The sequence below is a fragment of the Sulfitobacter sp. HNIBRBA3233 genome, assembly GCF_040149665.1.
Classification (GTDB): domain Bacteria; phylum Pseudomonadota; class Alphaproteobacteria; order Rhodobacterales; family Rhodobacteraceae; genus Sulfitobacter; species Sulfitobacter marinivivus.
In genome coordinates this window covers 1-56,571 of record NZ_JBEFLP010000005.1, presented here as the reverse complement: position 1 = coordinate 56,571, position 56,571 = coordinate 1, and the positions used below count along the sequence as shown (strand labels likewise).

The window sequence follows — 56,571 nt, the reverse complement described above, 5'->3', positions numbered from 1 at the left end:
TCGAACCGCTGACCCCCACCCATGTGTTCGAACGGATCGAGGCGCATGTCGCAGCCCACGCGCCCGGCGTCGAAGTGGTCCGCCACAACGGGATGTTGCCGTCGAAAACGCCGCTCGACAGCCCGTTTGCCGCGCCGATCATCCGCGCGATCAAGGCCGCGCGCGGGGTCGATCCGCTGCTCTATCCCACCGTCGGCGGGTCGCTGCCCGACTACGTCTTTACCAAGATCCTCGGCAAGCCCGCCTTCGTGGTGCCCTACGCAAACGCGGACGAGGCGAACCACGCCCCGAACGAGAATCTGGAAATCGACCTCTTCATCGCTGGGATCAAGACCGGAGCGGCTCTTCTGGACGAGCTGGGGCGCCTTGACCTGCCGCAGAAAGCGGCGGAGTGAATACCCCCATAATCAGGGTTATGTAATCTAGCGTCCTGCGTGCCCGCGGATCAGATCCGCGGCACGCTCCGCGATCATGATCGTGGGCGCGTTGGTGTTGCCGCTGACCAGCGTGGGCATCACCGACGCATCGACCACCCGCAGCCCTTCGACACCGCGCACCCGCAGCTGCGGGTCCACGACCGAAGCCGCGTCACTGCCCATCCGGCAGGTGCCGACGGGGTGATAGATCGTGTCCGCGCGTTCGCGGATGATGTCGGCCCATTCCGCATCGGTGCGGATGCCATCGGTGCCGAACAGTTCCTTTCCACGATATTTCGCGAGCGGTTCTGCCATCATGATCTCGCGCATCTTCTTCACGCCCTTGACCATGATCTGCATGTCACGGTCATCCGACAGATACGCCGGATCGATCAGCGGTGCTGCGGCGGGATCGCGGCTGGCGAGGCTGACCGAGCCGCGGCTGTAGGGGCGCAGGTTGCACACGTGGCAGCTGAAACCGTTCGACATATGCAGCTTGCGCGCGTGATCCTCGACAATCGCGATGACGAAATGCAGTTGCAGGTCGGCCCGCGTCACCTCCGGCCCGGATCTGAAGAACGCAGCGCCTTCCGCGTAGGGCGACGCCGTCACCGAATTTCCGTCGCGCCGCCACTTCAACGCTTCCCGGATCGTCTTGAGCGTGGCGCGCGGGCCCAGACCGATGGTGTCGGGGCTGTCGCTCTGGAACGCCAGGATGAAATCGAGGTGATCCTGAAGGTTCTTGCCCACCTCCGGCAGGTCGTGCAGCACATCGATGCCCTGCGCGGACAGCTCGTCCGCGGCTCCGATCCCCGACAGGTTCAGGATCTGCGGACTGCCGAAGGCACCCGCGCTCAGGATCACTTCGCGGCGGGCGCGGACCTCGCGGCCCTTGCCGTTCTCGCGAAAGGCCACGCCGCAGGCGCGCTTGCCGTCGAACAGGATGCGCGCAACATGGGCCTTGGTAATCACCTTGAGGTTCGCACGATCCTCGACCGGATGCAGATAGGCCGCCGCAGCCGAGCACCTTTCGCCGTTGCGCGCGGCATCGTGGAACTGCGTCACCTGAAACAGGCCCGCCCCTTCGTTGTCGCCGGTGTTGAAATCCTTGCGCCCGGGGATTTGCAGCTGTTGGGCTGCATCGACGAACGCATGGGTGACCGGGCTGGGCGCGCGCTGGTCTGCGACCTGCAACGGGCCGTCGCCGCCGTGCAGGTCGTCCGCGCCGTGTTCGTTCCCCTCGGCGCGGCGGAAATAGGGCAGCACATCGTCCCAGCCCCAACCCTCGCAGCCAGCTTCGGCCCAGCCGTCATAATCCTGGCGCTGGCCACGCACGTAGAGCATCGCGTTGATCGCGCTCGATCCCCCCAGCGCCCGGCCGCGCGGCTGATAGCCCCGCCGCCCGTTCAGGCCGGGTTGCGGTGTCGTGTGAAAGGCCCAGTTGTGGATTTTCGGACGCCCCGGCAGCAGCGCGATCACCGCGGCGGGCATCCGGATCAGCAGATCGCGGCCCTTGCCGCCCGCTTCCAGCAGGCAGACGCTGACGTCGGGATCCTCGCTGAGCCGCGCGGCCAGAACACATCCGGCAGAGCCGCCGCCGATGATCACATAGTCGAATTCCATGCCGCCGCTCCTGTCCTTCAAGCTTCCTTGAACAGACCAACACGCAAACGCGACCCGATCAAAGGAATTTCTTGAAAACCTGGGGCGGTTTCAGGGCAGGTTCAGGCGAACTGTTCCAGCTCGCACAGCAGTTGTTTCTCGCGAAACGGCTTGGCGATCCACGGGGTATCGGCCAGATTCTCCGGCAGATCGAAAGTCGATCGCGAATAGCCTGACACGAAAACGAACGGGCAGCCGAGCTCCTTGAGGCGCAGGGCCACCTCGAAGCTCGTGTGGCCATCACCGAGGTTGAGATCCAGCAGCGCGACATCCGGTTTTTCCACCGCCAGATAGGCCAGCGCAGTGTCCGGTTCGTTGGCAATCTCGACCACCTCGTAGCCGTTGCTGACAAGGGTCTGCTTCATGTCCAGAGCGATCAGATGCTCGTCTTCGACGATCAGCACCTTGGGCGAATTCGGCATCTAACTACTCCTACAGACCGGCAACAGGGGAATTCATAAATCCGCCGTAGGCTGCTGTCTATAATACATGACACTACGTTAGATCGAAATTATTGACAATAATATCGCGATTACCGAGTGCTGTCCAAATGTTTGTGAATCTCCTGACACAAACGCACGGCGCTGACCGGTTTTTGCAGGAACGGCCCGTCGGGATGTGGCTGGGCGCTGTCCTTGGGGGCCGCGTAGCCCGACAGATACATGCGCGGCAACCCGGGCCTGATCCGGGCCACGCGATGCGCCACCTCGAATCCGTTCATCCCGCCGCGCAGGGTGATATCGGTCAGCAGCAGGTCGAAGGGCGCGTCGGATTCGGCCTGCACGAGCGCCTGCGGGCCGCAATCGACCATGGTGACATCCGCGCCCAGTTTCACAAGGATGCTTTCGAGCGCCAGGTGAAACATCGGGTCATCCTCCACCGCGAGGATACGCAGACCATCGAGACGGAGCACACCGCCGGGCAATGCCGCCAGAGGCTCCGCGCCATCCTGCACGCGCAGATCGAACCGCAGCTCTATCCGCGCCCCGCCCGAGGCCGCCTCCAGCAAGGCAAGCTGCGCCCCGTTGTTGCGCGCGAAGGCATCGACGATGGCAAGGCCCAGACCGGTTCCGCCCCGCGCCTGACGCGTCGTGAAAAACGGCTCTGTCGCATTGTCGCGGGTGTGCTGGGTCATCCCCGGTCCGTTGTCCTCGACAAACAGCACCGCCCCCTTCCCCGCTGCGCGCAGCCCGAGGGTGATCCGCCCCGCGTCGGTTCCCGCATCCACCAGCGCGTCGCGGGCGTTCAGCACAAGGTTGACCACCGCATTCTCCAGCAATCCGCGTTCGCACAGCACGCTGATCGGGCCGCGCAGGTCCAGATGCAGATCGATGTCGGACTGCACGGTCCGGCGCAGAAAACTGTGCGTTTCGGTCAGCGACTGGCGCAGATCGACCACTTCGGGATGGCTTGGCTGGCTCTTGGCAAAGGCCAGTATCCGCCCGGTCAGATCGGCACCCCGGTCGCAGGCATTCTGGATCGCGGCGAATTCCGCTTCGGTGACACCGCCTTTCAGCGCGCCGACATCGGCGTTCAGACGGATCACGCCCAGAAGGTTCGCGATGTCATGGGCGATCCCGCCCGAAAGCTGACCCAGCGAATCCAGCCGCTCCGCCCGCATGGCGTCGGCGCGGGCGCGCGTTTCCTCGGTCACATCGCGGCAGGTCAGGATGAAAATCCGCTCTCCGCGCACGTCGGAATAGCTGCCGGGGAGGAAGCGCAGATCGCGCAACTGCCCGTCGGGGTGCGCGTAGGTCACCTGCAGATCGGCAAGGCTGTCGCCCCGCAAGAGGCGCGCCAGCGGTGTGTCGGAAGGGGCCAGCGGCGTGGTGCGGTCGGATTCCAGAAAGACCGCGTCGCGCAGCCAGTTCTGCGGCCCGCCGAAGGGCGCGGACAGCGCTTCGGCCTGGGCGTTGGTAAAGCGCAGACTGCCCTGCGCATCGACGGCGAAAACACTGGCGCCGATGCCGTCCAGCAGACTGCGCAGGCGCAGGTCCTGTGCGGCCTCGTAGGCTTCGGTGGCATTCGCCCGTGCCGCGGCGTTCATGATCGCGGCGGTGATCAGAACCGAAAGCCCCAGCGTCAGCAGGGCAAGCCGGATGTTTTCGTCCAGCAGCCCCGCCTGCGTGAAAGCCAGGGCAATATAGCCGATGACCAAGGGGGCCAGGAACGCGAACGGGATCAGCCGCCGCGCCGCGCGGCTGCCGCGCCCCCTCCCCAGAATGTGCCGCGCCCAGCTGCCTTCGGGCCGCAGCAACAGAATCGCGACAAAGAGCAGGACGAAGGTTGTCGCCGTGTGCAGCGCCATTTCGGAGAAGGCCAGCACGCTGTAAAGCGCGCGCGCGTCCATCATGTAGCCGACCACCGCCAGCAGCGCGGCGATCAGACCCAGCGTGGCCAGAAGACCGCCCACGCGGCGCAAACCCGACTGCCCCGACATCAGCAATGGCAGCGACAGCGCCGCCGCCATCATGCAAAACTGCGTGGCGAAAGACATGCCGCCCAGCCGCAACGCATCAAGGGCGGAAGGCAGCGCGGGGGTGCTCAGATGCAGGATAAACTCGACCACCACGATGCACGGCACGGCGAGGATCAACGCCGCACTGCCCGCCGCAACCCTGCCCTGCCGGCGGATCAGGATCACCGAAGCCGCCAGAAACCCGAAGGACAGCGCGGTTGACGGCACCATCTCGGCCAGATCGGCCCGTATCCGCACCAGCGCGCCGACCCCACCAAGGATCCACCCCAGCAGCACCGCACAGGCCACGACCAGAACCGCACCGCCCAGCCAGTAAGGAGCGGGGCGCACCCCGCGCATCCACCCGGCCCCGCCCGGCAGTGTGCCGTGGTCAGCCAAGAAGCTGGCGCAGCGCTATCACGAGATCTGCCTCGACAAAGGGTTTGGACAGCAGCGGGCGATTGCAGTGGCGTTCGGAGAGAACATCGCGCGTGTGTCCCGACAGGAAGAGGAAGGGAATATTACGCTCGGCCAGCCTGTCGGCGATCGGATCGCTGCTTTTGCCGTGCAGGTTCAGGTCCAGCAGGGCCGCATCCACCACGGCTGTCTCGGCCATCTCGATCCCGGATTCCAGCCGCCCTGCGGGGCCGACGATCCGATAGCCGTGGTCGGACAGGACGAACTCCAGCTCAAGCGCGAGGATCGCTTCGTCCTCGACCACGAGGACGGTCTTGGGATCAGAGGTCATCGGTATCCCCCGCACTCAGATTCTTGAGAGGGATCTCGATATCGATCTCCAGTCCGGTTTCGCCGAACGCCGCCGTCATGCGGCCGCCCAGCTGGTTCTTGATCGCGTTCGTCACGACAGTCGTCCCAAATCCGTTGCCTTCCGGCTGCGACAGAGGGCCAGTGCCCTTCTCTGACCAATGTAGGTCGAGCATGCCGTTTGCAAGCTGCCAGCGCACCGACAGCGTCGCGTCCGGCACCGAAAGCGCGCCGTATTTCGCGGCATTGGTCACCAGTTCGTGCATCGCCAGCGCAAAACTCTGCGTGGCGGTCGGCCCCAGGATCAGCTGCGGCCCCTCGATGCTGTAGGCGCGCGTGTCGGTGGGGGCGAAAGCCTCAAGCTCTTCGGCAATCAGCCGCCGCAGGTCCATCCCGTCCCAGTTTTCGGCGGCCAGATGGGTGTGTGTCCGCGCGAGCGAATGCACACGGTTGGAAAAATCCTCGCGGAATTGCGCAAGGCTGGTTGCCTTGCGGCTGGTCATGCGGGCAATCGTGTCGACCAGCGCCAGCACGTTCTTCACCCGGTGGTCCAGCTCTGCCGAGATCACGCGATTGCGCTCTTCCGAGGTCTTGCGTTCGTGGATGTCGAGCGCCGCGAAGAAAAAGCCGCCGGTATCGCCGGGTGTCTCGCGCGGGACGCAATAGATCAGATGAGTGCGCGCGCCCTTGCCCGGAACGTTGATGGAAAACTCCACTCCCTCGCGCGGAACGGCGCGCCGGCCCTGCACGATCTCGGTGCAGATGGCCGCCGCCTCCTCGCCCAGCAGATCGCCGAACCCGCAGTTCTGCGTCTCATCCGAGGTAAAGCCGATATCTTCCCAGGAATCGTTGAAGAGATCGACAGTCATATCCGCGCCGACAACGGCGATCAGGATCGGCAGGCCATCGATCAATTCCTGAAGGGCCGCGCGTTCCTTGTCGCGCAGTTGCTTGGTTTCCGCCTGGCTGACGGCAAGCCACAGCACGCTCGACACCGAACTGGCATAGAGTATCTCATCCGCGTCCGCCGTGTGCGGGGTTTTCCAGAACAGGCTCAGCAATCCCCAGCGCGACCCGACCGGCCCCACGGGCACGCACAGGCCCGATTGCGCCGATACATCCCTGATCAGCTCGGATCGGGTGATGCGCGGCTCGGCGGACATGTCGGCAATCACCGTCGGATCGCTGCGGCCGAGGGCGAAAGCGAATTCATTGTCGTTTGAGGCCGGCACCAAGGTGCGCCCGACCAGCCCGCGCGGCCATCCCGTACCCGCCTCCAGCAAGAAGGCATCCTCGGCCGAGTTGTGGCGCATCACCGCGGCCATTTCCGCGCCCAGATTGCCGGCAAGATCGCTACAGGCGCGGTTGAACAGGCTCTCGATATCCTCCGACTCCAGTGCCAGACGGCCCAGCGTCACCACCGAAGACTGCTGCGCGGCCTGTCGCTTCAGCTTCTCCGCGTAATCGCGCAGGCGCGAGACATCGGCATAGGTGACGATCACCCCCTGCAAGACATTCTTGCGGGTGTAATACGGCGCCACGCGGCGCAGGTAGGTGCTGCCCTCGCCCGAGACTTCGCATTCGATGGTCTGCGGCATGTCGATGACGCGGCGCAGGTCGTCTTCCAGTGTCGGGTCGTCGACCCGCGACACCAGATCCCCCAGCGGCCTGCCGATATCGCCCGGACGTATCCGCAGCAGCGCCGTGGTGCGTGCGGAAAAGCGGCGGATGTTCAGATCGGTGTCCAGAAAGACGGTGGGCGTATCGGTGGAGTTGATCAGGCTCAGCAGATCGTCGTTGGTGGCTTCGAGTTCCGAAATCTTGTCCACCAACTGGTTGTTCGTGCCTGCCAGTTCCTCGTTCAGCGTGTGCAGCTCCGCGCGAGAACTCTCCAGCTCCTCGTTGGAACTTTGCAGTTCCTCGTTGGCGCTCAGGATTTCTTCGTGTGCGGTCTGCAACTCCTCGGTCGAGATATTGCCCTTCTCCAGCTCCACTTCGAGCTGCTTTTGCAGGGCGCGGATCTCGCTCAGGTAGCGGTCTGCAATTTCGGCATCTTCCGCAGGCGTCCGTTCGGGCTTTGCCGCAGTCTCCTGTTCGGTCAGGAAATAGAGCAGGAAGTACCGCTCGCCCTTTGAGGTCAGGGGCTGCGCCATCAGGCGCACGGGACGGCCCGCTTCGTTTACCGTCGGGGTTTCCGTCTGGACCTCGCGATCCTCCCGGCGGGCGGTTTGCAGGACGTACCAAGCCTGCGCGCGGAAACGCTCCGACACCATGTCGAGCACATTCGCCGTCATCCCGCCCCGGTCCAGCCCGAGATAGCCCGAAACCTCGCCGTGCAGGCTGACCAGTTTGAACTCTTCCGTGACCAGGACGCCGGGGGGCACGAACCGCGCCAGCATGCTGCGCACGGCTGCGTTGTCACCGGCCAGCTGCGTGCCGATGCGGGGCTGGTCCGCCGTCTTCTGCGTGGCGCGCGCGGGGGAGATGCGGATATGATCGCGGTCGCGGATCGATTTGCGCCTGTAGATCCGCGCGGTCATGTCCTCCACCTCGAAGAGCGGGCGCACCGCGTCGGCGTTCTCTGCCTGACCCAGCAACAGGCGGCCCCCGGGGGTGAGCGCGAAATGGAACGTGTCGAACAGCCTGACCTGCGTTTCACGGTCGAGATAGATCAGCAGGTTCCGGCATACCATCAGATGCACCGACGAAAACGGCGGGTCGGACAGCACGTTGTGATGGGCAAAGACCACGCAGTCGCGCAGGGCGGGCGTGACCCTGTAGTCGTCGCCGTCCTTGCGGAACCAGCGCTCCAGCCGCCCTTGCGACAGGTTCTTCAGCGTCGGCCCCGAATAGCGGCCCTGACGTGCAATCGCGATGGCTGCCGCGGAGAGATCGCTGGCGAAGACCTGCACGCCGATCTGTTTGCCCGATGCCTCGATCCGTTCGTTCAACAGCATGGCGAGCGAATAGGCTTCCTCGCCGGTGGCGCAGCCCGCCGCCCATGCACGGATGGTGTCGCCCTCCGAAAGATCCGCGATCTGGGCGTCGATGGCCTGTTCGGCAAAGGCGGCCCAGACCGCCGGATCGCGCAGGAACTGCGTGACCCCGATCAGAAGATCGGTCACCAGCGCCGCGCGTTCCTGCGCGGAATCTCTCAAAAGCGCGGCATAGTCTTGGGGCTGGGTGATCCGGTTGATCGACATCCGCCGCCCGATCCGCCGGCCCAGCGTGCCGAGCTTGTAGTCGCGGAAATCATGCCCGGTCTCGTCGCGCAGGATCGACAGGAAATCGTGCAGGTCCGTCGCTGACTCGCTTCCGCCGCGTCCCAGATGGCGCGCGATGGCCTGCAGTTCCCGCACCAGCCCCGAGACGTCGCCGGTCAGGTCCGCTGCCGATTCGCCCTGTGCGGCCCCCCGCGCACGCCGCGACAGGGTGATCCCGCCCGCCTCGCGGATCGCCTCCAGACCCGCGGCGGCATTCTGCGGATTGTCCGACAGCGAAACGCCCACGGCCAGCGTGCCTGCGGCCCGCGCGATTTCCCCGAAGAACGCGACCGCGCGGTCGCCGCCCTGCGTGCGCTCCTGCGTGGACAGGGTGCCGTTATCGAGCGTGACGGAACGGTCCGCGGGCACCAGATAGACGCGGTCGGGTTCAAGACTGTGCGCCCCCTGCGCGGTCACACCGGTCAGCACCGGATGATCGGCCAGAAACTCCTCCGCCCCGCCGTCAGCGCCCGCAGGGCCGCGCGACAGCAGCACCACGATGGCCGCGCCGACCGGTGCCTCGATCCCCGCCAGAAGCGCGCGCAGAATATCCCGATCCGCCCCCAGAACCGCAATACCGATCAAGGGCACAGACGCGTTCTTCACGATCCTTCACCGGTGCCCTTCCGCGACGCCGCAGCGTCGATAAGATCCCCGTCGTAGAGCAGTACGACCCCGCGCGCGTCTGTCCCTTCGACGGGGCTGAAGGCCAGCGCGCGCAGACGCAACGACCCGCCCGCGAACTGCCCTGTCGCCTCCTGCGGCTTGCGCGTCGCCAACGCACGCTCGGCCAGCTCCTCTGGGGCGACGAAATCGGGGCGCGTGCCCACCGACGCGATGCGCCGCCCGATATCATGCTCCTGAAGCTCGAACGCGTCGCGGCACAATCCGGTGAAGCGGCGCACCCGCAGCTTTGCGTCCAGCACGATGGCGCCCACCCTCAGGATATCCAGTATGACCTCGGTGTCGTGGATCAGGTTCGACAGCTGCGTGATCTTGCGCTCGTGCTCGGCGCTGACCGACACAAGCTCCTCGTTGACCGCGTGCAGCTCTTCGTTGGAGCTCTGCATTTCCTCGTTCGACGCCTGAAGCTCTTCGTTCGAGGCCTGCAATTCCTCGTTCGAGGCCTGAAGCTCCTCGCCGCTCGCCTCCAGGCGTTCGGTGACGTATTGCAGGCTTTCCTCGGTCAGGCGCAGATCGCGGTCCAGCTCCCTGATGCGCGCCGCCAGTACCGCCTCGTCACCGCTTTCGTCCGACCGGAGGATCTCGGCCCCGTCCTCGGCGGCAATCGCAGTCCCGTCCAGCCGCGTGATCGCCGCCAGAAGGAACCGGTTGCCACCGGGCCCCTGCCCGATCGGTTCGACCTTCAGCATCACCTCATGCGCGCCCTCGGTGTCCGCGTCGATCTTCACGCGCCGTTCGAAGGTCTTTTCCTCGCCCTGCTTGATCCGCTCGATCGCAACGTTGATCGGGTATTGCAGGTTGGGGTGAACGATGTCCTCGACCGTCCAGTCGGCCAGATTGCTCATGGTGTCGACATAGCCGCTGGCCGCACCGAACCATGTCAGCACCATCCCGTCCGACGACACCAGTATCGACGACGGCGCATAGCGTTTGAGCAGCGCATCGTACCCGCGCAGCAGCGCGTCGCGGTCCCGCCGCGGGCCCTGTCCGCTGTCCACCGAGGTCAGCGGCGGGCGCGACGGCTTGACCAGCGGCAGGTCGTCGATCTCGCGGCGCATGGGGCGATCCGTCAGTGCCGAATTCAGGATCGGCGACTCCAGCCTGCCGCGGTCACGCAGCTTGCGGAAAATGCGCGACTTGCTGTCGACGGTCGCGAAATCCTCATCGCGCGCGCCGATGCTTTCGGATCCGCCCAGATACAGGTGTCCCTGCTTGCGCAGGCCGAACTGGAACATGCCCAGCAGATGCGCCTGCGCCGCATCGTCGAGATAGATCATCAGATTGCGGCAGGAAATCAGGTCCAGCCGCATGAAGGGCGGATCGCGCAGCGCGTCGTGGACCGAGAAAATGATCTGCTGGCGGATCGAGGGATCGACCGCCACGCCATCGCGATGATCGACGAAATACCGCTCGCGCAGGTCTTCTGGCAACTTCTCGATGCTTTCGACGGGATAGATCCCCGCCGCCGCCCGCTGGATGGAGCGGCGGTGCACGTCTGTCGCGATGATCCGGAAATCGATCTGGCGATCAAGCTCCAGCATCACTTCGCTCAGTTCGATGGCGAGGGTATAGGCCTCTTCGCCGCTGGCACAGGCCGCGACCCAGATCCGCAGCCCGCGCGAGGGGTCCGCCCCCTCGACCAGCGGGATCAGCACATTGCGCCGCAGCGAGGCAAGCGCTTCGGGATCGCGGTAGAACTCGGTCACGCCGATCAGCATGTCGTGGTAGAGCTCTTCGAGCGCCTCGGTGTCCGACGACAGAAGATCCCGGTACTCCGCGATCGAAGAGATGCCGCGCAGTTCCTTGCGCCGCTCGATCCGGCGCATCACCGTGGGCGACTTGTAGACCGAAAAATCGATCCTGTGTTCGCTTTCCAGCAGATGCAGAATGGCGGTTTCCGGATCCATCGGCTCGGCGTTCGAACCGCCGTTCCCGTCCGAGCCGTTCGACCGTTCCAGAAGCGATGCGATGGCGGCGGGCATTTCGCTCGCGTCCAGCACACGGTCCACCGCGCCCTCGGCCAGTGCGGCGCGCGGCATGGAACTGAATTTCGCCTCCTTCGGGGATTGAACGATCACCAGCCCGCCCGACCGTTGCACCGCGGCAGTCCCGCGCGCCCCGTCCGATCCCGACCCGGACACGACCACCGCGACCGGCGGCGGCCCGACCCGCGCGCGCATCGAAAAGAAGAAGGCGTCAATCGGCAGATGCGGCAGCTTGTCGGTGGGCTGGTAAGGGGTCAGGCGGAAATGATCGCCGTCCAGCCGCACCAGCGAGTTCGGCGGATTGAGAAAGATCGTATTGGCGGCAAGCGCCATACCGTCCTCGATATGGGTGATCGTCAGCGACGAGCGCCGGGCAAGCAGCTCGTCCATCACGGAACGATAGTCCGGCGACAGATGCTGGATCACGACAAAACACCACCCCGCATCCGTCGGGGCGGCGGTGAAAAATGCCTCAAGCGGGTCAAGCCCTCCTGCGGAGGCACCTATGGCGATCAGCGGGCCGTCAAACGGCGCCGTTTGATCTATGGAATCGACAGCGGTCATGGATAGTTTACATATTCTGTTGGCTGTTCTCCTTTTTTCATGGACAGCGGTAAAAAACAATCATGGACGGATGCGGCAGATGGCGCGAATTCTCATTGCTGACGACGATCCGGATTATATCTCGGCCTTCAGCGCAGGCATGCATGCACTCGGTCACAGCGTGGTGGGGCTCGGTCACTCCCGCGAGGTGCTTCCGTCGCTGGCGGACGATCGGTTCGACGTGGTTTTTCTGGATGTGCTGATGCCCGGCGGCGGGGCCATCACGCTGCTGCACCGCGTGCGCGAAGCCTTTCCCGAACTGTCCATCGTGGTCCTTACCGGCAGTGCGTCGGTCTTCGATTCCCCCATCATGAAAACCGGGATGCGCCAGGCCGATGCGCGTATTTCGAAAACCGCGCGGCTGGGTGAAATCGCCGATCTGATCGAAACGCTGGCCTGACGCCCGCGCGGAAACCAAATCCGCCAACAGCGCGTTGTCCCCCCAATTCGGTCCGTTTCACAAGGGCAAGGGAGACGCGGTATCTTCAATTCACTTTCCACACCCGCGTTGCTCGCGGCGCTGCTTGTCGCCGGTCTGGTGGTTTTCCTGACCTCGATGCGCCTGACCCGTCTGGCCGACATCATCGCCGACCGCACACGGCTGGGCGAGGCGCTGGTCGGCGCAACCGTACTGGGGGCCGCCACATCGCTGTCGGGCATGGCGGTCAGCTTTACCGCCGCCAGTTCCGGCGATGCCGCACTGGCGTTCTCCAACTCCGTGGGCGGGATCGCGGCGCAGACGCTGTTTCTGGCGCTGGCCGATCTCATCTACCGGCGTGCGAACCTCGAACATGCCGCCGCCGATACCGGCAACCTGTTCCAGTGCACGCTGCTGCTGACGCTGCTGTCGCTGCCGCTGATTGCCTATACCGGCCCGCCGATCACGGTTTTCGGCATCCACCCGGTGTCGTTCATCCTGATCGGGGGGTATGTCGCCGGTATCCGGCTGGCCGCGCAGGTGCGCGAGGCGCCGATGTGGCGCGCCGTCGAAACCGACGAAACCCGCGAAGATGTGCCCGAGGAACCCGAGGAAAGCGACAAGAGCCCGGTTCGCGCCCTGATCGCCTTTGTCATGCTGATGCTGATCCTCGGCGCCGCGGGCTGGGTCATCGCCAATATCGCCAGCGTCATGATCACGCGGTTCTCGCTGTCGTCCTCCGTGGTGGGCGCGCTGATGACCGCCGTGATCACCTCCATGCCCGAGCTTGTGACCACGCTGGCCGCCGTGCGCCGTGGCGCGCTGCAACTGGCCATCGGCGGCATCATCGGGGGCAATACCTTCGATATCCTGTTTCTCAGCCTCGGGGACATCGGCTACCGCGAGGGGTCGCTCTATCACGCGATCGGCGCGGGCGATCTGTTGTGGCTGTCGGTGGGAATGCTGATGTCGGGCATCCTGCTGATCGGCCTGATCATGCGCCAGCGCGCGGGCCCCGCCACGATTGGCGTCGAAAGCCTTCTGATGATGGTGACTTACGGCCTCGCGGTGGCCTTCGCGGTGACTGCCTGAGGGCGCCGGACCTGTGAAAAATTGTCGCAGTTAACGCCGAAACCGACCCGATGGTTCCAAGGTATATTTTCAATAATCGGTGAAACCCGCGGTCCAACGCGGAGTTGTATTTGCAAGGCTCTCGCAGCCCTCACAAACTCTCATACCGGAGGAAATACCCGATGAAACGCATTCTTATGACAACGGCCCTCGTGGCCCTGACAAGCACCGCCGCTTTCGCCGAAAGCCACGCCGCCAGCGGCAGCGACATGAACGCGACCATGCAGTACGAAACACAGGAAGGCATGCAGATCAACGCATCCGACCTGATGGGCAAGACCGTCTATATGGCCCGCGAAGGCAGTGCCGACAACGTCGACCTGACCGACCTGACAGAAGTGCCTGATACATGGCAGGACGTGGCTGACGTCACCGACATTCTGATCAACGCCGACGGCCAGCTTGAATCCATCGTGCTTGACGCCGGCGGCTTCCTCGGCATGGGCGAAACCCGCAAGACTGTCGCGCTGGACACGCTGAAGTTCGTGGCCGACCAGGATGACGAAAACGAATACTTCGTTGTCTACACCGGCGACAAGCAGATGCTGGAAGACACCAACGACTACGACTCCGCCGCGATGGAAGCCGATGGTTACACATCCGCCTCGACGCAGATGGAGCAGGCAGCATCCGACGACACCATGACGTCTGAGGAAACAGCCGAAAACGAAGCGACCCAGACAGAGACCGAACAGTCCGACATGGCGTCGAATGAAGAAGCCGATGTCGCCGAAACAGATATGGCAGCAAACGACGAAGCGACCACAACCGAAGAAACAGCTTCGAACGATGCAATGCCGCTGGACCGCGACGCGATGACCAAAGCAAGCCTCGCGAACATGACGGCGGACGACCTTGAAGGCACCGCCATCTACGGTTCCGAAAACGACCGCGTCGGTGAAATCGGCGACCTGATCCTGGCCGAAGGTGGTCAGATCGAGAAGGTCATCGTCGACGTTGGCGGCTTCCTTGGTCTGGGCGAACGCCACGTGGCGATGAACCTGACCGACATCGAACTGATGCAGACCGAAAACGGCGCACTGACCGGCTATATCTCGATGACCGAAGAAGAAATCGAGAACATGCAGGAATGGGAAGAAGCCAAGTAAGCGATCACGCTCTGCTTAACTTCCGGGGGGAGGCCACACCGGCCTCCCCTTTTTCGTGGGCGGGTGTCACACGAAATAGGTGATCGCGCCCCCTGCCCCCAGCAGGAAACCGAACGACAGGAACGCCACCAGCCCGTCCAATGTCAGTACGGACAGCGCAATCAGCGTTACAAATGAGGCCATGATCGACGCTGAGAACGGGATCAACTCAAGCAACGGCATCATCAGCCCCGCCAAGGTGCACAGCGCGAAAAGCAGCTTCGCGCCCAGCCCCTTCACGAAAAGCTCAAGCCGTTCGTGGGTGTGGCGGTCCAGAAAGCCGGTGACACTGCTGATCTTGTCCAGCGCATCGATCAGCCTGTCGCCCGATACGTCGCGGCGCATGATGAAATCCGGCAACCAAAGGCTGCGCCGTCCGATCACCGCCTGCGAGGATACGAGCGCGATCATCAATCCGCAAAATCCCGACAGACCCGGTATGCCGCTCAGCGGCGTGGCCGCCACCAGCGCTGGCACGAGAACCAGCGCCGAAACAGAGGCGCGCCCCAGCGTATCGACAAGGTTCTCGACGCTCACCCTTTCCTGGTCGGTGGCAAGCTTGCGCACATCGCCCAGCACTTCACCCAAGGTTCGGTGGGCACTGTCCTCCGCAACGGGAGCTTCGCTACGATCATTCACTTGGGGTATCTTTCTGCATGCTATCAAACGGGGAAACGTGCTGCATCGGGCGAAGTTCCGCCCCGCCGCGCTAACACACCGGCGGGCCCGACAGGAACGGGAAAACTTTTCGTAAATTCCTTGGAACTGTCATCCGGCTGAAACGTTTGTCGGGTGTGGTTTAACCACCATACGAAGTTTTGACATCTGCCGGCCAACGCATCCCCAACACTGCGTCCCGTCCAGCCACAACTTCTGTACGAAAGGCACCCGTTGTCCCCCGACGAGAGGTGTTTCTTTCAGGCGCGGTCGATCATCCCTCCAAAAATGTCGGCCGCGCCGACCTAATTTAATTTAAAATCATTTACTTAAGTCATACCTCACGGAACATTCCGTCTTGCCTTACGCGGATAGATCCGCCACCCGGCGGGGCGATCGGTCAAAATCCGCCGGTGGTGTGACCGCCCTGCCCTACCGCGAACTTCCAACGCCGCCCTGTCGCCCTATGATCTATCTGAACCGCGAACAATTGAAGGAGACGCAACCGTGACCGAAGAGAGCAAGGGAACATTGATCTCGTCAAAGAACGTCAGCGGCACCGAAGTCTACTGCGAAGGCGAGAGCATCGGCACCATCGACCACCTGCTGATCGACAAGACCTCGGGCAAGATTGCCTACGCGATCATGGGCTTCGGCGGTTTTCTCGGCATGGGCGAAGACCACCTTCCGATCCCGTGGGACAAGCTGACGTTCGACACCGAGCGCGAATGCTACGTCACCGACCTGACGGAAGAGGAAGTCACCAGCGCCCCCGAACGCCACGACAACTGGTACGGCGACCGCGACTGGGAGCGCCGCACCCACGAGCATTACGGCGTCCCGCAGTACTGGGCGTGACCGCATCCTTGCGCGGGAAACAGGCGCGGCGGGTTGAGAGACCGGAACCGAAGGCGTAAAGGCGGCTCAACCGCGCAAAGGACTGACCATGGCGACCGCACTCGTAACCGGATCTTCGGGTTTCATCGGATACCATCTCTGCCGTCGCCTGCTGGACGACGGGCACACCGTCGTCGGCGTCGACAACATGAGCGATTATTACGATGTATCGCTAAAGGCCGCGCGCCGCGACCGGCTTGCGGCCTACCCTGCATTTCATAACGTCGAAGGCAGCATCGAGACGCACAACCTGCTGACCGACCTGTTCGACCGTCACCGCCCGACGCATGTTTTCCACCTCGCCGCGCAGGCGGGCGTCCGGTACTCGCTCGAGAATCCGGACACCTACGTTCAGACCAACCTTTTCGGCACCCTTCAACTGCTCGAAGCGGCACGGGCCTTCCCGCCCGAACACATGCTGATGGCCTCCAGCTCCTCGGTCTACGGCGCCAATTCCGAGATGCCCTACCGCGAGGATGTCGCGACAGACCACCAGATGTCCCTCTATGGCGCGACCAAGAAAGCCAGCGAGAATATCGCCCACTCCTACGCCCACCTCTTCGGCCTGCCGATCACGATGTTCCGGTTCTTCACCGTATACGGGCCTTGGGGCCGTCCGGACATGGCGCCGCATCTGTTCACCTCCGCGATCCTCGAAGGCCGCCCCATCAATGTCTACAACAACGGCAACATGCGCCGCGACTTCACCTTCGTGACCGACCTCGTGGAGGCTATCATCCGCCTGCGCGATGCCATTCCCGATCACCTCTCGCAACAGGGCCGGCACGAGGGCGACAGCCTGTCGACGGTCGCACCCTTCCGAGTGGTCAACATCGGCAACTCGGATCCGGTGATCCTGACCGATTTCATTGCCGCCATCGAAGAGGCAACGGGCGTCACCGCGCAACGCAACCTGATGCCGATGCAGCCCGGTGATGTGCCTTCGACCTGGGCCGATACCGCTTTGCTGCGCGCGCTGACCGGCTACGCGCCCCGAACCGACATGCGCGATGGCGTGGCGCAGTTTGTCGAATGGTACAGGAGCTTCTACGCGGTTCCGGCGGCAGCGGTCCGGGCCTGAAGTTCACAGCTGTGAACTTTTCACGCGGCATCCTTCAACCTCGGCCGCACACCGACGCCCGGATCCGCGCCTGCGCGGAATGATCTGAGGGTTCAGCGCTGACCGTATTGTCAGAGGGACAAACACCCCTGTCCTGCCGGACGTGGCGCTTCGCAAGGTTGCCGGGAAAAGGAAAACCGGCCTTGGCCTGTCGCCGGACCTCAGGGGCTGTCGATCTCCAGCCCTTCGGCCGCCCATGCGGCAAGCTTTCGGTCCACCGTCTTGCGCGACACGCCGAGGCGGCGCGCCGCCTCTGCGCGGTTGCCCTTGCTCAGGTCAAGAATGTGCAGCATGTGGCGCTGCGTGACCAGTTCCAGATCCTCGATCGCCCGCGCCCCGTCGACCCCGCCCTGCCCCGCAAAGGCGTCGGGCAAACTGCCGAGGATCACCGACCGTTCGATCAGGTTGCGCAACTCGCGCACGTTACCGGGCCAGTCGTAGCGCATGAGCTTCAAGAGCGTTTCGGCGTCCAGCCGCAGCGCTGGCATGCCAAGCGCGGTCGAGAATTGCTCCATGAACATCGCCGCCAGTTCCACGATGTCCTCAGACCGGTCCCGCAGCGGCGGCATGGGGATCTCGACAACGTTCATCCGGTGGTAGAGATCGGCACGGAACCGACCTTCGGCCACGGCCTTCGGCAGATCGGCATTGGTGGCAAACAGAAGCCGCAAATTGAGCGGGATCTCACGCTCGGCGCCTTCGGGACGGATGCGATGATCCTCCAGCACCCGCAAGAGCGCTGCCTGAAGGGTCTCGGGCATCTGCGCGACCTCGTCGAGGAAGAGCGTTCCGCCATCGGCGAGCAGGAGCAGGCCGGGTTGCAGGGTCTCGTTGCCTTCGACCGTGCCGAAGAGTTCGGGCACCACACTGTCCGGGCTGATCGCGGCGCAGTTCACCGCGACGAAAGGCTTGTCCGCCCGGTCCGACATCTGGTGCAATTGCCGTGCCGCCAATTCCTTGCCGGTGCCGCTTTCGCCCGTGAACAGGACCGGCGTCGGCAGCGGTGCAAGACGGTTCAACATGCTGCGTACCTTCGCCAGCGGTGCTGACTGGCCCAGCATCTGCACCGCCGTTCCGGCAAGCAACTCTCGCCGGAGCAACGTATTGTCGCGGCGCAGGTTCTTGCGGTCGAGCGTTCGCGACAGCGCGCCGAGGATCTGGTTGGTGCGGAACGGTTTCAGGACGAAATCGCTCACGCCCGCCCGCAGGGCGGCGATTGCCGTTTCCAGATCCGCATAGGCAGTGATCAGCACGGTATCGGCGTAAAACCCCTTGCGCCGCTGTTCGGCGATCCATTCGAGACCCGTCTTGCCCGGCATCACGTTATCGAGCACGACGACATCGAAATGCGCCTCGTCCAGCGCACGAGTGGCTTCCGCCGGGGAGGCGGCCTGCGCCACCCGCTTGACCCGCGGCTCGAGGATCTTGGTCAGAAAATGCCGCATCCCCGGTTCGTCGTCGATCACAAGGACCGACGCGCCCTCGAGCGTGCCGCCGTATTCATCCCCTGCCGCCATGTTTCGCCTTTTCGGTGTCAGTCCAATCGGACGTTTTCACCTGAATAGACCTCTGCGGAGGAAAAGCCCATCTCGTGGAGACCGAAATAGGCGACGACGCCAATCACGGCGACGCCCAGAAACCCTGCCAGCATGGCTTTCATCGCGTGTATCCTTCTCGCTGAGCGTTCATTCCGCTGGCGTCCGCTTGTCTTGTCTGACCTCGTCGAGCCACAGCGAGTGGTGTTGCTCGGCCCAGCGTTCATCGACCTCGCCGCTGCCCATGGCGTCGTAAGCGCCTTCCATGCCGAGCGTACCGATGTAGATATGGCCGAGGATCAGCGCCATCATCAGGAAGCCGATGATCGCATGCCAAAGCTGGGCATATTGCATTTCAGCGTGCGGGGTGAGGTCCTCTTGCAGCGGACCCATGCCCGCAAATTCGGTGATGCCGACGTCGTTGATCAGGCCAAAGGTATGGCCGAAGAGATGCAGCTCGAACGGGAACAGCAAGGAGAGCCCCGACAGCGAGACCGAGAAGCCCAGCACGATGACGCCCCAAAAGATGATCTTCTGACCGAAGTTGAACTTCTTCGCGGGCGGGTGTTTGTCCCCGATGAAACCGCCACCCTGCTTGATCCAGACCCAATCGGTCCGGTTGGGAATGTTGTGCCAAACCCACATGACGAAAACCATGACCAGCGCGATCATGAAGGCCCAGGATACGTTGTTGTGGATGAACTTCGAACCGGCCAGCAGAACCGAGTTGAAATCGTGCCCCAGCGTTGGAATGACTACTTTACGGCCGAACAGCGTGGCCAGTCCGGTGAGTGCCAGCAGGATGAAGGAACCGGCCAGCATCCAGTGCGCGAAGCGTTCGATGGCCTTGAACCGCGTGACGGTCCGGCCCGACTTGCCGCCCTCGATCCGGATGCGCCCACGCAGCAGGTAGAACAACGCCAGCAGGATCAGCATGCCCCCAAGGAGCCACGCACCATAGGTGGCCAGCGGCCCCTCGCGGAAGTTCAGCCACCAGATGCCGTCGTCCTGCACCAGCACAAGACCGGTCTGGTTCAACGTGCTGACCGTGACCGGCAATTCGTTATAGCGGATACCGCGCCACAGGTCCGGGTCCGAGCGGCCGCCGAGCGGCCCCAGCCCGGGCGCCGTCGCGGCGTCGCCGCCAAGATTGTCGCGGCGGAAGCTGTCATCAATCTCGACCCCGGCTTCGCGGGCTTCGATGTCAGCAAGGTTTTGCGCCCCGCCGGTGCTGGCCCGGTCGATCGCGCCGGGGGTCGAATTCTCCGGCAGACGGATGTCTTGCGCAGCGACGCCCAGAGGCAGTGCAATCAGCGCAAGAATGAAAAGGGCCATCAGGTGGCGCAGCATGGGCAATCCCCCGGCTAGACAGAAGTGATGAAAGGGGCGGCCCGCGACGGGCCGCCCTGGCAGGTCTTACTGACCCTTCTGATTGTAGGCCGTACCCCAGCCCCAGGCACCGGAGCCGAAGCCGCGCGCCACGACGCGCTCGCGGTAGATGTCCGACACCGTGTCGCCATCCCCCGCCAGCAGCGCCTTGGTCGAGCACATCTCGGCGCAGATCGGCAGCTTGCCTTCCGCGATCCGGTTGCGACCGTACTTCTGGAATTCGGCCTGGGAGTGGTTCTCCTCGGGGCCACCGGCGCAGAAGGTACATTTGTCCATCTTTCCGCGGCTGCCGAAGTTACCGGCCTGCGGGTACTGCGGCGCGCCGAAGGGGCAGGCGTAGAAGCAGTAGCCACAGCCGATGCAGAGGTCCTTGGAGTGCAGCACGATCCCGTCGTCGGTCTGGTAGAAGCAATCCACCGGGCAGACCGCCATGCAGGGCGCGTCCGAGCAGTGCATGCAGGCGACCGAGATCGAGCGTTCGCCCGGCTGGCCGTCCTGAATGGTCACCACGCGGCGGCGGTTGATGCCCCACGGAACTTCGTGTTCGTTCTTACAAGCCGTGACGCAGGCGTTGCATTCGATGCAGCGCTCGGCATCGCAGAGAAACTTTGCTCTTGCCATTCTCTTATCTCCTTACGCTGGCATGATCTTGCAGAGAGTCGCTTTGGTCTCCTGCATTTGCGTGACTGAATCGTAGCCGTAGGTCTGAACCGTGTTGGTGCTTTCGCCCAGCACGATCGGGTCTGCCCCGTCGGGGTATTTGTCCCGCAGGCTCACACCGCCCATGTGTCCGCCGAAGTGGAAGGGCATGAAGGCCACGCCCTCGCCCACCCGTTCGGTGACCATGGCCATCACTTTGATCTTGCCGCCTTCCGGTCCTTCGACCCAGACATCGGCCCCGTCACGGACGCCCAGATTGTTCGCGTCACGGGTGTTGATCTCGATGAACATGTTCTGCTGAAGTTCGGCCAGCCACGGGTTCGACCGGGTTTCGTCCCCGCCGCCCTCGTATTCGACCAGACGGCCGGACGTGAGGATGATCGGGAATTCTTCCGAGAAGTCGTTCTTCTGGATCGAGGCGTAAAGCGTCGGCACCCGCCAGAAGGTCTTGTCCTCGTAGGTCGGGTAATCCGCCACCAGATCGCGCCGGTTGGAATAAAGCGGCTCGCGGTGTGTCGGCACCGGATCGGGGAAGGTCCAGACCACGGCACGGGCCTTGGCGTTGCCGAAGGGGGCACAGCCATGCGCGATCGCGACCCGCTGGATGCCGCCCGAGAGGTCGGTCTTCCAGTTGATGCCGCCCACGCGGGCCATGTAATCCGATTCCAGCTCGCCTTGCTGCGAGGTCTCGCCGACCTCTTCCTGACCATTGTCGGCCTTTGCCGGGGCTTCATAGCCCGCGACCGCCTCGATCACGCTGCGCTCCTCTGCGGTCAGGTCCGTGTCCCAACCCAGATCGATGAGCATTTGCATGGTGAATTCAGGATACCCATCCTGAATTTCCGAGCCCTTGGAATAGACGCCCTCGGCCAGCAGGTTCTCGCCGTCCCGCTCCACGCCGAAACGGGCGCGGAAGGTCAGGCCGCCATCGGCCACGGGCAGCGACATGTCATAGAGGTTCGCGGTGCCGGGGTGGTTCATTTCGGGTGTGCCCCAGCAGGGCCATGGCAAGCCGTAGTAATCACCGTCAGCCGGACCGCCCACAGCGCGCAGGGTGGTCTTGTCGAAGGTGTGCTGGTTCTCCATGTGCATCTTCATGCGCTCGGGCGACTGGCCGGTATAGCCGATGGTCCACATGCCGCGGTTGAACTCGCGGGTCAGATCTTCGACCAGCGGCTCCTCGCCGTTCATTTCGATGTTGCGGAACATGCGGTCCTCGAAGCCGAACTTCTTGGCGAACTTGTAGAGGATCGTGTGGTCCGGCAGGCTTTCGAAGAGCGGCTCCACGACCTTCTCGCGCCACTGGAGCGAGCGGTTGGACGCGGTCACCGAGCCCGAGGTCTCGAACTGGGTGCAGGCCGGCAGCAGGTAGGTGTCTTCGGTCCGGTCGTGCAGAACCGCCGAAACGGTCGGATAGGGGTCGACCACGACCAGCAGGTCGAGCTTCTCCATCGCCGTTTTCATTTCCAGCTGGCGGGTTTGCGAGTTGGGGGCGTGACCCCAGAGCACCATCGCCTTGGTGTTGTCGGGCTGCTCGAGGTTCTCGCGCGCTTCCAGCACACCGTCGATCCAGCGCGACACCGGAATGCCGGTGAGGTTCATCATCGCCTGCTCTTCGCCGGCCCCGTCCTTCCAGGAGGCGAAACGGCCCTTGAGCCAGTCGAGATCCTCCTCCCAGACACGGGCCCAATGCGCCCAGGACCCGTCCGACAGACCGTAGTAGCCGGGCAGCGTGTCAGCCAGAACGCCGAGGTCCGTGGCCCCCTGCACGTTGTCGTGGCCGCGGAAGATGTTTGTGCCGCCGCCGGCGACGCCCATGTTGCCAAGGGCGAGCTGCAGGATGCAGTAGGCGCGGGTGTTGTTGTTGCCGTTGGTGTGCTGGGTGCCGCCCATGCACCAGATCACGGTGCCGGGACGGTTGTTGGCCAGCGTGCGGGCCACGCGCTCGAGCTGTTCGCCCGGCACGCCGGTGACGCGCTCGACCTCATCCGGGGTCCAGTTGGCGACTTCCTTGCGGATCTCGTCCATGCCCCAGACACGGGTGCGGATGAACTCCTTGTCCTCCCAGCCGTTCTCGAAGATGTGGTACAGGATGCCCCAGACCAGCGCCACGTCCGAACCCGGACGGAAACGCACGAATTCGTCCGCATGGGCCGCGGTGCGGGTGAAACGCGGGTCGCAGACGATCAGCGGCGCGTTGTTTTCCTCTTTCGCCTTCAGCACGTGCTGCAGCGAGACCGGGTGCGCCTCGGCGGGGTTGCCGCCGATGATGAAGATCGCCTTCGACTTGTGGATGTCGTTGTAGCTGTTGGTCATGGCGCCGTAGCCCCATGTGTTCGCCACGCCGGCCACGGTCGTGGAGTGACAGATCCGCGCCTGGTGGTCGACGTTGTTGGTGCCCCAGTAGGCCGCGAACTTGCGGAACAGGTAGGCCTGTTCGTTGGAATGCTTGGCCGAGCCCAGCCAGTAGACCGAATCCGGGCCGCTGCTTTCACGGATCGAAAGCATCTTGTCGCCGATCTCGTTGATCGCCTGCTCCCAGGAGATCCGCTGCCATTCGCCGCCGACCTTCTTCATCGGGTACTTCAGGCGGCGCTCGCCATGGGCGTGCTCGCGCACCGAGGCGCCCTTGGCGCAATGCGCCCCAAGGTTGAAGGGGCTGTCCCAGCCGGGCTCCTGCCCGACCCAGACGCCGTCCGAAACCTCGGCGATCACGGTGCAGCCGACCGAGCAATGGGTGCAGACCGATTTCTTCACTTCGATCTTGCCGCCCACCGAAGCGGTGGCGGCGCTTGCCTGCTGAACGCTGCCGGCGGTGGCGGCGATGGCGGACAGCCCGCCGATGACAAGGCCCGAACCGCGCAGGAAGGCGCGGCGGTCGATGCCGCTGCGCGCCACGTCCCCTACGATCCCCGTCCGGCCTGCGCTGCGCGCGACTCCGTTGGTCTTTTTCCTCAGCATATCTTCACTCCCTGTGCGCGGGCTGGTCCCCGCCTGAGCTGGCTATTGAACGGCCGGTCATCTCGCCCGGCCAGAACGGAGGGACGCCCCCCGGTAAATCTTTAGAACCGCGCCGAGGCGTAATAGGCGCGGGTATGTTCGGTGTCCTGCAGGCGGTCCGAACTCAGGTCAGGCGCCTTGGCGGCCTCGGCCTCACCACCGGCGGTGGCCACGGCCACGGCGGCCAAGGGCGCGGCGGTGCCCGCGAATTTCAGGAAATCGCGCCGATCCTTGCGGGCGGGCGTTTCTGTGGAACCCTCTGGCTTTCGTGTCATAGTGTCTCTCCCCTTGCGTCTGTGGTTCATGGGCGCTTCGGCCCGTTCATTTGTTGTTGCGGTCACTGGTCTTTGCTCAGCCGGAAGGCTTCGGTCTCGATCTGCATGAAGGCACGGCCGATCTTGCCCACCGGCGCATAGAAGACCGAGTTTTTCGCGCCTTCCAGATCGGCAAAGAAATGTCCGGCCCACGGCGCGATGTGCCGGTTGAAGAAGGTCTTCTGCTGGCTCAGCGTCGCGGGGGCCGAGAAGCGGCCCGCGATCATCGCGCCCATCATTTCCATCAAGGAGGCGATGTTGTCCTCGGGCTCGAAGACATTGGCCGCACGCTCCAGCCCACGGGCCATCATGTCCTGCCGCAGCGCCGCAAGCGGCTTCTCGTTCAGAAAGCCGGTGAGATAGTAGCTGGCATAGGGCAAAAGCTCGCCCCGGCCGAGACCGATGAAGAGCTTGTTGAATTCCGATTCCGCCCCGGCGGGACGGGTCTTGGCAGCCAGCGTGGACAGCGCGCGGAACCCCTGCCCCAGCTCGCTCTCGTCCCCCGACAGCCCGGCGCATTGATCCAACAGCATCTGGTCGGGCGGACCGGCAAGGATCAGCCCCATGAAGTTGTAGAGATCCGCGCGCAGGCGGTCTTCCTCGGGGACTTGGGTCTGGGCCATCTGGGTCATGCGCTCGCGCCTTCCATGTCCTGTGCCGTAGCTTCGGCAAAGTGAAACCGCATCCGCCGGTGCGTCGGCGCGGGCGTCGCGGTTTCTTCCGCCTCGGGCTCGGCCTGTGGTTGTTCGCTCACAGCTTCACTCTCGTCGGGCGCGGGCGCTTGTGTCAACACCACGTCCGGCAGCGCCACCGTCTCGGGGGCTGCCTCTGTCTCTGCCTCGGCGGGGGCGGTTGTCTCAAGCGCCGCTTCGACCTTGGCCACCATACCGCGACCGACCTGATAGATCGTGTTCACCGGCTTTCCGGCGGTGGCGGCGGCGGTATAGTCGTCGTCGTAATCGTTCAGCCCATCAAGACAGGCCAGCACCGGATTGGTCTTCCAGAAACTGCGCAGCGCGCGGGTCTTGAGCCGCTGCGGCAGCTGCGCCTTCAGGAAGGCGCGCAGCTGCTCGCCGCTGACCAGATCCTCGGGCTCGGGCAGATCGTACTCGGCGAGAAGCTCATCGTCGCTGCGTTCGGCCAGCGCCGCCTCTTGCGCCTGATGCACGCGCAGCTCCTCGGCCCCGGCTTCGGCGCGGGCTTCCTCGGCCACGGCGGCGCGGCGTTTTTGCCAGAAACCACTCATGCGAGACGCTTCTTCTTGAGGGTGGGCGAAGCATAGACATCCGCAGGCTTGGCGATGCGCGGATCGCCGATCCCGTCCTGCTTGGCGTCCGTGCGCAGCCGGTCGCGGCGGCGCTTGACGAATTCTTCCTCGTGGTGGAACTCCTCGACGAAGTCCTCGACCCATGCCCGCAGGCCCGGGGTCATGGCGACCTTTTCGACCACCTCTTCGGCACTGTCGCAGTAATCCTGCGCCTCGTAGGGCGACGCGGTGACCAGCTCGACCTTGAAGGGCCGCGTCGCGTCCCCCGCGATCGGGCGCATCACGATGTAGACACAAGGAACATCCGCACCCAACCCGTGCACATAGGCTTCGGTCTCGGCACCATGCAACTCGAGCGGCAGCGTGGCGGCGTGGTATTCGACCACATCGCCCTCGCGGCGCAGCTCGCGCCAGTCGGCCTTCTCCGCGCCGGGCAGAACGGCCGTAGCCTTCCAGGCCCATTTGGCCCAGCGGGTCACGCCCGGCGTACGGCGCAGCACAACACCCAGAGGCATTGTCCGGTACATGTTTGGGTTATGAATCAATTCGCTCCTCCGTGGAGATGATCTTTCACCGCCTGCAGATCAACTGAAAGGCCCAATCCGCAGGATCGCCCAAAAAACAGCCATCGGCAGACAAGTTGACCCGTCGCAAAGGGCCATCAGGACCGATCTGGACCTTTTGTCTAAGTTGACCTTTTTGATCGGAAAAGCAGCGATTCGGTTTTGACGAATCACTCCGCAACCTCGGGCCGCTCTGGCGGCCCCGCCAGCGCTTCGGCCTGGCGCTGTCTGCTGCGAATTGCGGTTGTGGGCGGAGGCAAATCCCGTCTAGCTTGAGGCCTCGAAGACCACCCCCACGGGGGGCGCACCGGTGTGCGTAACAAGGGAAATTCCATGTCCAAGACCTTGATAACATGCGATTGCGCAGGATCGCAGAAAATCGATTCCCAAGCGCTGTCCGAGCGCACCGGTCTGAGAGTCGCACCCCCCTGTTCGGCGCTCTGCACCACCCAGATCGACCGCGCGGCGAAGGCGCTGGAGGGGGGAGATGCAATTTTATGCTGCACCCAACAGGAGCGGGTTTTCACCGAATTGGCCGAAGACATGGGCCTGCCCCCTGCCCCCCTTCTCGACCTGCGTGACCGGGCCGGGTGGTCCGATGACCCCCGTGACAAACTGCCCAAAATGTCCGCGCTCGCGGCAGAGGCGCTGTTGCAGATCCCGGACGAGAAAACGATCGACGTGGCCTCCGAAGGGCTCTGCCTGATCCTCGGGCAGGGCCCCGCCGCTCTCGAGGCCGCATCGCAACTCAAGGATCACCTCAGCGTGACCCTGCTGCTCGAAACGGCGCCCGAGGATCTTCTGGAGATGCCCGGCTACGACGTCATCACCGGCAAACTGCGCCGCGCCTCAGGCGCACTCGGACAGTTCGAGGTGGTCATCGATGCGCTGCGCCAGATCGACCCCCGCGGCCGTGGGGCGCTGAACTGGACCGAACCGCGCGACGGCGGGCGCAGCCAATGCGATCTTATTCTCGATCTGCGGGGCGAGACGCCTCTTTTCCCCGCGCATGAGAAGCGCGAAGGCTATCTGCGCGCGGATCCCGCGCATCCTCCCGCCGTGGCCGCCGCCCTGCTGGCCGCCTCGCATCTTACGGGCACCTTCGAACAGCCGCTCTACGTCCGTACCGACCCGCTGCTTTGCGCCCATTCCCGCGCCGGGCAGACCGGCTGCACCGCCTGTCTCGATCTCTGCCCCACCGGTGCGATCACGCCCGACGGCGATCATGTCACCGTCGACCCGATGATCTGCGCGGGCTGCGGCGCCTGTTCTTCGGCCTGCCCGTCCGGCGCGATCAGCTATGACGCCCCGCCGGTCGATTTCACCATGCGCCGGGTGCAGACACTAGGGCGCGCCTATCTGGAAGCGGGCGGCGACGCCCCGCGCCTTCTGGTGCATGACGCCCATGGCGCCGAGATGATCCGCCTTGCCGCCCGCCACGGGCGCGGGTTGCCTGCCGACGTGGTGCCGATGGAACTCGACGCGCTCGCGGCCTTCGGCCATGCCGAGGCGCTCGCCGCCCTTGCCGCCGGTTTCGCCCATGTCTCGCTTCTGCTTGGCCCCAAGGCCGACCGCGACGCGATCGAGACGCAGACCGCCCTTGCCCGCGCCATCGCTGGCGAGGCGCGAATGGCATTGATCGACACGCCCGACCCCGAGGCCCTGACCGACATCCTCTACGGTGGCGAGGCCCCTGCCCCGGTGACCCAGCCGGTGCGCCCCATGGGCAGCCGCCGCCAGATCGCCCGCCAGGCCGCCCGCGCACTGAACCCCGAGGCCGAAGTACTGGACCTGCCTGCGGGCGCACCCTACGGCGCCGTACTGGTCGACAAGGACGCCTGCACGCTCTGCCTGTCCTGCGTCTCGCTCTGCCCCTCGGGCGCCTTGGGGGACAATCCCGATCTGCCGCAACTCCGGTTCCAGGAAGACGCCTGCCTGCAATGCGGCCTCTGCGCCAATATCTGCCCCGAGGACGCCATAGCACTCGAACCGCGCCTCGATCTCACCGACGCGGCATTGAGCCAGCGGGTGCTGAACGAGGAAGAGCCCTTCGCCTGTATCGAATGCGGCAGCCTCTTCGGCGTGAAATCCACCGTGGAGAAGATCACCGAAAAGCTGCGCAGTCATTCCATGTTCGCCGACGAAGCCAAGCTGCGGATGATCCAGATGTGCGATGACTGCCGCATCAATGCGCAGTATCACAGCACCAACAACCCGATGGCGGGCAAAGAACGCCCCCGGCCCCGCACCACCGACGATTATTTCTCCAAACGGCGCGACCACTAGGCCGCCCCCACACCAAAGGAGCCACCCATGAGCGAAGACTTCAACATGTCGATGCGCAAGTTTCTCAAGCAGGTCGGCGTGACCTCGCAACAGGCCATCGAAAAGGCCATGCGCGACCATGACACCGCCGGAAAGACCTTCGCGGTCAAGGCCGTGATCTCGATCCCGGAACTCGGTCTCGAACACAGCATCGACGGCACCATCGCCGGCGCGGACAAGGGCGAGGCATAAGCGACGTGACTGCCAGCAGGGAAGCGGTCCTGACCGCCTTGAAAACCGTGACCGATCCGGCCACGGATACCGACATCGTGGCCAGCGGCGTGATGCGCGCGCTCAACGTGGACGACGCGGGCGCGGTGCGTTTCGTGATGGAAATCCCGCCCGCACAGGCCAAGGCCTACGAGGAAACCAAGGCACAGGCCGAAGCGGCTCTGGCGCAGGTCGAAGGAGTGTCGAAAGTCTCCATCGTGCTGACCGGCCACAGCGACAAGGCCCCGCCGCCGGACCTCAAGCCGCAGCGGAAGGCCGAGCCGACCGGTCCGCAGAAGATCCCCGGCGTGGACCGCATCATCGCCATTGCCTCGGGCAAGGGTGGCGTCGGCAAATCCACCGTCTCGGCCAACCTCGCCTGCGCGCTCGCGGCCCAGGGCCGTCGCGTGGGCCTGCTCGATGCCGATGTCTACGGCCCCAGCCAGCCGCGGATGCTCGGGGTCTCGGGCCGCCCGGCCTCGCCCGATGGCAAGACCATCCTGCCGATGCGCAACCATGGCGTGACCATGATGTCGATCGGCCTGATGACGAACGAGGATCAGGCCGTGGTCTGGCGCGGGCCGATGCTGATGGGCGCGCTGCAGCAGATGATGACACAGGTGCAATGGGGCGCGCTCGACGTGCTGATCGTGGACCTGCCGCCCGGCACCGGTGACGTGCAGATGACACTGGCGCAGAAGGCCCATGTGGACGGGGCGGTGATCGTCTCTACACCACAGGATGTGGCTCTGATCGACGCCCGCAAGGGGATCGACATGTTCAACCAGCTCAAGGTGCCGATCCTTGGCATGATCGAGAACATGTCGACGCATATCTGCACCAACTGCGGCCACGAAGAACACGTCTTCGGCCATGGCGGTGTCGCCTCCGAGGCCGCGAAATGGGGCGTGCCGCTGCTCGCCGAAGTACCGCTCGATCTCCAGATCCGCCTCGCCTCCGACGGCGGTGCGCCGATCACCGTGAGCCAGCCCGACAGCAAGCAGGCCGCGGCCTTCCACGCCATCGCCAAGCAGCTGATCGAGGCCGGCGCGGCATGAGCGACGCCCTGTCCTTCCCCCCGCTGATGTCGGGCGAGGCGGTGGCAGGCGACGCCATCGCCGCCGCCTGCGCCCGCGCGGCGGAGGGCGTCAACGCGGGGCTCATCACCTACCGGCTGGCGGGGGCCGAGATGGAGGCCGCACTGGTCTTCGCCCCCGAAGTGCCGCTGACCCGCGCCGTGGCGATGCTGCCGCTCTGCGGTGTCGGTTTTCAGAACGCGCTCGGCGCGCTTTCCCCGCCCGAGATCGCCGTGCAGCTCGACTGGGACGGCCGGATCCGCATCAACGGCGCCTCTTGCGGTGCCTTTCGCATGGTGGCCTCGACCACCGACCCCGATGCGGTGCCCGATTGGCTCGTCGTCGGCTTCACCCTGCCGCTCTACCCCGCTGACGATCCCGACATGGCCAATACCGGCGCCACCCCCGACCAGACCGCGCTCTATGCCGAGGGCTGCGCCGAGGTATCGCCCCCGGCCCTCGTCGAATCCTGGGCCCGGCATACCCTGCATTGGATCAACCGCTGGGAAGACCTCGGCCCAAAGTCGCTGCACGCGGAATGGCGCGGGCTGGTCTTCGACCTCGAGTCCGAGGTCACCCTTCAAGGCCAAAGCGGCACATTCATCGGTGTCGACGAGGACTTCGGCATGTTACTGCGCGCGGGAGAGACCACCCGTCTGATCCCGCTCACCACCCTATTGGAGCCCGCCCCATGACCCTCAAACTCGCCCGCGCGATCCATTTCGACGAGAGCGACCGCAACGTCTTCGCCTCCCCCGCCCGCACCGGCGAATGGTGCATCTCGGGTGGGTTCGAGTTTTCCGACTGGACCGAGGGCGATCTCACCGGCAAGGCGCGCCAAGCCTTCGCCAACGGCTGGTTGGGCCTCGAAACCTTCGGCCGGGTGACCTTCGTCGCCGTCACGCAGATCGAGCAAGCCGAGGTCGAGACACTGACGACCCTTCTGGCGCAGCATTTCGTCACCTACTACGGCGCGCCCTCGGTCGATGCCGCGCGCCCGGTGGCGAAAGAGGAACTGTCCCAGATGATCGACCTCTGCGACGACCACGCGCCGAACTGCCTGCTCACCGTGGCCCGCGAACTGACCGACGCCGGCGTGCGCGAAAGCTTCCGCATGATCCAGCCGCAGGACGCGGGGCTAGAGCAGTTCGCCATCCACGGCGATCTGCCCGAGGACCCCTGATTGCGGCTCTAAACCGGCCTATTCAGCCTGTTCGGCGTTGAAGACGAAGAGCTGCTCGCCCGCGATCTTGTAGGCGTTGATCAATTCCTTCGCGCGGTCCGAAGTCAGCCAATCCTCCAGCTTCAGCGCCAGATCGTGCTTCACATGGGGGTGCATTTCAGGGTTCACCGGCAGATAGGCATATTGATTGAACAGCACGGGATCGCCCGCGAACAGCAGCGCCAACCCGTCCTTGTTGCCGAAGTTCAGCCAGCTTGCCCGGTCGGACATCACATAGGCGCCCATCCCGGCAGCGGTGTTGAGCGCGGCGCCCATGCCGGCGCCAACCTCCTTGTACCAATCACCGAAATCCCCCGGCGCGAGACCCGCTTGCTGCCAGAGCGCCAGTTCCTTTTTGTGTGTCCCGCTGTCATCGCCGCGGCTGACGAAAGGGGCTGCGGCCTCCTTGATGGCGGGAAGCGCATCCTTGGCCGCCTCGACACCCGCGATCCCCGCGGGATCATCCTGCGGCCCGATAAAGACAAAATCGTTGTACATCACCTCAATCCGATGCGTGCCGTAGCCGCCCTCGACGAAGGCTTCCTCGGCTTTACGGGAATGCACGAGGATCGCATCGACGTCCCCCGCCTGCCCCAGCTTGATCGCCTGCCCGGTCCCCACCACCAGCAGCTGCACCTCGAGGTCCAGATCCTGCGCGATCTCGGGCAGCAACACCTCGGCCAGCCCCGAGTTGTTGAAAGACGTCGTCACGGCCATGCGCATCACCTCGCCCGCCTGCGCCGCCCCGGCGGCCATGAGGGCCAGCGCCCCCGCTATCAGCATCTTCATTCGACAATGTCTCCTCTTAAAAACGCCCGCGCCGCGGCGGTCGCGGGCTGGTCGAAAAATTGCGCAGCGGGACCGGCTTCGTGGATCATCCCGCCACGCATGAAAAGCACCGCGTCAGCCAGCCGCCGCGCCTGACCCAGATCATGGGTCGACAGGATCAGCCGCGTGCCTTCGGCCTTGGCGCGCTGCAGGATTTCCTCGATCTCGCGCGTCGCGCGCCCGTCGAGCGCGGCACAGGGTTCGTCCAGAAACAGCAGTTTAGGCTCACAGATCAGTGCCCGCGCCAGCGCCAGTTTCTGCTGCTCGCCCCCCGACAGTACGGTCGCCTGCCGCTGCAGCATCGCGCTCAGCCCGACACGCGCCGCCCAGTCCTCGGCCTGCGCCCGCGCATCGGCTTTCGCGACACCGCGCAGTCGCAGCGGATAGGCGATGTTCTCCAGCACCGAGCGGCGCAGCATCACCGGCCGCTGGAAGACGAAGGCCTGGTGGTGGCGCGCTTCCTCGGTCGGGCAGGCCCAGTCAATCCGCCCGCGCGACAGCCGCGCGGTCCCGTGCAGAAGCTGCAGCAGGGTCGTTTTGCCCGCGCCGTTCGGGCCGATGACCACGGTCGCCCCCTGCCCCGGCAAGGTCAGGTCCAGCGGTCCCACCAGCGTCTGGCCGTAGCGGCGGCTTTCGATGCCCTCGGCCACCATCGGGAACAATTCCGTCACCAGCGTCCCTCCCGCTCGGTCCGGCCCAGCCAGTGGATCGCGAGGTTCACCGCCACCGCAAGCCCGATCAACACGAAGCCAAGCGCGAGCGCGAGTGCGAACTCGCCCTTTCCGGTCTCAAGCGCGATGGCCGTGGTCAGCACCCGTGTCGCATGGTCGATATTGCCGCCGACGATCATGATCGCCCCGACCTCGCCGATGGCCCGTCCAAACCCCGCGAGCGCCGCGGTCAGCAGCGCGCGGCGGCTGTCCCACAAAAGCGTGCGGATCTTTTGCCCCTGCGTGACGTTCATCGAGATCAGCAGGTCATGATACTCCTGCCACAGATCCCGGATCGACTGATGCGCGATCGAGGCGATCAGCGGCACGATAATGATGACCTGCGCGATGATCATCGCGGTGGGGGTGAAGAGAAGCCCCAGCACGCCAAAAGGCCCCGAGCGTGACAGCATGACGTAGACGATCAGCCCCACGACCACCGGCGGCAGCCCCATCAGCGCGTTCAGCACAGCGATCACGAAGCGCCGCGCGCGGAACCGCTTGACCGCCACCAGCGCCGCCAGCGGCAGGGCGATGAGGCAGGCAACGAGCAGCGCCGTCACCGTCACCTGAAGCGAGCGGCCCGCGATCTCAACCAATTCGGCATCGAGCGTGACGACCAGCCAGAAAGCCTGCGTCAAACCACTCCAGATATCGACCATTCCGCGGCGGCCCTCTTCAGCGGGGTCCTGCCCCTTTTGCGCAACTTGTCAGCAGATGCGGGCGGAGGCCAGACCCGTGCTGCCAAAAAGCGCGCCTTGGGACAAGAAGGCCAGGATGCGCAGGCAAGGAAGGACAAAAAGGACAAGATGTCCAACTGTGCCTGCGAAGGCCCGGATGATTCCCCCCAGCGCCCCTTATGTGGCTCTAACTTGGCTGTTTCGGGCATCCCCCGGAACAGGCAGTCATGCCGCATGACAGCAAGGCGATCCACGAAAAGATTTTTGTTTTCCGTGCTTTAGGCAGATCCAACATAGCATGGTGCCGCGTCGGGCATATTCGGCCCCCGGGGCCTCCACAGCGGTCGCACAAGAATCTGTTGCGCACTCAGCATGAATAGCATTAAGTAACGGTAACAAAAGCGCTGCCGAATAATAGCGTTACTGAGAGCGAGGGCAGATGTGACAAATACCGTCCACATCAATACACGGATCCGCCGGAACGCGGAAACGCTTTCCGGGGCGTTGGAAAGTCACATGATGAAGATCTTCGCGCCCGATGCGCGCAAGGAACTTCGCCGTTTTTCGGCCGGTGAAGCCGCTGAACTTCTTGGGATTTCGACGAGTTTCCTGCGCAAGCTGCATTTCGATGGCAAGGTCACCGAGGTGCACACCAGCCCCGGCGGCCGGCGTCACTACTCGGCCGAAGACCTGCTTGAGATCCGTCGCACGCTCGAATCCACCGCCAAATCCCGCGGCGCCTACCAGCGCGGCCGGCGCGAGGGCGACAAGTTGCAGGTCCTGTCCTTCCTGAACTTCAAAGGCGGCAGTGGCAAGACCACCAGCGCGATCCATGCGGCACAGCGACTGGCGCTCAAGGGCTACCGGGTGCTGTGCGTCGATATCGACCCGCAAGCGTCTCTAACAACGCTGTTTGGCTATCGTCCCGAGTATGATTTCCTCAATTCCGGCACGATCTACGACGCCATTCGCTACGACGATCCGGTGCCGCTGGCGGATGTCATCCGGAAGACCTTCTTTACCGGCATCGACCTCGCCCCCGGCGGGCTGATGCTGCAGGAATTCGAGCATGAGACGCCGCAGGCCCTGCTCAACAACATGCAGCCGCCGTTCTTCTCGCGGCTCGCCACCTCTTTGCAGGACGTAGAGCAAAATTACGACCTGGTGATCTTCGATTGTCCACCGCAACTGGGCTATCTCACCATGTCGGCCCTCTGCGCTTCGACCTCCGTGTTGATCACCGTAGTGCCCAACATGCTCGACGTGGCCTCCATGTCGCAGTTCCTGCAGATGAGCGCGGATCTTCTGGATGTAGTCTCTAACGCGGGCGCAAGCATGGAGTTCGACTTCCTGCGCTTCCTCATTAATCGCTACGAGCCGAACGACGGGCCGCAGCAACAGGTGCTGTCCTTCCTGCGGCAGCTCTTCGACGAGGAGGTCATGGTCGCCCCGATGCTCAAGTCCACCGCGATCTCGGATGCAGGGCTGACACACCAGACGATATACGAAGTCGACCGCTCGCAATTCCACCGCAACACCTACGACCGTGCGGTGGATTCACTCAATCTTGTGAATGACGAGATCGAATCCATGATCCAGAAAGCATGGGGGCGCTAATGGCACGCAAAGGTATCCTTTCCACCGGCACGACACCGGGTCCGAAACCCGAAAACAGGGACAATCAGCCCACCTCAGAGCCTAAACCGGGCGCGAAACCGAGCCTGATGCCCCGCGGGGCCGTCGGCGCGCTGCAATCCTCGCTGAACCGGATGCAGGAGAACGCGGTTCAGGAACTCGACGCCGCGCTGATCGACATGGCCGGGGTCGAGGACCGTTTAGGGACCGATGTTCAGGCCCAGAAACAGCTCGAAGAGAGCATGAAATCCTATGGCCAACAGGTGCCCGTCCTCGTGCGCCCGCACCCTTCAAAGCCGGGACGGTTCGAGATCGTCTACGGGCGGCGCCGGTTGAACGCGCTGAAATCGCTGGGCATGCCCGTGAAAGCGATGGTGCGCCAGCTCGACGACCACGCGCTGGTGATGGCACAGGGCCAGGAGAACACGGCGCGGCAGGATCTCTCCTTCATCGAGAAGGCCAGTTTCGCCGCACAGCTCGATGCGGGCGGCCATGACCGGCAGACAATCGCGGATGCGCTCTCGATCGACCTGCCGATGGTCAGCCGCATGCTGAAAGTGGGACATGCTTTCGACCTGCCTTTCCTGCGGCAGGTCGGCTCCGCCCCCGGCATCGGACGCGACCGGTGGATGGCGCTGGTGAAGCTTTTCGAGGATCCCGCCGCAAAGTCGCGTGCGCGCAATTACACGAACCTGCCGGAATGGGGCACTCTGACCTCGGACGAGCGTTTCGAGGCGGTTTTCACCCGTGCCAGCGCCACCCCGGCGAAGAAGGCCCCCTCCCCCACCGCTTCGGCCAAGCCGCGCACCCTGCGCAGCCGTGACGGCAAGGCAGTGGCGGACATCCGCAGCGGCAAACGGGGGGTGACACTCACGGTTCCGGCGCGCGCCGCCGAAGGGTTCGACACTTGGCTCGACGCACATGCGGAAGAGCTGATGCAAGAGATTCACGACCGCTGGCAGAAGACCCGCGCGTGAGACATTGAGGACGTAGCAACAGGAGGCACATCAGGACCACAAAAGAAAAGCCCCCCAGGATAAATCCCGGAAGGCCCTTCTCAAACTTTGCACCTTCGAGATAGCCCCAAAGATTTATCTGTGTCAACTCTACCCGTCGGGATAGGGCCGGTATTTTGTTGTCTTTCGTGATTTTGACATGAAAACCACTTTCCGAACTGCATTCGGAGGGCCCGGAGAGGCTGTCCTGACCCCAGCGGAGGGCCCGGATAAATGGGCGCTGCTCGACCGGCTGACAACCGCTGCCGAAGATTTCGAACTCTCGCACCGCACGCTCACCGTGCTGAAAGCACTGTTGAGCTTCCTGCCCTCGCGCGAGGTTCCCTCCGGCCCCGCCGGGATCGTCTTTGCCTCCAACGCGCGGCTGTCGGAGCGGCTGCACGGGATGCCCGAGAGCACCCTGCGGCGGCATCTGGCGCGGCTCGTTCAGCTGGGCCTGCTGATCCGCCATGACAGCCCTAACCGCAAACGCTTTGCCCGCAACCATGGCGGCAAGATCGCCCTCGCCTTCGGGTTCGACCTGTCCCCGCTGGTCATTCAGGCCGACGAGATCGAGACCGCTGCGCGAAATGCCGAGGCACGGCAGGCCCGGCTTCTGGCACAGCGTGACCGTATACTGGTCCTGCGTCACGCGCTGATCCGTCAGGGCGGCGCAGAGGCCCTCGCGCAGGAGGTCGGCCGGATACTGCGGCGCAAGCCCGATGCAGAATGCCTCGATGCCGTAGAAACCGAGTTGCGCGCGGCTCTTTGCCTGGACGATGCCCCTGCCCCCGAGCCCCTCACCTGCGCCGCACCGACAAGCCGGGTGAGCGCCAGGGACAGCCAAAATGAGCGGCACATACAGGATTCAAATAAACCCTATTCTGACTCTGAAAGCACGGGAGCTGAGAAACCCCCGACGGCTGACAACAATCCCGCATCGACGAAAGACAGAGGCGTGACGCTTCAGGATGTTCTGGAGGCTTGCAAGGAAATGCGGGCCTTCTTCCCGGAGAGGCTGCGCGATTGGCATGATCTTGTGCGGGTCAGTGACCGGATCGCCCCAATGCTGGGGATTGACCCGCCGGTGCTCCTTGAGGCAAAACGCGACATGGGTGCCGAAAGCGCAGCGGTGACGGTGGTCTGCCTGCTTGAAAAGGCCGCGACGATCCGCAGCCCAGGCGCTTACCTGCGGCGATTGACGCAAATGGCCCGCGACGGGCGGTTTTCCCTCTCTCCCATGCTCGCGGCGGTGGCCAATAGTCGAAATTGTCAGCTGACAACTTGAAAAACCAATATAAAACATAGGATTAACATTTTTCAGGCCTGACAACTGCCCTGAAACCCCGCTATTTGCGGCGGATCGGGGCAGGAGTGCTTCACCACGGGGGCTGGCGCGGCTAGTCTGGGCGCAACCTGCCGGGAAAACCCATGACCTCTGTCCGCCTCCGCCTGCTGATCCTGGCGCTCACACCGCTGATCGTATTGATGCCGCTGCTGCTGCTCTTGGGCATGTCGCGCTGGACGGCGGATTACGACGAGGTGCTGATCGCCAATGTCGAGAGCGACCTCAAGATCGCCAGCCAGTACCTTGCGCGGCTGCTCGACCAGACCCGGGATGAACTGGATGCCGTCGCCGGCTCGGTCGCCTTCCGAGACCTGATGCGCCGCCCGGCTGAGGAGCAGTCGCGTTTCTTTGCCCGGACCCGTGACCGGCTTGGCCTCGACTTCCTGCGGTTCCTGCCGGAAGCGGCGGCACAGGACGAGGCGCGCGACTGGCCGGTGATCGCGGCGGCCCTGGCGGGGCAGGGGGTGGCGCGGATCGACGTCTTCGACGCCGACCGGCTGACAATGCTGTCGGAACCTCTGGCAATCCGCGCCCGCCTCCCTGTAGTTGCCACGCCCGCCGCCGTGCCGACCGACAAGGTGATCGAGGATCGCGGTATGGTCGTCCATGCCGCAAGTCCGGTGCAGATGAACGGCAGCAATGGCGTGCTGGTGGGTGGGGTGCTTTTGAACCGCAACCTTAACTTCATCGATACGATCAACGATCTGGTCTATCTCAACGCGATCACCGGCGGGGATCGGCAGGGCACGGCGACGCTTTTTCTGGATGACCTGCGCATCTCGACCAACGTGCGGCTTTTCGAGGACGTTCGCGCGCTCGGCACACGCGTGTCGGCCGTGGTGCACGAATCCGTGCTGGTCGAGGGACGCACATGGCTCGACCGCGCCTTCGTGGTGAACGACTGGTACATCTCGGGCTACAAGCCGATCACCGACAGTTTCGGCAAACGGGTCGGGATGCTCTACGTGGGCTTTCTGGAGGCGCCTTTCACGCAAGAGAAACGTGAGGCCTTCTGGTGGATGCTGGCGGCGTTCTTTGCCGTGCTGGCGCTTTCGGCCCCGGTGTTTCTCTGGCTGGCGCGCGGTATCTTCGCGCCCCTGGAACGGATGACAAAGGTGATGGACAGCGTCGGGCGGGGCGAGCTTTCGGCGCGGATCGGGCCGGTGTCCGCCAAGGGAGAGATCGGCGCAGTGGCGCATCACCTCGATTGGCTTCTGGAGCAAGTGCAGGAGCGGGACCGCCAGCTTCGGCGCTGGAACCAGGACCTCAACCAACGCGTCGACCAACGCACCGCCGAGCTGCGCGAGGCAAACGAGAAGCTGGAGCAGACTTTCCGGCAATTGGTCATGAGTGAGAAGCTGGCCTCGATCGGCGAGATCACCGCCGGGGTCGCGCATGAGATCCACAACCCCGTGGCGGTCATTCAGGGCAATGTCGACGTGATCCGCGAAACTCTGGGGCAGGGGGCCGCCCCGGTCGAGACTGAACTGGCGCTGATCGACCGTCAGGTTTCGCGCATCGAGGTGATCGTCGGAAAACTTCTGAAATTTGCCAGCCCCTCGGAATTCTCCGATTGCGAAGACGACGTGGCGCTGCGCCCGCTGGTGCAGGATTGCCTCGTGCTGGTGGATCACTTGGTCGGGCGGGGCGGGATCGAGGTGACATGCGACCTCGACGAAGTGCCAGCCGTCCGGGTGGCTTCCGGCGAGGTGCAACAGGTCGTGGTGAACCTGATCGTCAATGCGGTACAGGCCATCGGCGGGGCAGGGCAGATCGAGATCGCGCTGAGGCCCGCAGAGCGCGAAGGGCAAGACGGCGTGGCGCTGGTGGTGCGCGACAGCGGGCCGGGGGTGCGCGAAGACCTGCTCGGCTCGGTGTTCGACCCGTTCTTCACCACCAAGCCGGGCGAGGGGACCGGGCTGGGCCTGTCGATCTCGCAGACATTGATCCAGCGGGCAGGGGGGATTATCTCGGTGCGCAACCATGCGGAGGGCGGGGCGGAGTTCACCGTCTGGCTGCCGGCGGCAGAGGGCGCTGAGGGAGGGTAGGGGAGACCCCTCCAGACAGGCCACGAGGATGTTCAGCGCGGGAGTTGTCACGTTAACAGGCCAGACAGATGACCGCACCCGATCGCGCGTCCTCAACTGATGAAAAACTCTTGCGTCAAACCGGGTATCGGGAACTGGATGCGGGAGTATGGTACGACAACGGGAGGTACATGCAGGCAGACCCGCTCGGGCTCGTCGATGGACCATCCGTTTATGGCTATCGGAAAGGCAAATGCCTGTTCCCTGCGCGGTTATTCAGCCCATTTATGACCCACGATCAGGGCCGGGCGCGACCTCGCGTTTTGCGGCGCGCGTTTGACAGACAGACACGCATGCGCGATGTGACGGCGCGTGACCCGTGCAGGAGAGGACAGACAATGAACCACCGCCGCCGCAAAGCCCCGTACCGCAAAACAGGGCGGGCTCAATGACCGTCTGGATCGCTGCCGACTGGGGCAATAGCCATCTGCGCGCGTGGCTGATGGACGGGGATGCCCCCCGCGAGAGCATGGTATCCCAGGACGGCGCGCGCGGGCTGACGCGCGAGGGGTTCGAGCCTGCCTTGCTGCGGCTGGTGGAGCCGCATTTGCCCGCCGGCACACCGGTCGACGTCATCGCCTGTGGTGCGGTCGGCGCGCGCGAGGGGTGGTGCGAAGTCCCCTACCGGAAGCTTCCCGCGGTGCCGCCCGGTTTTGACGGCGCCATCACAGCCCCCGTGCGCGATGCACGTCTGGCCGTTCATCTGCTGGCCGGCGTGTCGCAGGACAGCCCCGCCGCCGTGATGCGGGGCGAGGAAACCCAGATCGCCGGATTCCTTGCGGCCAACCCGGGATGGGACGGTGTCATCTGCCTGCCCGGCACCCATTCCGTCTGGGCGCATATCAGCGCGGGCGAGATCGTGAGCTTTCGCAGCTTTCTGACCGGTGAGCTCTTTGCGTTGATCTCGCAGCAGTCGGTGCTGCGCCATACGATGGCCGGACATACCGGGCAGGAGGGCGCAGAAAGCGTGTTTCTGGAGGCGATGAGCGATGCGATGTCGCGGCCCGAACGGGTGGCGGCGGACCTGTTCTCGCTGCGGGCGGGGGCGTTGTTGCACGGGCTCGATCCGGCCGAGGCGCGCGCGCGACTGTCGGGGATGCTGATCGGTCAGGAGCTTGCCGCCGCGCGGCCCTACTGGCTGGGCCAGCGGGTGGCGATCATCGGCACCGACGGGCTGTCGGCGCGGTACGGCGCGGCGCTTGCAACGCAGGGTGTCGTGGCCGAAACGGCTGAGGCCGGGGCGACGACGCTGCGCGGGCTGGTTGCCGCGTGGCACGGGATGCAGCGGGCCATGACACGGTGATCGCGCGCCATCGCGCAGGAGGGGCGCAGGGGGCTTCCCCCCGGATCGCGACGGCCCTAGGGTGCGCCCCATGACACCTGCATATTTTCTGTATCATTCTATCGGACAGTACCCCGGCAAGGCGCCGCAGATGGCACAGGCGCTGTCGCAGTTTGCCGATATCTGGGGGGCACACGACGATGCGCAATGGCCGCGCGTTCTGGACGCGCGGGCAGAGTTCATCGACCTGTGGTGCCGGTTGATCGACGCGCCTGCGGGCACGCTGACCTCTGCCGACAATGTCACTGCCGCGCTCTATTCGGTGATGGGGGCCTTGGGGGACCGGCTGCGGGGCAAGCGCGTGCTGATCGCTGCCGATTGCTTTCCGTCGCTGCACTTCCTGCTGGCGGGGCTTGCGGCGCGGATGGGCTTCACGCTCGAGACCGTGCCGCTGCGCGACGGCGCCGCGTGGGTCCATGACGACGATATGCTCGACGCGTGGGGCGCGGATGTCGGGCTTGCGCTGATAACATTCGTGACCTCGATCGCGTCGCACAGGCCGGATCTGGAGCGGCTGCTCGCCCACGGTCGCGACCGTGGCAGCCTCGTGGGGGTTGATCTGACGCAGGGCGTGGGGATCGTGCCATTCTCGCTGCGCGACACGCCGGTGGATTTCTGCGTGTCGACCACGCTGAAGTGGCTCTGCGGCACGCCGGGGGCGGGCATCCTGCAGATGCGGGCCGACCTCATCGCCGAGATGACGCCGGAGTTGCGCGGCTGGTTCAGCCAGGAAAATCCCTTCGCGTGGGATCTGGACGGGTTCACCTATGCGCCCGACGCCCGCCGGTTCGACCATGGTACGCCGTCGGTGCTGGCCTGCGTGGGGTCGGTTCCGGCGCTGCGCTGGCACGCGGGGGCCACGGGCCTGCGCGATCACAACCGCGCGCTGACCTCCGAGATCCTGCGCAGGGCCGAGGAGGGGGGGATGCAGATTGCATCTCCGACCGAGGAGGCTCGCCGTGGCGGCAGCGTGATGCTGCGTCTGCCCGACAGGGTCGATGCCCCCGCATTGGTCGACACCCTGCGCGGGCAGGGCATCCATCTGGACGCGCGCGGGCAGATCCTGCGGCTGTCGCCCGGGGCAATCACGCGGGCAGAGGACATCCCGCGCCTGTTCGAGGCGCTGAAACCGCTGGTTTAGAGACTGTTGAAGAACCGCTGCATGCGGTCCAAGGCCTCGCCGAGCGTGTCGAGCGACGCGCAGCCAAAACACACCCGCAGATGCCCTTCGCCCGCCGCGCCGTAAAAACTGCCCGCCTCGACCACCACGCCGGTTTCCTCCATCAGCCGTTCCGCGCAGTCCTGCGCGGCCAGCCCGGTGCCGCGAATGTCGGGAAAGGCATAGATCGTCCCCTCGACCGGCGCACAGCTGACCCCGGGCATCTGGTTCAACCGCGACACCACCAGATCGCGCCGGTCCCGGTCGCGCCCGACCATGTCTTCCAGCACCTGCGGCGGCCCTTGCAGGGCCGCGACCGCGCCGGCCTGAATGAAGGTGTTCACATGGGTGACCTCGCTCGCGGTGATCTTCATCAGCGGGCCGATCATCCCCGCATCCGCCGCGATCCAGCCCAGCCGCCAGCCATCCATCGCGTAGGCCTTGGTGAAGGCACCCATGGTGATGGTCCGTTCCTTCATGCCCGGCAGGGACGCGATGGAGACATGGCGCGCCCCGTCATAGGTGATCTCGGCATAGACCTCGTCGGAGAAAATCATCAGATCGTGGGTGATTGCCAGATCGGCCAGCCCCTGCAATTCGTCGCGGGTGAAGACGCGGCCCGTGGGGTTGCACGGGTTGATCAGCGCAATCGCCTTGGTCCGCCCGGTGATGTGGGGCGCGATCAGATCGGGGTTCAGCGCGAACCCGTTCTGCGCGTCCAGCGGGGCGATCACCACGCGCCCGCCCGCCAGTTCCACCTTGCCGATATGCTGCGGATAGTAGGGGGCGAGCAGGATCACCTCGTCGCCTTCGTCGATGAACGCCATGAAGGCGGCAAAGCTGGCCTGCGTCAGCCCGTTGGTGACGATCACCTCGTCGGCGGTGATGTTCATGCCGGTGGTGCGGCGCATCCGGTCCGCGAGCGCCGTGCGCAGGGCGGGCTGGCCCTGCAGATCCGAATAATGCACATCGCCCGCCTGCAATGCCGCGATGGCCGCGTCCTTGATGTGCTGCGGCGTGTCTTCGGCGGGCATCCCGAGTTCCAGATGGATCAGCCCCTCGCGCCCGATGGCGCGGGCGAACATGCCGAAATTCTTTGGGCTGGTGTCGGTGATGCGGCGCGCGGGCAGGGGAGGCATGGGGTTTTCCTTGCGGTGGAGCGGGGCCTGACGGGTTGTCACCGGCACCGATTGCGGGTTGAGTGCGACTGTGACGGCAATGGGCAAGGGGTTCAAGACAATGACGAAAGTGGCAGTGGTAACGGGGGCCGCAGGCGGCATGGGCCGTGCAATCGTGGCGCGGCTGCTGGCCGACGGCATGCAGGTTGTCGGCCTTGATGTGGATGCGGCAGGCCTTGAGGAAATGGGGGCCGAACCCGGCTTTACCGGCATCCGGACCGACCTGATGGATCCCGGCGCCATCGCCGATGCCTTCGCGGATATTGCCAAGCTGCACGGCGGGGTGGACGCGCTGGTCAACAATGCCGGCACATGTTTCATGTCCGAATTTCCCGACATCCCCGTGGACGAGTTCGAGCGCCAGATGTCGCTGAACTTTTCGGGGGCTTTCCACTGCTGTCAGGCAGCGATCAAGCTGATGGCGGGGCGCGACGGGGTGCGCAAGATCGTCAATATCTCGTCGAACGGTGCGTATAATTTCGATGCCTTCGACCCGCCGCATTACCGCGCCAGCAAGGCCGCGCTCGATACGCTGACAAAGGATCTCGCCCGCCGCTACGCCACCGACAAGATCGCGGTGAACTCGATTGCGCCGGCGATGACCGAAACGCCGCTCTTCGGCGTGGTGAGCGAAGAGGTGCTGGCGAACGCCATCGCCCAGATGCCCCATGGCCGCGCCATGCAGCCGAGCGAAATCGCCGCCTGGGTCGGGTTTCTGGTATCGCCCGCCGGCGATATCTCCAGCGGCAACGTGATCATCCTCAACCAGGGCCGTGACGTGCGTTGATATTTATCCACGATGCGCATAATCTCATGCGCATGGAGGATGCCGGATGAATGTTCAGCAACGCACGAAAAAGGCCACGAATGTCTCTCTTGATCCCGCGCTTGTCGAACGGGCGCGCGAGCTGGGCGTGAATGTCTCGGCCGCCTCCGAAGCCGGTCTGCGCGATGCCGTCCGCAAGGCATGGGCCGAACAGAACGCGGCATCCATGCAGGCATGGGGCGACTGGCTGGAAGAGAACGGCGATCCGCTGGCGCAATACCGTCTGTTCTGATGGCCCAGTACGATGTCTTTCGCGTCGGCAGCGGCCTTGTTGTCGATGTGCAGACCGATCTTGTGACTGTTCCGATGCGGCGCGTGGTCGTTCCGCTGGTCCTTGCGGAAGGCGCGCCGCCGCCGACGGATCGGCTTCACCCCGGTGTTGTAATTCTGGGTGAACGCTATCTGATGCTGACGCATCTGCTGGGCGCTGTGCCGGATCTGCACCTGCGCGATCCGGTGGCAAATCTTGCCTCACAAACGGACGAGATCACCCGCGCCCTCGACATGCTTTTCCACGGATTCTAGCGACCGCTGGCGCGGCGCGGCCTGGTGCGTGCAAGGCTGTCGTCGATGGGGATGTGTTCGTCGCTGTCGCCGGGCGGTAGGGTGAAGGGGCCGTTTTCCCAATCGCCCGCGCGCCATGCCTCTTTCGCCTCTTCGATGCGGTCCTTGGAGGACGACACGAAGTTCCACCAGATATAGCGGTCCTCATTCATCGTGGCCCCGCCCAGCAGCAGGATACGCGCGCCGCGCTCCCCGGCCCTGACGCCGATCCTGTCACCGGGGCGAAAAACCATCATGCGGCCGGCGTCAAAGCTCTGGCCCGCAACGACGACGTCGCCCTCGGTGACGTAGATGCCGCGGTCCTCGTGGTTGTCGGGCAGCGGGATCGCCGCACCGGGGGCGAGGGTCACGTCCAGATAGAAGGTCTCGGAATGCATCGAGACAGGGCTGGTTTCGCCGTAGGCTTTGCCGAGGATCAGCCGCGCATCGACGCCGGTATCACCGATATGCGGCAGCGCGGCTTGCTTGTGGTGCTCGAACTCGGGGGGCATTTCCTCGACGTTTTCGGGCAGGGCGATCCATGTCTGGATCCCGAAAAGACTGTGCCGCGTGGCACGGGTTTCGGCGCTGGTGCGTTCGGAGTGGGTCACGCCGCGTCCGGCGGTCATCCAGTTGACCTCGCCGGGATAGATCATCTGGTGGGTGCCGATGCTGTCGCGGTGCTCGAACTCCCCCTGGTAGAGATAGGTCACCGTGCCCAGCCCGATATGCGGATGCGGGCGCACGTCGATGCCACCTTCGGTGATGAATTCCGCCGGCCCGATCTGGTCGAACAGGATGAAGGGGCCGACCATCTGGCGTTTGGGCGCGGGCAGGGCGCGGCGCACCTCGAATCCGCCCAGATCGCGCGCACGCGGGATGATGAGTGTATCGAGCGCGTCCGCACCGGCGTCGGGATTATGGGTCGGATTCCAGCTCATGTTGCGCCTCCGCTGTCTGGGACAAGCCTACCAGATCGGTCACGCCCTGCGAACTGCCATCCGCGCACAGGCCCGGTGCGCGGATCTATTCGAACCGCGCGGGGGCCTTGCGCAGCGTGGGCCACTGTTCGGGGGAGTGGCCAAAGATCACCTTTGCCCCGCGATCCTCCGCCAGCGCCATGATCCGCGCGCCGTGGTGGATGGCCAGATCGTCGTCCCACGATCCGGCGAATTTCTCGTCGATTTCGGCGGCGCGGCTGATCGCGTCGGAGGTGAACAGCAGCGCACCGGTCTGCGGCAGATCGAACAGGAACGCCAGTTGCCCCGGCGCATGACCGGGGCAGAGCAGCACATCGAACCCCGGTGCGATCTGCGTATCCTGCGTGATCTCGATATACTGCGCCTCGGGCCAGTCCATCGGCTGCTTGCCCGACCAGTAGAGCGGGCGGGGCAGGGCGCGTTCCGCTGCCGCGATAACGATCGGCACGCCGGGGAACCCGTCCATTTCGCCGACGTGGTCGATGTGAGTATGGCTCTGGATCATCAGCGTGATGTCCCCGCGCGCCAGCCCCAGAAGCGCAAGCTGCGCATCGACGCTGTTCTCGGGCGTCACGGACAGGACACGCCCGAAGCTGCCCAGATCGTCCTCGGCGGTGGCCGCCTCGGCGTCGCGGGCGTATTTGGGCGGGAAACCTGTATCGATGAGCACGTGTTCACCCGCATCGGTGCTGACCAGCGCGCCGCAAATGCCGATGATGCGCCCGTTGGCGTGGACCTGAAACAGGCCATAGTCGAGCACGGCGAAAGATATGGGTTTGCCCTTCAGCAGGCTTTGCTTTCTCATGCCGCCAAGAGAGAGGGGCAGGAAATGAAAGTCAAGATACACACATTATTCCAGTATCTTCTGGAGACGGTAGACGCCCAGCCGGAGGCGATCGTCGGCTTTTCGCTGGCCGAAAGCCCGCGTCTGGGTGAGTTCCTGGATGATCTGGACCCGGATCTGTCGCTGGACTGGAACAACCGCGATTTCAGCGGCCTGCCCGAACTGAAGGCGCATGTGCTGGCGCAGGCGGGGCTGACCGGTATCTGCACGCCCGCTGACGTGCTGGTTACCGCAGGTGCGGCCGAGGCGAATTACCTCGTGCTGATGCAGCTGCTGCAGGACGGCGACGAGATTGTCGTCGAAACCCCCGGCTGGCCGCAGGCCGAGGTGATCGCAAAGGCCAAGGGCGTGCAGATCACCCGCGTCACGCGGCAGGAGGCGCAGGGCTGGGCGCTGCCGCTGGATCGTTTGCGCGATGCTGTGACCGACCGCACCAAGCTGATCTTTCTGACCAACCCGAACAATCCCACCGGCGATCTGATGGACCGTGCCGCGCTGGAGGAGATCGTCGAGATTGCCGATCGTGTGGGCGCGTGGCTGCTGGTCGACGAAGTCTACGCGGGGCTCGAATGGGATGGCCCGCGCGCGCCCAGCATCGCGGGGATGTACGCGCGCGGGATCACCACCGGATCGGTCAGCAAGGCGCTGGGGTTGCAGGGGCTGCGCACCGGCTGGCTGGTCTGCCCCGACGCGGAGCTGATCCGCGATGCGGTGATCCTGCGCGAAAACGCCTCCGAAATCATGAACATCATGGGAGAGGTGATTGCCGAAATCGCCCTGCGGCCAGAGCGCTACGCGCCCGCCATGGACAAGGCCCGCGCCGAAGGGTCGGCAAACCTTGCCCGCATGAACGACTGGGTCGCCGCGCAAGAGGGCCTTGGCTGGGTCGCGCCGCGCGCCGGTCTGATCGGGCTGGGGCGTCTGCTGGACGATGTGGACAGCGACGCCTTCGCGCGGTTCCTTCTGGCCGATCCTTACCGCACGTTCCTGCTGCCGGGATCGAGCTATGACCAGCCACAGCATATCCGGCTGGGCGTGGGCGGGGGAAAGGCGGCGAACCTCGATGACGGGCTCGCGCGACTGTCGCGCGCCCTTCGGGACTACCCCAAGGCCGGAGGCTGACCGCCCCGGGCGCGCGAAAAATATGGGGCCCTCGCTTGATTGTTCGGATTGTCTCGATCCTACTTAAGGTCGCTTTAGCGGTTGGCAGAGATCGAAAGCTTTGACGGAAGCCGAGCAGCCGTTTCATGGCAGCGCGCCAAAAATAGCGCCGTTTGCACCCGACCCCTATGCGCTGGCGGGTTTCATCGCCGAGGTCCAGGCGCTGGGACTGACGCAGGGTCTCTGGCTTGCGCGGAGCGACGTGACACCTGTTGTCGTCGGCGCGGAATGCGGGCAGGGTCCGGCCGAACAAAGAAGCGAAAGGATCCTGCCATGAAACTCGTCCGCTACGGTGACCGCCACGGCGCCAAAATCCCCTGTATCGTGGATGCCGACGGTGTGGCGCGCGATGTGTCCGCACTGGTCGCCGATTTCGGGCCGGACACGCTGTCGCCGGACCTTCTGGCGCGACTTGCAGAGGTCGATCCCGCCTCCCTGCCGCTCGCGGATATCGCGGGAAAACGGGTGGCGCCCCCGGTGGCGCAGCCGCGCAACATCTGGTGCATCGGTCTGAACTATTCCGATCATGCCGCCGAGGCCGGTATGCCCGAACCCAGCGAGCCGATCCTCTTTACCAAGGCCAGCGGCACCTATTGCGGGGCCAACGATCCGATCCTGATGTCGCCACAGATGACCCAGCTGGACTGGGAGGTCGAACTGGGTGTGGTGATCTCGAAACCTGCGCTGAATATCGCGCCCGAGGCGGCGCTGGACCACGTTGCGGGCTACATGGTGGTCAACGATGTCTCCGAACGCGCCTGGCAGCAGGAACGTCAGGGCCAGTGGGTGAAGGGCAAGAGCTTTCCCAATTTCTGCCCCGCCGGTCCCATGCTCGTCACCCCCGACGAGGCGGGCGATCCGCAGGCGCTGGACCTGTGGCTGGACGTGAACGGCAGGCGGATGCAGACCGGCAATACCTCGAAGATGATCTTCGGCGTGGCGACGATCATTGCCTACATGTCCGAATTCACCCGTCTTGAGGCCGGCGATCTCATCTGCACCGGCACTCCGCCCGGCGTCGGGATGGGGCAGAAACCGCAGGTTTTCCTGCGCGAGGGCGACGAGGTGACATTGGGCCTGACCGGTCTGGGATCGCAGCGGCAGGTGGTGACCGCGCTCTAGCGCGCGGCGGCGGGCAGGGGGGCTCAGGAGGCCCGCCCGCGCCGTGACGCCCCTTGCCCCGACCGGCGCGATTGGCCAAAGTCCGCACAACAGACAATACCCAGCCGAGGACACCCGATGCACCAGAAAACCCTGCGCCAAGAGCTTGATGCACAAGGCACCGACGCGGACCTTACGCGGCTGATCGAGGATATCGCGGTGGCCTGCGCGCGCATCGCCGACCGCGTGCGTCACGGTGCCTTCGCCGGCACCCTTGGCGCGGCGGGCACCGAAAACGTGCAGGGCGAGACGCAGAAAGAGCTCGACGTGATCTCGGACGAGATTTTCGCCGGGATCGTGTCCTCGGGCGTGGCGGCGCTGGTGTCCGAAGAGGTCGACACCGTCAACTGGCTGAAGGACAAGCCGCAGGCGGGTGATTTCATCGTGTACTACGATCCCCTTGACGGGTCGTCCAACCTCGACGTCAATCTTTCGGTCGGCACGATCTTCTCGATCGTGCGGCTAGACGAGGCCATCGCGCGCGACGATGCGGCGGTGCGGATCGCGGGCACACGGCAGATCGCGGCGGGTTACGCGATTTACGGGCCGTCCACCGGTCTGGTGCTGACTGTGGGGCAGGGGGTGCAGGGGTTCACCCACCATCCTGGCAGCGGGGCGTTCCTGCTGACCGCCCCCGATATGCGCATCCCCGAAGAGACGCAGGAATTCGCGATCAACGCCTCGCGCTACGACAAATGGGAACCGCCCGTACGGACCTATATCGACGACTGCCTGCGCGGGGCCAACGGGCCGCGCGACAAGACCTTCAACATGCGCTGGTGCGCGTCGATGGTGGCCGACGTTCACCGCATCCTGACGCGCGGTGGCGTCTTTCTCTATCCGCGCGATGCGGGCAACGCGGCGCAGGGCGGCAAGCTGCGCCTGATGTACGAGGCCAACCCGATGGGCCTGCTGGTCGAGGCGGCGGGCGGTGCGGCCTCGACGGGCCGCGGCCGTATCCTCGAAGTATCGCCCGAAGGGCACCACCAGCGGGTGCCCGTGATCCTCGGCTCCAAGGCCGAAGTGGCGGTGATCGAGGAGTACCACAGCAGCTGATCCACGGCCTTGGCGCTTGGCCCCGCGCCCCTGCGTGCAGGGAGCGAGGACGGCGCACCGAGCGCCGGAGGAGCCCCGGTTCAGTCGTCCTCGGCCAGTGCTTTCGCGATATGCGCGTGGCCCTGAAGGATATCCTGATGCATCGCCTCGCCCACGGCTTCGGCATCCCCGTCGCGCAGGGCGGCAAGCGCGACCTGATGCAGGTCCGGCGTCACCTCTGTTCCCTCGCGGGCACAGACCGCGCGCAATGACGGGCCCACCCGCAACCACAGCGCCCGCGCCGTCGCCATCAGGATCTCTGCCTCCGCATGGGCGTAGAGAGTGAAGTGGAAGGCATGATTCTGCCGCAGGTAGGACTGTATGTCGCCCTCGGCCAGCGCCTCGGTCACGCGGCTGTCGATCTGGGCCAGCGCGTCGATCTCCTCGGGCTCCATCGCGACCGCGGCCAGCCGGGCCAGCTGCGGTTCGATCCCCGTGCGCGCGTAGGTCAGCTCCTGCAGCTCGTTCATCGTCAGATGGGGCACCATCACGCGGCGGTTGTCGCTGGCGCTCAGCGCGCCCTCGGCGGTCAGACGCCGGATCGCCTCGCGGGCGGGGGTGATACCGGCATCGAGCTTGCCCGCGATCCCCTGAATGGTCACCGCCTCGCCGGGGGCGAGTTCGCCGAACAGCACCAGATCGCGCGCCGCGCGATAGGTGATCTCGTGGTAGGGCAGGGACGGGGTGTCGGTCATGGCAGGCCTTGGATCGATCTCAGCACCCGTCATCATCGCAAGCTTTGCGCGGTTTGACCATGGCCCATCGCAGGGCCGCGCGCGCCGATGGCACGCCTAGCGGATCACGATGTCGGACCCGAAGGCGCGGCCTTTACCGGCGGCCGCGAACACCCGTTCACGGATCAGCGGGTTGCCTTCCAGCGTCTTGATATCGCGGCCCCATGGCAGTGCTTCGGCAACCGATTTCAGCGTGGTGAGAAACGCTTCCTCCCCGCTGGGCTGATTGTCGTGTTCCTGCGCCATCGCCAGTTTCAGGCGGCGGTGGTGGAACGAGATCAGGAACGAAACATCCGGATCCGCCATCGTATCCGCAATGCTGGGCAGGATATCGTACTCTCCGCCCTCCACGTCGATCTTGACGAAGACCTTGGCGAATTTCTTGCGGTGTTTCTTGATCACATCCTGCAAACGCCTGGTCTTCACCTTCCAGGAGGCATCCGTCGCGGCGTTCAGCACGCTGGTCATGGAATCCCCGCCCACGTTGTTGCCCGCGGCGATCGTGATCTGGCGGCCCGTCGAGTGGATCGCCTGATTGTAGAGGACCACGTTCTTTGCCCATGGCGCATCCGCGTTGAGGGCAAGGTTGGCGGTCAGCGTCTCGTAGGCGACAGGGTCGGGTTCGAACCCCACGCAAAGCCCCGCCCGCTGCGCGGTATAAAGGATCGTCGGCCCGATCCATCCGCCACAGTCGACAACCAGCGTATCGAGATCCGTCTGCGCGTCGATGACCCGGAAGGTCTCAGGCTCCCACACGCCGCGGTTTACCTTGGACCAGAACCTGTCGTGCTGGGGCACTTTCCCCGCCTCGACGAGGAAATGGCTGTCGTTCATCGTGACGGTCGTCGTGTTCTGTGTCGCAAGTGTTCTTGTCATGGGCTGCTCTGCGCTGGATCATTCTTTGAATGGTGGCGACCTGCTTGTGAGCCGCTTGCAAAGACTATCCGCGAAACCTTCGCGCCTGACAATATAGATGGCAACGGGGGGTGCCGACTGTGGCATTTCCCCCCGCTGCGCGGATCTGGATCAGCCCGCCATGCGCGCGATCAGCTGCCGGGCGCTGCGCATTCCGGCGATCACGTGGTTCTGGCCGCGCACCAGTTCGGTGCGCGCGAACCCGACCGTGTCGTCGGGACGACCGGCGATTTTCGTGGCCTCTTCCAACGCGGGCAGGGGCGGGATCGTCAGGGCCGGATCGTGGCGGAACCTGTCCGACCGGTTGAAGTTCAGCGGCACCAGTATCCGGGCAAGCTCCTGGATCACGGTGTTGGCCGCATCCGCCGGCACACTGCCGCTGTCCACCCGCGCGTAGAACCCGTCGAGGTCGTCGGCCAGCGCTTCGGCCGCGGCCTTGGCGTCGGACAGATCGAACCGGTCGCCCGCCTGCCTCTGGTAGTCGGCGATCGTCTCCTTGAATTCCCGTGCGGTGGCGCGCCAGTCGAACGGCAGGATCGTGGCATTGGCATTACGGTACACCGCCAGCAGATAGACCTTGATATCGCGCAGCAGGATATCCTTGTCCGCGATTTCGAGCGTGTCGTTCTCGGTGTGCCACGCGATGTTCATCCCGCAGCCCCCGACCGCGTAATATCCCAGTTCCTCGCGGTGGGCATCCGTCATCGCCGAGGACAGCATCAGGTAGCTCGACAGGCCGATATCGTTGAACGAATAGTCCCCGGCGCGGTGCGGCCGCTCGGAATGCAGCTCCTTGCCCGCCACATCGCGGATCACCTGCGCGAGAAAATCATGCGCCTCAGACATCACCGAGACATTCAGGAATTCCGTGGCCCAACGGCAGCCGGGGCTGTCGCAGTTGACCTGCGCGACGCAATTCGCGTCCAGATCCAGCGCCATCGTGTCGGAATACCACGTCGATCCCGCGTAGCGGCCGGTGGAGTGGCCCGGCCACCAGCAGATCTTGACCGTCCGCTTGAGCTGGTCGCGGTTCGCCCAGAGGACACGCGCGATTTCCAGCATCGATGCATCGCCGGTGGCATTGTCGCCGACGCCCACATCCCAGCTGTCGAGGTGCCCGTGCAGCAGCACGTATTTGTCGGGCTCCTCGGTGCCGGTGATGGTGATTTCGGGCAGTTTCGATTTGAACCAGCCTTCCTCCATCTCGGTAAAGATGGTCGCGCTGCCACCCGCCTGCGCGATCTCGATCAGTGCCTTGCCGCTTTCCATGTTCACCGCCGCCGCCGGGATACCGGGCTTGCGGTCCAGATCGGAGGTGCCGGGAATGCCCCAGATGGTCGTGCAGATCCCCCAGTGGATATCGACACCGGGGTTGATCGCGATGACCCCGATCGCGCCGCATGTCTCCATCAGCGAGATGATGGCGGGGCTTGCGAAACCTTCGGTCAGGACGATCTTGCCGCGCACCCGCGCGTCCATCTCGGGGCTCGCTTCCAGCTGGCTTTCGAAGGCGTCTTCCTCGTCCATGTTCGTGGTGCCCTTGATATAGACGAGCGGCCCCTCGAACCCGTCGCGCGCATCGGCGCTGAAGGCGGGGGGTTTGGCGCGGAAGGTTGTGCCGTTGGCCTCGACCCGCGCCTGCCCCGGCAGGCTGAGAAAGAGCTCGGGCTCGTGCACCTTCACCTCGATACCCCAATCACGCAGATGGCCCACGACCTCGTCCATGCCGCGGTTCACATCGTCGGGGTGTTCCCGCTTGAACGTGGCGAAGCTTTCGACGAGCGCCCAGGGCGCGTCGATCGTGACCTGATCGAGAAGGGCGGTTTCTGAGGGCGTCATGGAGGGCTCCTGTATGTTTTATTCAATGAAACGTAGATGCGATGAATAAAACATTAGCAGCAAGCCTCGATTCGCCGCAAGCCACAGCTTTGCCGGTCGGCGACTGCCTTTTCTAAACCCGTGCCGCAAATTTGAGCAGAGCCGCTCAGCTCATCGTCAACCTGCGGGAGATTTCATCCGTGGCCGCGATCACCTTCTCGATATAGCTGGCGCGGCGCACCTCATCGAGGCGCACGGTGGCGCCCGCCACGGACAGGCCGGCGATGATCTCGCCCGCGTTGTTGCGGATCGGCGCCGCGATGGAGAACGCGCCATCGTCGAGATCGTTGATCGCCACGTTGTAGCGGTTCGACCGGATCAGCAGCAGCGCCTCGCGCAGCCTTTCGGGATCCGTGATGGTGTGCGGAGAGAAGCGTTCGAGCGGTCCTTCCAGCACGCGGTCGCGGATGCTGGGCTCTGCGTAGGCCAGCAGCACCATGGACGCACCGCCAGCGTGCAGAGGGCCGCGACGCCCTGTTTGCGCAAAAAGACGGATGCTGTGCAGCCCCTCGCGGGTCGCGATGACAACGGTCGCGGTGCCCTCGCGGATCACCAGATTGACATTCTCGCCGGTGTCGTCGCGCAGGCTGTCCATGACCGGCCTCGCAACCTGCAAGAGCGCTCCCTCGCGGCCCACACGCTCACCCAGGAGCGCGATCCGGTACCCCAGCGCATAGATCGCGCGCTCCTCGTCGCGCTGAACATAGCCGTCTTCTTCCAGTGTCTGGAGCAGGCGGAACACGATGGATTTGGTCAGGCCCAGCTTTTCGGCAAGGGCTGTCGCACCGATGCCGGGCGTGTCGCCAAGTGCCTCCAAAACGCGCAGCGCGCGGGCAACGGCGTCGATCCGGTATGACTTACGCTCGGGCAGCTCTTTCTGCATAGGGGGATCGCTTTCTTTTTGGGATGCCGCTTGATTTAAAAATCAAATCTGTTTTACTGAACGAAGTATATCAAAAGTGTTTTAGTGAGTAAAACAAAAAGACGCGGAGTCGGACAAGAAAGACGCAAGAGTCTTTCACTCCGGCGCCGCGAAGGGGGTAACGCCCCTCATCGCGGATCATCAGCCGGTTCGCGCGACAACCAAACGATCCGGACACTGCCGTACCGGATCCATGCAACAGGAGAGTACCCTTGAATATGTTACGCACTCTAACAGCCGGTGTTGCCCTGGGGGCGTCGCTTTGGGCGACGACGGCCAGCGCGCAGGATCCGATACGCACCATCCACCTGCTGTCGCGCCCGCAGGCCGCGCAGCCTTCGGAATTCCAGGCGATCCAGCTGATCGCGCAGGAATGGCGCAAGCTTGGCCTCGATGTCGAGGTGGACGTGATGCCATGGTCGCAGATGGCCGATGTCGTCTGGTACAACCGCAACGACTGGGACGCGACCGCATGGCAGATGACCGGGCGGCCCGAACGCTCCGACCCGGACGAGATCATCTTCAACCTCTTCCACTCCTCGACCGCCGAAAGCGGCTATAACTTCATCGGGTACAACAACCCCGAATACGACAAGATCGTCGAGGAACAGCGCGTCACCGTCGATCCAGAGGCGCGCAAGGCGCTGGTGATCAAGGCGCAGGAAATTCTGGCGGCGGACCAGCCCAACATGATGCTGGTTCACCCGCAGCAGGCTTTTGCCTTCGACAACACCGTCTTTGACCCCGAAACCGTCGTCGACCAGTCCGGCATCGGTATCCGCAGCTACTGGACATGGCTGTCGCTGGCACCCACCGGGGACCAGAAGGACATCATCGTCAACAGCTCGGACAATGTGATCGCGGTGAACCCTCTCTATATTTCGGGCGTCACCGACAACTGGCTGACCGAACTGATCTATGACCGCCTGTTCCGCGTCGGTCCCGACGGTCTGCCCCAGCCATGGGCGGCGGCAAGCCACGAATGGCGCGATGAAACCACCATCGCCGTGACCCTGCGGGACGATATGATGTGGCACGACGGAGAGCCGGTGACCGTCGAGGATGTCGTCTTCTCCTACGAGGCGACAACCGGTGGCGAAGCACCGATGTACGCGCCCTTCGGGTCGAACATCACGGGCATCGAGACGGAAGGCGACGACACCATTGTCTTCACGCTCGGGACGCCATCGGCATCGTTCCTCACCTCGAGCCTTGCCAAGATCAACCTGATCCCGAAACACATCTGGGAGCCGATCCTGGCCGATCTGGGCACAAAGGACGAGAACGCGGAAAGCTATCAGGAAGACATGCCCATTGGGTCGGGCGCGTATAAGTTCGTGCGCTGGCTGCCGAACGAGGAGATCGTGCTGGAAGCCAATGCCGATCACTTCAACGCACCCAAGGCAGAGCGTTTCATCCTGCGTCTTGTGCCGAACGCCGAAGCGGCGCTTGGGATGCTGCGCTCGGGCGAGATCAACTTCCTGACCGACTTCCAGGGTGACCCGCAGGTTCTGCTGGACGCGGCCGAGGAGGACGGTGACCTGTCCGTCGTTTCGACCGTGGATATCGGGTTCCGCTATGTGGCGTTCAACATGCGCCGCCCCCCGTTCGACGATCCCGCCTTCCGCCGCGCGCTGTCGGCAGCGGTGGACCGTCGCCTGATCGTGAACGCCGCGTTCAAGAAATTCGCGGTGGCGTCGAATTCGGTTGTCTCCCCCGCGCTTGAGTTCTGGCACGCGGATGCCGTCGTGGACGGGTTCGAGGCAGGCTCCGACGTGGCGAAATCCATCCTCGAAGAGGCCGGATACGGTGGCGTCGGCGAAAAGCTGACCTACCCCGAGGGCGTCTCCGAAACTCTGGCGGACTAACCCCCCGCAGACCCTGCGCGGCGGACATCGGGTTCGCCGCGCAGTCCTTCACCGCTTTCCTATCCACCTTGCACTGCCGCCGGTTCGCGCGGCCTGACGGGACTTGTCATGAGCACACTGAAGCCCTTTGCCTTCCGCACGCTACAACTGATGCTGGTCCTCTGGGCCGTGGTGACGATCCTGTTCCTGATGTTCAGGCTGATGCCGGGCAATCCGCTGGCCGCCTATATCGACCCCACCTTTACCGCCGAACAGCAAGAGGCGCTGATCCGCCAGTTCGGTCTGGATAAACCGCTCTGGCAGCAATATTTCACCTATCTCGGCAATCTGCTTCAGGGCGAGCTTGGGTATTCTTTCCGCTACCGCACGCCGGTGGCAGACCGGATCTGGATGCTGCTGCCCAATACGCTGATCCTGACATTCTCTTCGCTGATCGTGGCCTACGCCTTCGGCATTCTTGCCGGCGCATGGCTGGCGTGGCGCCGCGGGTCCCGGACCGAAGCAGCCGCGCTGCCCGTTGTGCTGGCCACCCGTGCGATGCCTGAATTCTGGCTCGGCATGGTGCTGCTCGCGATCTTCTCGTTCTCGCTGGGATGGTTTCCGGCCGGGGGCACGCGATCGGCTGGCACCAATTACGAGAGTTTCTGGCAGCTCTATACCTCCGCCGATTTCCTGTCGCATCTGGCGCTGCCGATGCTGACGCTGGCCATCTATTCGCAGGGCCTGCCGCTCTTGCTGATGCGCTCGAACATGCTCGACGTGATGAAGGAGGACTTCGTCACCATGGCCAAGGTCAAGGGCCTGTCGCCCTACGCGGTCGTGATCCGCCACGGGGCGCGGAACGCGCTGCTGCCGGTGATGACCTCCTTTGCCATCGCGGTCGGCTACCAGTTGCAGGGCAACGTGGTTGTGGA

General features: G+C 64.4%; 51 protein-coding genes and 1 pseudogene (1 of these 52 only partly in view). 25 read left to right on the top strand and 27 right to left on the bottom strand.

The window, feature by feature from the left end:
- Positions 1–395: the 3' portion of a M20/M25/M40 family metallo-hydrolase gene (locus ABMC89_RS17680; protein WP_349570312.1), read on the top strand. 979 nt of this gene lie to the left of the window's left edge; 395 of the gene's 1,374 nt are visible here — the last part of the coding sequence; its start codon lies beyond the left edge, outside the window; its stop codon occupies positions 393–395.
- A 27-nt stretch (positions 396–422) separates the two neighbouring features.
- Here the strand turns inward: ABMC89_RS17680 and ABMC89_RS17675 are convergent, their stop codons facing one another.
- From ABMC89_RS17675 to ABMC89_RS17650, 6 genes are all read right to left on the bottom strand, one after another.
- Positions 423–2,039: a GMC family oxidoreductase gene (locus ABMC89_RS17675; RefSeq protein WP_349570310.1), complete on the bottom strand. Its 1,617-nt coding sequence runs from the start codon at positions 2,037–2,039 to the stop codon at positions 423–425.
- A 101-nt stretch (positions 2,040–2,140) separates the two neighbouring features.
- Positions 2,141–2,500 carry a response regulator gene (locus ABMC89_RS17670; protein ID WP_349570308.1) on the bottom strand — a complete coding sequence of 120 codons (360 nt, stop codon included), beginning with the start codon at positions 2,498–2,500 and terminating at the stop codon, positions 2,141–2,143.
- A 110-nt stretch (positions 2,501–2,610) separates the two neighbouring features.
- The gene (locus tag ABMC89_RS17665; RefSeq protein WP_349570306.1) at positions 2,611–4,935 is read right to left on the bottom strand and encodes a hybrid sensor histidine kinase/response regulator; all 2,325 of its coding nucleotides are present in this window, start codon (positions 4,933–4,935) and stop codon (positions 2,611–2,613) included.
- Complete coding sequence (locus tag ABMC89_RS17660; RefSeq protein WP_349570304.1) at positions 4,928–5,284, bottom strand: response regulator; 357 nt, start codon at positions 5,282–5,284, stop codon at positions 4,928–4,930. The genes ABMC89_RS17665 and ABMC89_RS17660 overlap by 8 nt, the downstream gene beginning before the upstream one ends.
- Positions 5,274–9,170, bottom strand: coding sequence for a CheR family methyltransferase (locus ABMC89_RS17655; RefSeq protein WP_349570302.1), 3,897 nt, complete (start codon positions 9,168–9,170; stop codon positions 5,274–5,276). The genes ABMC89_RS17660 and ABMC89_RS17655 overlap by 11 nt, the downstream gene beginning before the upstream one ends.
- On the bottom strand, positions 9,167–11,797 hold the full coding sequence (locus ABMC89_RS17650) for a CheR family methyltransferase (protein ID WP_349570300.1): 2,631 nt from the start codon (positions 11,795–11,797) through the stop codon (positions 9,167–9,169). The genes ABMC89_RS17655 and ABMC89_RS17650 overlap by 4 nt, the downstream gene beginning before the upstream one ends.
- A 79-nt stretch (positions 11,798–11,876) precedes the next feature.
- Between ABMC89_RS17650 and ABMC89_RS17645 the strand changes: the two genes are divergently transcribed.
- The 3 genes from ABMC89_RS17645 (at position 11,877) to ABMC89_RS17635 (ending at position 14,494) form a co-directional block, all read left to right on the top strand.
- On the top strand, positions 11,877–12,236 hold the full coding sequence (locus tag ABMC89_RS17645; protein WP_349570298.1) for a response regulator: 360 nt from the start codon (positions 11,877–11,879) through the stop codon (positions 12,234–12,236).
- A gap of 108 nt (positions 12,237–12,344) precedes the next feature.
- Positions 12,345–13,346 carry a sodium:calcium antiporter gene (locus ABMC89_RS17640; protein ID WP_349570296.1) on the top strand — a complete coding sequence of 334 codons (1,002 nt, stop codon included), beginning with the start codon at positions 12,345–12,347 and terminating at the stop codon, positions 13,344–13,346.
- A gap of 161 nt (positions 13,347–13,507) precedes the next feature.
- On the top strand, positions 13,508–14,494 hold the full coding sequence (locus ABMC89_RS17635) for a PRC-barrel domain-containing protein (protein WP_349570294.1): 987 nt from the start codon (positions 13,508–13,510) through the stop codon (positions 14,492–14,494).
- 66 nt (positions 14,495–14,560) lie between these two features.
- Here ABMC89_RS17635 and ABMC89_RS17630 read toward each other — a convergent pair whose 3' ends face one another.
- Positions 14,561–15,172, bottom strand: a complete 612-nt coding sequence (locus tag ABMC89_RS17630; RefSeq protein WP_349570292.1) for an exopolysaccharide biosynthesis protein — start codon at positions 15,170–15,172, stop codon at positions 14,561–14,563.
- Positions 15,173–15,697: 525 nt separating this feature from the next.
- On the opposite strand from ABMC89_RS17630, the gene ABMC89_RS17625 reads away from it, so the two are divergent.
- Both ABMC89_RS17625 and ABMC89_RS17620 read left to right on the top strand, forming a co-directional pair.
- A complete protein-coding gene (locus ABMC89_RS17625) occupies positions 15,698–16,048 on the top strand; it encodes a PRC-barrel domain-containing protein (protein WP_349570290.1) in 351 nt (116 codons plus the stop codon).
- An 88-nt stretch (positions 16,049–16,136) separates the two neighbouring features.
- Positions 16,137–17,168 carry an SDR family NAD(P)-dependent oxidoreductase gene (locus ABMC89_RS17620; protein ID WP_349570288.1) on the top strand — a complete coding sequence of 344 codons (1,032 nt, stop codon included), beginning with the start codon at positions 16,137–16,139 and terminating at the stop codon, positions 17,166–17,168.
- Between the two features lie 200 nt (positions 17,169–17,368).
- Here the strand turns inward: ABMC89_RS17620 and ABMC89_RS17615 are convergent, their stop codons facing one another.
- From ABMC89_RS17615 to ABMC89_RS17575, 9 genes are all read right to left on the bottom strand, one after another.
- Entirely contained in the window at positions 17,369–18,724 is a 1,356-nt protein-coding gene (locus tag ABMC89_RS17615; protein WP_349570286.1) for a sigma-54-dependent transcriptional regulator, read from the bottom strand.
- Positions 18,725–18,741: 17 nt separating this feature from the next.
- Complete coding sequence (locus ABMC89_RS17610; protein ID WP_269343110.1) at positions 18,742–18,867, bottom strand: hypothetical protein; 126 nt, start codon at positions 18,865–18,867, stop codon at positions 18,742–18,744.
- A gap of 25 nt (positions 18,868–18,892) precedes the next feature.
- On the bottom strand, positions 18,893–20,092 hold the full coding sequence (locus ABMC89_RS17605) for a formate dehydrogenase subunit gamma (RefSeq protein ID WP_349570284.1): 1,200 nt from the start codon (positions 20,090–20,092) through the stop codon (positions 18,893–18,895).
- 66 nt (positions 20,093–20,158) lie between these two features.
- On the bottom strand, positions 20,159–20,752 hold the full coding sequence (gene fdh3B, locus ABMC89_RS17600; RefSeq protein WP_349570282.1) for a formate dehydrogenase FDH3 subunit beta: 594 nt from the start codon (positions 20,750–20,752) through the stop codon (positions 20,159–20,161).
- A gap of 12 nt (positions 20,753–20,764) precedes the next feature.
- Positions 20,765–23,752 carry a formate dehydrogenase subunit alpha gene (locus ABMC89_RS17595; RefSeq protein ID WP_349570280.1) on the bottom strand — a complete coding sequence of 996 codons (2,988 nt, stop codon included), beginning with the start codon at positions 23,750–23,752 and terminating at the stop codon, positions 20,765–20,767.
- Positions 23,753–23,853: 101 nt separating this feature from the next.
- Positions 23,854–24,066, bottom strand: a complete 213-nt coding sequence (locus tag ABMC89_RS17590; RefSeq protein ID WP_349570278.1) for a twin-arginine translocation pathway signal protein — start codon at positions 24,064–24,066, stop codon at positions 23,854–23,856.
- A 62-nt stretch (positions 24,067–24,128) separates the two neighbouring features.
- Positions 24,129–24,737, bottom strand: a complete 609-nt coding sequence (locus ABMC89_RS17585) for a TorD/DmsD family molecular chaperone (protein WP_349570276.1) — start codon at positions 24,735–24,737, stop codon at positions 24,129–24,131.
- Positions 24,734–25,351 (bottom strand): DUF3306 domain-containing protein, encoded by a 618-nt coding sequence (locus ABMC89_RS17580; protein ID WP_349570274.1) that lies wholly within the window; start codon positions 25,349–25,351, stop codon positions 24,734–24,736. Before ABMC89_RS17580 ends, ABMC89_RS17585 begins: the two co-directional genes overlap by 4 nt.
- Positions 25,348–25,887: a DUF3305 domain-containing protein gene (locus ABMC89_RS17575; RefSeq protein WP_349570326.1), complete on the bottom strand. Its 540-nt coding sequence runs from the start codon at positions 25,885–25,887 to the stop codon at positions 25,348–25,350. The genes ABMC89_RS17580 and ABMC89_RS17575 overlap by 4 nt, the downstream gene beginning before the upstream one ends.
- 381 nt (positions 25,888–26,268) lie before the next feature.
- On the opposite strand from ABMC89_RS17575, the gene ABMC89_RS17570 reads away from it, so the two are divergent.
- Genes ABMC89_RS17570 through ABMC89_RS17550 form a run of 5 tightly spaced genes read left to right on the top strand, consistent with a single transcriptional unit; the run spans position 26,269 to position 30,729 of the window.
- Positions 26,269–28,221, top strand: coding sequence for a 4Fe-4S binding protein (locus tag ABMC89_RS17570; protein WP_349570272.1), 1,953 nt, complete (start codon positions 26,269–26,271; stop codon positions 28,219–28,221).
- Between the two features lie 27 nt (positions 28,222–28,248).
- On the top strand, positions 28,249–28,452 hold the full coding sequence (locus ABMC89_RS17565; RefSeq protein ID WP_349570270.1) for a DUF6494 family protein: 204 nt from the start codon (positions 28,249–28,251) through the stop codon (positions 28,450–28,452).
- Positions 28,453–28,457: 5 nt separating this feature from the next.
- On the top strand, positions 28,458–29,528 hold the full coding sequence (gene apbC / locus ABMC89_RS17560; protein WP_349570268.1) for an iron-sulfur cluster carrier protein ApbC: 1,071 nt from the start codon (positions 28,458–28,460) through the stop codon (positions 29,526–29,528).
- Positions 29,525–30,241 carry a biotin/lipoate--protein ligase family protein gene (locus ABMC89_RS17555; RefSeq protein WP_349570265.1) on the top strand — a complete coding sequence of 239 codons (717 nt, stop codon included), beginning with the start codon at positions 29,525–29,527 and terminating at the stop codon, positions 30,239–30,241. The genes apbC and ABMC89_RS17555 overlap by 4 nt, the downstream gene beginning before the upstream one ends.
- Positions 30,238–30,729 carry a DUF6505 family protein gene (locus tag ABMC89_RS17550; protein ID WP_349570263.1) on the top strand — a complete coding sequence of 164 codons (492 nt, stop codon included), beginning with the start codon at positions 30,238–30,240 and terminating at the stop codon, positions 30,727–30,729. The genes ABMC89_RS17555 and ABMC89_RS17550 overlap by 4 nt, the downstream gene beginning before the upstream one ends.
- Positions 30,730–30,747: 18 nt before the next feature.
- Here the strand turns inward: ABMC89_RS17550 and ABMC89_RS17545 are convergent, their stop codons facing one another.
- Genes ABMC89_RS17545 through ABMC89_RS17535 form a run of 3 tightly spaced genes read right to left on the bottom strand, consistent with a single transcriptional unit; the run spans position 30,748 to position 32,968 of the window.
- Positions 30,748–31,557, bottom strand: a complete 810-nt coding sequence (locus ABMC89_RS17545; protein ID WP_349570261.1) for an ABC transporter substrate-binding protein — start codon at positions 31,555–31,557, stop codon at positions 30,748–30,750.
- Positions 31,554–32,249: an energy-coupling factor ABC transporter ATP-binding protein gene (locus ABMC89_RS17540; RefSeq protein ID WP_439655673.1), complete on the bottom strand. Its 696-nt coding sequence runs from the start codon at positions 32,247–32,249 to the stop codon at positions 31,554–31,556. The genes ABMC89_RS17545 and ABMC89_RS17540 overlap by 4 nt, the downstream gene beginning before the upstream one ends.
- 14 nt (positions 32,250–32,263) lie before the next feature.
- Positions 32,264–32,968 carry an ABC transporter permease gene (locus ABMC89_RS17535; RefSeq protein ID WP_349570257.1) on the bottom strand — a complete coding sequence of 235 codons (705 nt, stop codon included), beginning with the start codon at positions 32,966–32,968 and terminating at the stop codon, positions 32,264–32,266.
- Between the two features lie 459 nt (positions 32,969–33,427).
- Here ABMC89_RS17535 and repA point away from each other — a divergent pair, with 459 nt between their 5' ends.
- The 6 genes from repA (at position 33,428) to ABMC89_RS17505 (ending at position 41,534) form a co-directional block, all read left to right on the top strand.
- The gene (gene repA, locus ABMC89_RS17530; RefSeq protein ID WP_349570255.1) at positions 33,428–34,603 is read left to right on the top strand and encodes a plasmid partitioning protein RepA; all 1,176 of its coding nucleotides are present in this window, start codon (positions 33,428–33,430) and stop codon (positions 34,601–34,603) included.
- Positions 34,603–35,598: a plasmid partitioning protein RepB gene (gene repB, locus ABMC89_RS17525; RefSeq protein WP_349570253.1), complete on the top strand. Its 996-nt coding sequence runs from the start codon at positions 34,603–34,605 to the stop codon at positions 35,596–35,598. The genes repA and repB overlap by 1 nt, the downstream gene beginning before the upstream one ends.
- 178 nt (positions 35,599–35,776) lie before the next feature.
- Positions 35,777–36,904: a plasmid replication protein RepC gene (gene repC, locus ABMC89_RS17520; RefSeq protein ID WP_349570251.1), complete on the top strand. Its 1,128-nt coding sequence runs from the start codon at positions 35,777–35,779 to the stop codon at positions 36,902–36,904.
- A gap of 143 nt (positions 36,905–37,047) precedes the next feature.
- Entirely contained in the window at positions 37,048–39,012 is a 1,965-nt protein-coding gene (locus ABMC89_RS17515; RefSeq protein ID WP_349570249.1) for a sensor histidine kinase, read from the top strand.
- A 427-nt stretch (positions 39,013–39,439) separates the two neighbouring features.
- Positions 39,440–40,354, top strand: coding sequence for a 2-dehydro-3-deoxygalactonokinase (locus ABMC89_RS17510; RefSeq protein ID WP_349570247.1), 915 nt, complete (start codon positions 39,440–39,442; stop codon positions 40,352–40,354).
- A 70-nt stretch (positions 40,355–40,424) separates the two neighbouring features.
- Complete coding sequence (locus ABMC89_RS17505) at positions 40,425–41,534, top strand: aminotransferase class V-fold PLP-dependent enzyme (protein WP_349570245.1); 1,110 nt, start codon at positions 40,425–40,427, stop codon at positions 41,532–41,534.
- Here the strand turns inward: ABMC89_RS17505 and ABMC89_RS17500 are convergent.
- Positions 41,531–42,778, bottom strand: coding sequence for a pyridoxal phosphate-dependent aminotransferase (locus ABMC89_RS17500; RefSeq protein ID WP_349570243.1), 1,248 nt, complete (start codon positions 42,776–42,778; stop codon positions 41,531–41,533). The genes ABMC89_RS17505 and ABMC89_RS17500 overlap by 4 nt on opposite strands.
- A 13-nt stretch (positions 42,779–42,791) precedes the next feature.
- Between ABMC89_RS17500 and ABMC89_RS17495 the strand changes: the two genes are divergently transcribed.
- Genes ABMC89_RS17495 through ABMC89_RS17485 form a run of 3 tightly spaced genes read left to right on the top strand, consistent with a single transcriptional unit; the run spans position 42,792 to position 44,081 of the window.
- On the top strand, positions 42,792–43,517 hold the full coding sequence (locus ABMC89_RS17495) for an SDR family NAD(P)-dependent oxidoreductase (protein WP_349570241.1): 726 nt from the start codon (positions 42,792–42,794) through the stop codon (positions 43,515–43,517).
- A gap of 46 nt (positions 43,518–43,563) precedes the next feature.
- Positions 43,564–43,788, top strand: coding sequence for a type II toxin-antitoxin system CcdA family antitoxin (locus ABMC89_RS17490; protein WP_349570239.1), 225 nt, complete (start codon positions 43,564–43,566; stop codon positions 43,786–43,788).
- Positions 43,788–44,081, top strand: a complete 294-nt coding sequence (locus ABMC89_RS17485; RefSeq protein ID WP_349570237.1) for a CcdB family protein — start codon at positions 43,788–43,790, stop codon at positions 44,079–44,081. The genes ABMC89_RS17490 and ABMC89_RS17485 overlap by 1 nt, the downstream gene beginning before the upstream one ends.
- Here the strand turns inward: ABMC89_RS17485 and ABMC89_RS17480 are convergent.
- Together ABMC89_RS17480 and ABMC89_RS17475 are read right to left on the bottom strand one after the other, a co-directional pair.
- On the bottom strand, positions 44,078–45,040 hold the full coding sequence (locus tag ABMC89_RS17480; RefSeq protein ID WP_349570235.1) for a pirin family protein: 963 nt from the start codon (positions 45,038–45,040) through the stop codon (positions 44,078–44,080). The genes ABMC89_RS17485 and ABMC89_RS17480 overlap by 4 nt on opposite strands.
- An 85-nt stretch (positions 45,041–45,125) precedes the next feature.
- On the bottom strand, positions 45,126–45,884 hold the full coding sequence (locus ABMC89_RS17475) for an MBL fold metallo-hydrolase (protein ID WP_349570233.1): 759 nt from the start codon (positions 45,882–45,884) through the stop codon (positions 45,126–45,128).
- 24 nt (positions 45,885–45,908) lie between these two features.
- Here ABMC89_RS17475 and ABMC89_RS17470 point away from each other — a divergent pair, with 24 nt between their 5' ends.
- Positions 45,909–47,045, top strand: a complete 1,137-nt coding sequence (locus ABMC89_RS17470; RefSeq protein WP_349570231.1) for an aminotransferase class I/II-fold pyridoxal phosphate-dependent enzyme — start codon at positions 45,909–45,911, stop codon at positions 47,043–47,045.
- A 4-nt stretch (positions 47,046–47,049) separates the two neighbouring features.
- Here ABMC89_RS17470 and ABMC89_RS19070 read toward each other — a convergent pair.
- Positions 47,050–47,178 (bottom strand): annotated as a pseudogene (locus ABMC89_RS19070) (IS6 family transposase); the annotation flags it as partial.
- Positions 47,179–47,357: 179 nt separating this feature from the next.
- On the opposite strand from ABMC89_RS19070, the gene ABMC89_RS17465 reads away from it, so the two are divergent.
- Together ABMC89_RS17465 and ABMC89_RS17460 are read left to right on the top strand one after the other, a co-directional pair.
- Positions 47,358–48,206: a fumarylacetoacetate hydrolase family protein gene (locus ABMC89_RS17465; protein WP_349570229.1), complete on the top strand. Its 849-nt coding sequence runs from the start codon at positions 47,358–47,360 to the stop codon at positions 48,204–48,206.
- 117 nt (positions 48,207–48,323) lie between these two features.
- Entirely contained in the window at positions 48,324–49,301 is a 978-nt protein-coding gene (locus tag ABMC89_RS17460) for a class 1 fructose-bisphosphatase (protein WP_349570227.1), read from the top strand.
- An 80-nt stretch (positions 49,302–49,381) separates the two neighbouring features.
- Here the strand turns inward: ABMC89_RS17460 and ABMC89_RS17455 are convergent, their stop codons facing one another.
- From ABMC89_RS17455 to ABMC89_RS17440, 4 genes are all read right to left on the bottom strand, one after another.
- Positions 49,382–50,035 (bottom strand): GntR family transcriptional regulator, encoded by a 654-nt coding sequence (locus tag ABMC89_RS17455; RefSeq protein WP_349570225.1) that lies wholly within the window; start codon positions 50,033–50,035, stop codon positions 49,382–49,384.
- A 96-nt stretch (positions 50,036–50,131) separates the two neighbouring features.
- Entirely contained in the window at positions 50,132–50,950 is an 819-nt protein-coding gene (locus ABMC89_RS17450; protein WP_349570223.1) for an FkbM family methyltransferase, read from the bottom strand.
- Between the two features lie 150 nt (positions 50,951–51,100).
- A complete protein-coding gene (locus ABMC89_RS17445) occupies positions 51,101–52,828 on the bottom strand; it encodes a M28 family peptidase (RefSeq protein WP_349570221.1) in 1,728 nt (575 codons plus the stop codon).
- Positions 52,829–52,973: 145 nt separating this feature from the next.
- Positions 52,974–53,750, bottom strand: a complete 777-nt coding sequence (locus tag ABMC89_RS17440; RefSeq protein WP_349570219.1) for an IclR family transcriptional regulator — start codon at positions 53,748–53,750, stop codon at positions 52,974–52,976.
- Positions 53,751–54,007: 257 nt separating this feature from the next.
- Here ABMC89_RS17440 and ABMC89_RS17435 point away from each other — a divergent pair, with 257 nt between their 5' ends.
- A complete protein-coding gene (locus ABMC89_RS17435) occupies positions 54,008–55,657 on the top strand; it encodes an ABC transporter substrate-binding protein (protein ID WP_349570217.1) in 1,650 nt (549 codons plus the stop codon).
- Positions 55,658–55,765: 108 nt separating this feature from the next.
- Positions 55,766–56,571, top strand: an 806-nt coding sequence (locus tag ABMC89_RS17430) for an ABC transporter permease (protein ID WP_349570215.1), incomplete at its 3' end; no start/stop codon positions are given.

Bases quoted from the DNA above. Each gene is read 5' to 3' on its own strand.
- ABMC89_RS17675 (WP_349570310.1), bottom strand. From the start codon at position 2,039: ATGGAATTCGACTATGTGATCATCGGCGGCGGCTCTGCCGGATGTGTT.
- ABMC89_RS17670 (WP_349570308.1), bottom strand. From the start codon at position 2,500: ATGCCGAATTCGCCCAAGGTGCTGATCGTCGAAGACGAGCATCTGATC.
- ABMC89_RS17660 (WP_349570304.1), bottom strand. From the start codon at position 5,284: ATGACCTCTGATCCCAAGACCGTCCTCGTGGTCGAGGACGAAGCGATC.
- ABMC89_RS17650 (WP_349570300.1), bottom strand. From the start codon at position 11,797: ATGACCGCTGTCGATTCCATAGATCAAACGGCGCCGTTTGACGGCCCG.
- ABMC89_RS17645 (WP_349570298.1), top strand. From the start codon at position 11,877: ATGGCGCGAATTCTCATTGCTGACGACGATCCGGATTATATCTCGGCC.
- ABMC89_RS17635 (WP_349570294.1), top strand. From the start codon at position 13,508: ATGAAACGCATTCTTATGACAACGGCCCTCGTGGCCCTGACAAGCACC.
- ABMC89_RS17620 (WP_349570288.1), top strand. From the start codon at position 16,137: ATGGCGACCGCACTCGTAACCGGATCTTCGGGTTTCATCGGATACCAT.
- ABMC89_RS17615 (WP_349570286.1), bottom strand. From the start codon at position 18,724: ATGGCGGCAGGGGATGAATACGGCGGCACGCTCGAGGGCGCGTCGGTC.
- ABMC89_RS17610 (WP_269343110.1), bottom strand. From the start codon at position 18,867: ATGAAAGCCATGCTGGCAGGGTTTCTGGGCGTCGCCGTGATTGGCGTC.
- ABMC89_RS17605 (WP_349570284.1), bottom strand. From the start codon at position 20,092: ATGCTGCGCCACCTGATGGCCCTTTTCATTCTTGCGCTGATTGCACTG.
- fdh3B (WP_349570282.1), bottom strand. From the start codon at position 20,752: ATGGCAAGAGCAAAGTTTCTCTGCGATGCCGAGCGCTGCATCGAATGC.
- ABMC89_RS17595 (WP_349570280.1), bottom strand. From the start codon at position 23,752: ATGCTGAGGAAAAAGACCAACGGAGTCGCGCGCAGCGCAGGCCGGACG.
- ABMC89_RS17590 (WP_349570278.1), bottom strand. From the start codon at position 24,066: ATGACACGAAAGCCAGAGGGTTCCACAGAAACGCCCGCCCGCAAGGAT.
- ABMC89_RS17585 (WP_349570276.1), bottom strand. From the start codon at position 24,737: ATGACCCAGATGGCCCAGACCCAAGTCCCCGAGGAAGACCGCCTGCGC.
- ABMC89_RS17580 (WP_349570274.1), bottom strand. From the start codon at position 25,351: ATGAGTGGTTTCTGGCAAAAACGCCGCGCCGCCGTGGCCGAGGAAGCC.
- ABMC89_RS17575 (WP_349570326.1), bottom strand. From the start codon at position 25,887: ATGCCTCTGGGTGTTGTGCTGCGCCGTACGCCGGGCGTGACCCGCTGG.
- ABMC89_RS17570 (WP_349570272.1), top strand. From the start codon at position 26,269: ATGTCCAAGACCTTGATAACATGCGATTGCGCAGGATCGCAGAAAATC.
- ABMC89_RS17565 (WP_349570270.1), top strand. From the start codon at position 28,249: ATGAGCGAAGACTTCAACATGTCGATGCGCAAGTTTCTCAAGCAGGTC.
- ABMC89_RS17555 (WP_349570265.1), top strand. From the start codon at position 29,525: ATGAGCGACGCCCTGTCCTTCCCCCCGCTGATGTCGGGCGAGGCGGTG.
- ABMC89_RS17550 (WP_349570263.1), top strand. From the start codon at position 30,238: ATGACCCTCAAACTCGCCCGCGCGATCCATTTCGACGAGAGCGACCGC.
- ABMC89_RS17545 (WP_349570261.1), bottom strand. From the start codon at position 31,557: ATGAAGATGCTGATAGCGGGGGCGCTGGCCCTCATGGCCGCCGGGGCG.
- ABMC89_RS17540 (WP_439655673.1), bottom strand. From the start codon at position 32,249: ATGGTGGCCGAGGGCATCGAAAGCCGCCGCTACGGCCAGACGCTGGTG.
- ABMC89_RS17535 (WP_349570257.1), bottom strand. From the start codon at position 32,968: ATGGTCGATATCTGGAGTGGTTTGACGCAGGCTTTCTGGCTGGTCGTC.
- repB (WP_349570253.1), top strand. From the start codon at position 34,603: ATGGCACGCAAAGGTATCCTTTCCACCGGCACGACACCGGGTCCGAAA.
- repC (WP_349570251.1), top strand. From the start codon at position 35,777: ATGAAAACCACTTTCCGAACTGCATTCGGAGGGCCCGGAGAGGCTGTC.
- ABMC89_RS17515 (WP_349570249.1), top strand. From the start codon at position 37,048: ATGACCTCTGTCCGCCTCCGCCTGCTGATCCTGGCGCTCACACCGCTG.
- ABMC89_RS17510 (WP_349570247.1), top strand. From the start codon at position 39,440: ATGACCGTCTGGATCGCTGCCGACTGGGGCAATAGCCATCTGCGCGCG.
- ABMC89_RS17505 (WP_349570245.1), top strand. From the start codon at position 40,425: ATGACACCTGCATATTTTCTGTATCATTCTATCGGACAGTACCCCGGC.
- ABMC89_RS17495 (WP_349570241.1), top strand. From the start codon at position 42,792: ATGACGAAAGTGGCAGTGGTAACGGGGGCCGCAGGCGGCATGGGCCGT.
- ABMC89_RS17490 (WP_349570239.1), top strand. From the start codon at position 43,564: ATGAATGTTCAGCAACGCACGAAAAAGGCCACGAATGTCTCTCTTGAT.
- ABMC89_RS17485 (WP_349570237.1), top strand. From the start codon at position 43,788: ATGGCCCAGTACGATGTCTTTCGCGTCGGCAGCGGCCTTGTTGTCGAT.
- ABMC89_RS17480 (WP_349570235.1), bottom strand. From the start codon at position 45,040: ATGAGCTGGAATCCGACCCATAATCCCGACGCCGGTGCGGACGCGCTC.
- ABMC89_RS17475 (WP_349570233.1), bottom strand. From the start codon at position 45,884: ATGAGAAAGCAAAGCCTGCTGAAGGGCAAACCCATATCTTTCGCCGTG.
- ABMC89_RS17470 (WP_349570231.1), top strand. From the start codon at position 45,909: ATGAAAGTCAAGATACACACATTATTCCAGTATCTTCTGGAGACGGTA.
- ABMC89_RS17465 (WP_349570229.1), top strand. From the start codon at position 47,358: ATGAAACTCGTCCGCTACGGTGACCGCCACGGCGCCAAAATCCCCTGT.
- ABMC89_RS17460 (WP_349570227.1), top strand. From the start codon at position 48,324: ATGCACCAGAAAACCCTGCGCCAAGAGCTTGATGCACAAGGCACCGAC.
- ABMC89_RS17455 (WP_349570225.1), bottom strand. From the start codon at position 50,035: ATGACCGACACCCCGTCCCTGCCCTACCACGAGATCACCTATCGCGCG.
- ABMC89_RS17450 (WP_349570223.1), bottom strand. From the start codon at position 50,950: ATGACAAGAACACTTGCGACACAGAACACGACGACCGTCACGATGAAC.
- ABMC89_RS17445 (WP_349570221.1), bottom strand. From the start codon at position 52,828: ATGACGCCCTCAGAAACCGCCCTTCTCGATCAGGTCACGATCGACGCG.
- ABMC89_RS17440 (WP_349570219.1), bottom strand. From the start codon at position 53,750: ATGCAGAAAGAGCTGCCCGAGCGTAAGTCATACCGGATCGACGCCGTT.
- ABMC89_RS17435 (WP_349570217.1), top strand. From the start codon at position 54,008: ATGTTACGCACTCTAACAGCCGGTGTTGCCCTGGGGGCGTCGCTTTGG.